This is a genomic window from Microvirga subterranea (assembly GCF_003350535.1).
GTDB lineage: Bacteria > Pseudomonadota > Alphaproteobacteria > Rhizobiales > Beijerinckiaceae > Microvirga > Microvirga subterranea.
Map to the genome: position 1 here is coordinate 283506 of NZ_QQBB01000002.1, position 55807 is coordinate 339312.

General features: G+C 66.9%; 55 protein-coding genes (2 of these 55 only partly in view). 27 read left to right on the forward strand and 28 right to left on the reverse strand.

The genetic code is table 11. The annotated features are described in order from the left end of the window. The 4 genes from DES45_RS06020 to dksA all read left to right on the forward strand — a co-directional run. Positions 1-373 carry the 3' portion of a YcjF family protein gene (locus tag DES45_RS06020; RefSeq protein WP_114769087.1) on the forward strand. Its footprint begins 614 nt before the window's first position, so 373 of the gene's 987 nt are visible here — the last part of the coding sequence; its start codon lies beyond the left edge, outside the window; the stop codon is at positions 371-373. A 132-nt stretch (positions 374-505) separates the two neighbouring features. Continuing rightward, positions 506-1879, forward strand: coding sequence for an MBOAT family O-acyltransferase (locus DES45_RS06025; RefSeq protein ID WP_114769088.1), 1374 nt, complete (start codon positions 506-508; stop codon positions 1877-1879). Beyond that, the gene (locus DES45_RS06030; RefSeq protein WP_245429766.1) at positions 1854-2900 is read left to right on the forward strand and encodes a hypothetical protein; all 1047 of its coding nucleotides are present in this window, start codon (positions 1854-1856) and stop codon (positions 2898-2900) included. The genes DES45_RS06025 and DES45_RS06030 overlap by 26 nt, the downstream gene beginning before the upstream one ends. A 172-nt stretch (positions 2901-3072) precedes the next feature. Beyond that, entirely contained in the window at positions 3073-3492 is a 420-nt protein-coding gene (gene dksA, locus DES45_RS06035; protein ID WP_114769089.1) for an RNA polymerase-binding protein DksA, read from the forward strand. A 78-nt stretch (positions 3493-3570) separates the two neighbouring features. On the opposite strand, the gene DES45_RS06040 is transcribed toward dksA, so the two are convergent. Beyond that, on the reverse strand, positions 3571-4794 hold the full coding sequence (locus tag DES45_RS06040) for a hypothetical protein (RefSeq protein WP_114769090.1): 1224 nt from the start codon (positions 4792-4794) through the stop codon (positions 3571-3573). A gap of 395 nt (positions 4795-5189) precedes the next feature. Here DES45_RS06040 and cckA point away from each other — a divergent pair, with 395 nt between their 5' ends. Continuing rightward, a complete protein-coding gene (gene cckA / locus DES45_RS06045; protein ID WP_114769091.1) occupies positions 5190-7727 on the forward strand; it encodes a cell cycle histidine kinase CckA in 2538 nt (845 codons plus the stop codon). A gap of 21 nt (positions 7728-7748) precedes the next feature. Here cckA and DES45_RS06050 read toward each other — a convergent pair whose 3' ends face one another. Genes DES45_RS06050 through DES45_RS06060 form a run of 3 tightly spaced genes read right to left on the reverse strand, consistent with a single transcriptional unit; the run spans position 7749 to position 9929 of the window. Further along, on the reverse strand, positions 7749-8927 hold the full coding sequence (locus DES45_RS06050) for a glutathionylspermidine synthase family protein (RefSeq protein ID WP_114769452.1): 1179 nt from the start codon (positions 8925-8927) through the stop codon (positions 7749-7751). Then, positions 8927-9487: a DUF1190 domain-containing protein gene (locus DES45_RS06055; protein ID WP_114769092.1), complete on the reverse strand. Its 561-nt coding sequence runs from the start codon at positions 9485-9487 to the stop codon at positions 8927-8929. The genes DES45_RS06050 and DES45_RS06055 overlap by 1 nt, the downstream gene beginning before the upstream one ends. A gap of 37 nt (positions 9488-9524) precedes the next feature. Beyond that, positions 9525-9929, reverse strand: a complete 405-nt coding sequence (locus DES45_RS06060; RefSeq protein WP_114769093.1) for a DUF350 domain-containing protein — start codon at positions 9927-9929, stop codon at positions 9525-9527. A gap of 366 nt (positions 9930-10295) precedes the next feature. On the opposite strand from DES45_RS06060, the gene recA reads away from it, so the two are divergent. The 5 genes from recA (at position 10296) to DES45_RS06085 (ending at position 17641) form a co-directional block, all read left to right on the forward strand. Continuing rightward, positions 10296-11387 (forward strand): recombinase RecA, encoded by a 1092-nt coding sequence (gene recA / locus DES45_RS06065; RefSeq protein WP_114769094.1) that lies wholly within the window; start codon positions 10296-10298, stop codon positions 11385-11387. A 230-nt stretch (positions 11388-11617) separates the two neighbouring features. After that, the gene (alaS, locus tag DES45_RS06070) at positions 11618-14269 is read left to right on the forward strand and encodes an alanine--tRNA ligase (protein WP_114769095.1); all 2652 of its coding nucleotides are present in this window, start codon (positions 11618-11620) and stop codon (positions 14267-14269) included. Between the two features lie 12 nt (positions 14270-14281). Beyond that, positions 14282-15448 carry a cyclic nucleotide-gated ion channel gene (locus DES45_RS06075; RefSeq protein ID WP_114769096.1) on the forward strand — a complete coding sequence of 389 codons (1167 nt, stop codon included), beginning with the start codon at positions 14282-14284 and terminating at the stop codon, positions 15446-15448. A 130-nt stretch (positions 15449-15578) separates the two neighbouring features. After that, complete coding sequence (locus DES45_RS06080) at positions 15579-16769, forward strand: hypothetical protein (protein WP_114769097.1); 1191 nt, start codon at positions 15579-15581, stop codon at positions 16767-16769. Positions 16770-16840: 71 nt separating this feature from the next. Next, entirely contained in the window at positions 16841-17641 is an 801-nt protein-coding gene (locus DES45_RS06085) for a class I SAM-dependent methyltransferase (RefSeq protein ID WP_114769098.1), read from the forward strand. On the opposite strand, the gene DES45_RS06090 is transcribed toward DES45_RS06085, so the two are convergent. Continuing rightward, a complete protein-coding gene (locus DES45_RS06090; RefSeq protein WP_114769099.1) occupies positions 17638-18105 on the reverse strand; it encodes a GFA family protein in 468 nt (155 codons plus the stop codon). The genes DES45_RS06085 and DES45_RS06090 overlap by 4 nt on opposite strands. 167 nt (positions 18106-18272) lie before the next feature. On the opposite strand from DES45_RS06090, the gene DES45_RS25355 reads away from it, so the two are divergent. Continuing rightward, positions 18273-19220, forward strand: a complete 948-nt coding sequence (locus DES45_RS25355) for a cache domain-containing protein (RefSeq protein ID WP_210210187.1) — start codon at positions 18273-18275, stop codon at positions 19218-19220. 128 nt (positions 19221-19348) lie between these two features. Next, entirely contained in the window at positions 19349-21697 is a 2349-nt protein-coding gene (locus tag DES45_RS06100; RefSeq protein ID WP_210210188.1) for a hybrid sensor histidine kinase/response regulator, read from the forward strand. A gap of 18 nt (positions 21698-21715) precedes the next feature. Here DES45_RS06100 and DES45_RS06105 read toward each other — a convergent pair whose 3' ends face one another. The 3 genes from DES45_RS06105 to DES45_RS06115 form a co-directional block, all read right to left on the reverse strand. Then, entirely contained in the window at positions 21716-22414 is a 699-nt protein-coding gene (locus DES45_RS06105) for an alpha/beta hydrolase (RefSeq protein ID WP_114769453.1), read from the reverse strand. 173 nt (positions 22415-22587) lie between these two features. Continuing rightward, on the reverse strand, positions 22588-23802 hold the full coding sequence (locus DES45_RS06110) for an NADP-dependent isocitrate dehydrogenase (RefSeq protein WP_114769102.1): 1215 nt from the start codon (positions 23800-23802) through the stop codon (positions 22588-22590). A gap of 113 nt (positions 23803-23915) precedes the next feature. Further along, positions 23916-24308, reverse strand: a complete 393-nt coding sequence (locus tag DES45_RS06115) for a phospholipase A2 family protein (protein WP_170151407.1) — start codon at positions 24306-24308, stop codon at positions 23916-23918. Positions 24309-24676: 368 nt separating this feature from the next. Here DES45_RS06115 and DES45_RS06120 point away from each other — a divergent pair, with 368 nt between their 5' ends. The 6 genes from DES45_RS06120 to rpsD all read left to right on the forward strand — a co-directional run bounded on the left by DES45_RS06120 (position 24677) and on the right by rpsD (position 31432). After that, positions 24677-24973, forward strand: a complete 297-nt coding sequence (locus tag DES45_RS06120) for a hypothetical protein (RefSeq protein WP_114769104.1) — start codon at positions 24677-24679, stop codon at positions 24971-24973. Positions 24974-25123: 150 nt separating this feature from the next. Continuing rightward, positions 25124-25858 (forward strand): RNA methyltransferase, encoded by a 735-nt coding sequence (locus DES45_RS06125; protein ID WP_114769105.1) that lies wholly within the window; start codon positions 25124-25126, stop codon positions 25856-25858. A 64-nt stretch (positions 25859-25922) separates the two neighbouring features. After that, positions 25923-27122 carry a dienelactone hydrolase family protein gene (locus DES45_RS06130; RefSeq protein ID WP_245571562.1) on the forward strand — a complete coding sequence of 400 codons (1200 nt, stop codon included), beginning with the start codon at positions 25923-25925 and terminating at the stop codon, positions 27120-27122. Between the two features lie 30 nt (positions 27123-27152). Beyond that, positions 27153-28025 carry a glutamate racemase gene (gene murI / locus DES45_RS06135; protein ID WP_114769106.1) on the forward strand — a complete coding sequence of 291 codons (873 nt, stop codon included), beginning with the start codon at positions 27153-27155 and terminating at the stop codon, positions 28023-28025. Positions 28026-29316: 1291 nt separating this feature from the next. Further along, a complete protein-coding gene (locus DES45_RS25030) occupies positions 29317-30552 on the forward strand; it encodes a cadherin domain-containing protein (protein ID WP_170151408.1) in 1236 nt (411 codons plus the stop codon). Between the two features lie 262 nt (positions 30553-30814). Continuing rightward, positions 30815-31432 (forward strand): 30S ribosomal protein S4, encoded by a 618-nt coding sequence (rpsD, locus tag DES45_RS06145; RefSeq protein WP_114769108.1) that lies wholly within the window; start codon positions 30815-30817, stop codon positions 31430-31432. A gap of 76 nt (positions 31433-31508) precedes the next feature. Here rpsD and DES45_RS06150 read toward each other — a convergent pair whose 3' ends face one another. The 5 genes from DES45_RS06150 to DES45_RS06170 form a co-directional block, all read right to left on the reverse strand. Further along, positions 31509-32135 carry a Spy/CpxP family protein refolding chaperone gene (locus tag DES45_RS06150; protein ID WP_170151409.1) on the reverse strand — a complete coding sequence of 209 codons (627 nt, stop codon included), beginning with the start codon at positions 32133-32135 and terminating at the stop codon, positions 31509-31511. Between the two features lie 117 nt (positions 32136-32252). Further along, positions 32253-32804 (reverse strand): RBBP9/YdeN family alpha/beta hydrolase, encoded by a 552-nt coding sequence (locus DES45_RS06155; protein WP_114769110.1) that lies wholly within the window; start codon positions 32802-32804, stop codon positions 32253-32255. A gap of 31 nt (positions 32805-32835) precedes the next feature. Beyond that, positions 32836-34086, reverse strand: coding sequence for a cyclopropane fatty acid synthase (locus DES45_RS06160; RefSeq protein ID WP_114769111.1), 1251 nt, complete (start codon positions 34084-34086; stop codon positions 32836-32838). A 229-nt stretch (positions 34087-34315) separates the two neighbouring features. After that, a complete protein-coding gene (gene purB, locus DES45_RS06165; RefSeq protein WP_114769112.1) occupies positions 34316-35623 on the reverse strand; it encodes an adenylosuccinate lyase in 1308 nt (435 codons plus the stop codon). Positions 35624-35769: 146 nt separating this feature from the next. Continuing rightward, on the reverse strand, positions 35770-36147 hold the full coding sequence (locus DES45_RS06170; RefSeq protein ID WP_114769113.1) for a response regulator: 378 nt from the start codon (positions 36145-36147) through the stop codon (positions 35770-35772). Between the two features lie 159 nt (positions 36148-36306). Between DES45_RS06170 and DES45_RS06175 the strand changes: the two genes are divergently transcribed. Further along, complete coding sequence (locus DES45_RS06175) at positions 36307-36834, forward strand: DUF2243 domain-containing protein (protein WP_114769114.1); 528 nt, start codon at positions 36307-36309, stop codon at positions 36832-36834. Here DES45_RS06175 and rpe read toward each other — a convergent pair. Next, positions 36831-37502, reverse strand: a complete 672-nt coding sequence (gene rpe / locus DES45_RS06180; RefSeq protein ID WP_114769115.1) for a ribulose-phosphate 3-epimerase — start codon at positions 37500-37502, stop codon at positions 36831-36833. The genes DES45_RS06175 and rpe overlap by 4 nt on opposite strands. Before the next feature lie 208 nt (positions 37503-37710). Between rpe and DES45_RS06185 the strand changes: the two genes are divergently transcribed. Further along, positions 37711-38958, forward strand: a complete 1248-nt coding sequence (locus tag DES45_RS06185) for an NAD(P)/FAD-dependent oxidoreductase (protein ID WP_114769116.1) — start codon at positions 37711-37713, stop codon at positions 38956-38958. A 7-nt stretch (positions 38959-38965) separates the two neighbouring features. Here the strand turns inward: DES45_RS06185 and DES45_RS06190 are convergent, their stop codons facing one another. Both DES45_RS06190 and DES45_RS06195 read right to left on the reverse strand, forming a co-directional pair. After that, entirely contained in the window at positions 38966-39691 is a 726-nt protein-coding gene (locus DES45_RS06190) for an SDR family NAD(P)-dependent oxidoreductase (protein WP_114769117.1), read from the reverse strand. Continuing rightward, a complete protein-coding gene (locus DES45_RS06195) occupies positions 39688-40671 on the reverse strand; it encodes a P1 family peptidase (protein ID WP_170151427.1) in 984 nt (327 codons plus the stop codon). Before DES45_RS06195 ends, DES45_RS06190 begins: the two co-directional genes overlap by 4 nt. Before the next feature lie 103 nt (positions 40672-40774). On the opposite strand from DES45_RS06195, the gene DES45_RS06200 reads away from it, so the two are divergent. After that, positions 40775-41500, forward strand: coding sequence for a cytochrome c biogenesis CcdA family protein (locus tag DES45_RS06200; RefSeq protein WP_114769119.1), 726 nt, complete (start codon positions 40775-40777; stop codon positions 41498-41500). Between the two features lie 75 nt (positions 41501-41575). Further along, entirely contained in the window at positions 41576-42049 is a 474-nt protein-coding gene (locus DES45_RS06205) for a DUF1203 domain-containing protein (RefSeq protein WP_114769120.1), read from the forward strand. 7 nt (positions 42050-42056) lie between these two features. Here DES45_RS06205 and DES45_RS06210 read toward each other — a convergent pair whose 3' ends face one another. The 7 genes from DES45_RS06210 to DES45_RS06240 all read right to left on the reverse strand — a co-directional run bounded on the left by DES45_RS06210 (position 42057) and on the right by DES45_RS06240 (position 48219). Beyond that, positions 42057-42455 (reverse strand): ACT domain-containing protein, encoded by a 399-nt coding sequence (locus DES45_RS06210; RefSeq protein ID WP_245571563.1) that lies wholly within the window; start codon positions 42453-42455, stop codon positions 42057-42059. Between the two features lie 68 nt (positions 42456-42523). Continuing rightward, positions 42524-43651, reverse strand: coding sequence for a branched-chain amino acid ABC transporter substrate-binding protein (locus tag DES45_RS06215; protein ID WP_173950571.1), 1128 nt, complete (start codon positions 43649-43651; stop codon positions 42524-42526). A gap of 240 nt (positions 43652-43891) precedes the next feature. Then, a complete protein-coding gene (locus tag DES45_RS06220; protein ID WP_114769121.1) occupies positions 43892-44254 on the reverse strand; it encodes a DUF6867 family protein in 363 nt (120 codons plus the stop codon). After that, positions 44254-45030: an ABC transporter ATP-binding protein gene (locus tag DES45_RS06225; protein WP_114769122.1), complete on the reverse strand. Its 777-nt coding sequence runs from the start codon at positions 45028-45030 to the stop codon at positions 44254-44256. The genes DES45_RS06220 and DES45_RS06225 overlap by 1 nt, the downstream gene beginning before the upstream one ends. After that, complete coding sequence (locus tag DES45_RS06230; RefSeq protein ID WP_114769123.1) at positions 45027-45869, reverse strand: ABC transporter ATP-binding protein; 843 nt, start codon at positions 45867-45869, stop codon at positions 45027-45029. Before DES45_RS06230 ends, DES45_RS06225 begins: the two co-directional genes overlap by 4 nt. Next, on the reverse strand, positions 45869-47284 hold the full coding sequence (gene livM / locus DES45_RS06235) for a high-affinity branched-chain amino acid ABC transporter permease LivM (protein ID WP_114769124.1): 1416 nt from the start codon (positions 47282-47284) through the stop codon (positions 45869-45871). Before livM ends, DES45_RS06230 begins: the two co-directional genes overlap by 1 nt. Before the next feature lie 14 nt (positions 47285-47298). Then, on the reverse strand, positions 47299-48219 hold the full coding sequence (locus tag DES45_RS06240) for a branched-chain amino acid ABC transporter permease (RefSeq protein WP_114769125.1): 921 nt from the start codon (positions 48217-48219) through the stop codon (positions 47299-47301). 275 nt (positions 48220-48494) lie between these two features. Here DES45_RS06240 and DES45_RS06245 point away from each other — a divergent pair, with 275 nt between their 5' ends. Beyond that, complete coding sequence (locus tag DES45_RS06245; RefSeq protein WP_114769126.1) at positions 48495-49022, forward strand: flavin reductase family protein; 528 nt, start codon at positions 48495-48497, stop codon at positions 49020-49022. Positions 49023-49025: 3 nt separating this feature from the next. Here the strand turns inward: DES45_RS06245 and DES45_RS06250 are convergent, their stop codons facing one another. Further along, positions 49026-49874, reverse strand: coding sequence for a formyltransferase family protein (locus DES45_RS06250; protein ID WP_114769127.1), 849 nt, complete (start codon positions 49872-49874; stop codon positions 49026-49028). Positions 49875-49901: 27 nt separating this feature from the next. Next, on the reverse strand, positions 49902-51365 hold the full coding sequence (locus DES45_RS06255) for a patatin-like phospholipase family protein (protein WP_170151410.1): 1464 nt from the start codon (positions 51363-51365) through the stop codon (positions 49902-49904). 205 nt (positions 51366-51570) lie between these two features. Here DES45_RS06255 and DES45_RS06260 point away from each other — a divergent pair, with 205 nt between their 5' ends. Further along, positions 51571-51846, forward strand: a complete 276-nt coding sequence (locus tag DES45_RS06260; protein ID WP_114769129.1) for an usg protein — start codon at positions 51571-51573, stop codon at positions 51844-51846. Positions 51847-51946: 100 nt separating this feature from the next. Beyond that, the gene (locus DES45_RS06265) at positions 51947-52543 is read left to right on the forward strand and encodes an exopolysaccharide biosynthesis protein (RefSeq protein WP_114769130.1); all 597 of its coding nucleotides are present in this window, start codon (positions 51947-51949) and stop codon (positions 52541-52543) included. 18 nt (positions 52544-52561) lie between these two features. Here the strand turns inward: DES45_RS06265 and radC are convergent, their stop codons facing one another. Both radC and map read right to left on the reverse strand, forming a co-directional pair. Beyond that, positions 52562-53248, reverse strand: a complete 687-nt coding sequence (gene radC / locus DES45_RS06270; RefSeq protein WP_114769457.1) for a RadC family protein — start codon at positions 53246-53248, stop codon at positions 52562-52564. Between the two features lie 201 nt (positions 53249-53449). Next, positions 53450-54271, reverse strand: a complete 822-nt coding sequence (map, locus tag DES45_RS06275; RefSeq protein WP_114769458.1) for a type I methionyl aminopeptidase — start codon at positions 54269-54271, stop codon at positions 53450-53452. 163 nt (positions 54272-54434) lie between these two features. Between map and DES45_RS06280 the strand changes: the two genes are divergently transcribed. Together DES45_RS06280 and DES45_RS06285 are read left to right on the forward strand one after the other, a co-directional pair. Beyond that, the gene (locus DES45_RS06280) at positions 54435-55262 is read left to right on the forward strand and encodes an FkbM family methyltransferase (RefSeq protein ID WP_114769131.1); all 828 of its coding nucleotides are present in this window, start codon (positions 54435-54437) and stop codon (positions 55260-55262) included. Between the two features lie 24 nt (positions 55263-55286). Next, entirely contained in the window at positions 55287-55802 is a 516-nt protein-coding gene (locus tag DES45_RS06285) for a GNAT family N-acetyltransferase (protein ID WP_210210189.1), read from the forward strand. On the opposite strand, the gene sfsA is transcribed toward DES45_RS06285, so the two are convergent. Further along, positions 55789-55807, reverse strand: the final stretch of a protein-coding gene (gene sfsA, locus DES45_RS06290; protein ID WP_114769133.1) for a DNA/RNA nuclease SfsA. The gene runs 701 nt beyond the window's last position; the window shows 19 of its 720 coding nt (coding positions 702-720); its start codon lies beyond the right edge, outside the window — the gene reads right to left on this strand; it ends in the stop codon at positions 55789-55791. The two genes, DES45_RS06285 and sfsA, sit on opposite strands and share 14 nt — an antisense overlap.

Below are 55807 nucleotides of genomic sequence, written 5' to 3' on the forward strand. Positions count from 1 at the left end.
TCGCGCTATTGTGGACGTCGCTTTCGTGATCTTCGCCGCCGTGCGCCTGCTGCGCACGCTCGCCCGCATCTATGGCGGCCGCCCGGGCCTGTTCGGCTTCCTGCGCCTGGCGAAGGCCGCCTTCAATCATCTGGCCGTCACCGGCGGCATGGCGGTCGGCGACAGCCTCATGCAGCAGGTGCTGGGCTTGGGGCTTGCGGCCCGGGTCTCGGCCAAGCTCGGGGAGGGCGTGCTGAACGGGCTCATGACGGCCCGGTTCGGCCTTGCGGCCCTCTCGGTGTGCCGTCCGCTCCCGTTCATCCGGGAGGAGACGCCGAAGATCGGCGACGTGGCCGGGGAGCTGGTGAGTCGCGCCGAGGCCGCGGCGGTGTGACACGCATCGCGAGCATGCTTGCGTTAACCCGCATCGTTGAAAGTTGACGCCGGGCTCGCATTCCCGCACAAGAGCGCGCCCTTCAGGCGCGGAACAGGGCGTTCACGCGCCGTCCGATGATGTTCCGCGGCGATGCTCTTCAACTCGTTCATCTTCCTCTTCGGCTTTCTGCCGGCTGCGCTCCTGATCCACTGGCTGGTCGAGCGGTTCAAGCCGGAGTGGCGCCTGCCGGTGCTGCTCGGACTGTCACTGCTGTTCTACGGCTACTGGGACTGGCGCTTCGCGCCGCTGCTCGTCCTCTCGGTCCTGGTCAACTGGCTCGTCGCCGAAAGCTTCACCAAGACGGGCCGCGACGTCCTGATCCCGCTCGCCATCACGGCGAACCTGGTCGTCCTGGCGTTCTTCAAGTACTTCAACTTCTTCGCCGATTTCGCCACCATCGTGCCCGGCGTGCCGACGATCCATTTCGACATCGCCCTGCCGCTCGGCATCTCGTTCTTCACGTTCCACCACATCATGTACCTGACGGACCTGAAGGCCGGCAAAGCGCCGCGCTACGATCTGGTCCGCTACGGTCTCTACATCGGCTTCTTCCCGCAGGTTCTTGCCGGCCCGCTCGTGCGCTGGAGCGAGATCATGCACCAGTTCGACGAGCGCCCCTACGAGCGCCCGGACGCGGCCGAGCGCTTCGCCCGCGGGCTGATGCTCCTGGTGGCGGGCCTCGCCAAGAAAGTCTTCCTCGGCGACCAGCTCGCCGACTACACCAACCCGATCTACGCCATGGCCCAGCAGGGCCACGCCCTCGACATGGGCCAGGCTCTCCAGGGGGCCCTCGGCTTCACGTTCCAGGTCTATTTCGACTTCTCGGGCTATACGGACATGGCCCTGGGCATGGCACTCATGTTCGGCATCGTGCTCCCGCAGAACTTCGACGTGCCGTACCGCGCCACCTCGCTGCAGGATTTCTGGCGCCGCTGGCACATGACCCTGTCGCGCTTCCTGCGCGACTATCTCTACATCGCGCTCGGCGGCAGCCGGAAGGGGCTCGTGGTCCAGCTCGCGGCGCTCACCGCCACGATGACGCTCGGCGGCCTCTGGCACGGGGCGGGCTGGACCTTCGTGGTCTGGGGAGCCCTGCACGGCGTTGGGCTGAGCGTGGCGGTCCTCTGGCGCAAGGCCGGCTACTCGATGCCGAGCTTCCTCGGCTGGCTCCTGACCTTCACGTTCTTCGTGCTGACCCTGACCATCTTCCGGTCCGGGAGCTTCGAGGTGGCGGGGAACTTCTATGCGGGCCTCTTCGGCTTCGGGGCGGAAGGCTTCACCCTGAAGTGGCGGGCGCTCGCCATCGGGGCGGCCGTTGCGATGATCGGGCCGACCGCCTGGACCTTCATCCACAAGCTGCCGCCCAAGCCCTGGATCGCGGCTCTCTTCGCCCTGCTGTTCGTGGTCGTGCTGTTCAAGATCGGCGATGATGCAAACTATGAATTCGTCTATTTCCAGTTCTGAGGCCGCCGTCCAGCACGACGGGACGCTCTGGCGCCGCTTCGCGATCACGCTCGTCGTCGCGACCCTGGCGGTGCTGGCCGCGATCGTCGCGCTCGCCATCGTGGTCGATCCTTACGATTCCGGCCGCTCGGCCCTGTTCGAGAAGCCCGGCGTCCGCCCCCAGGGGCCGCGCACGGCCAATGCCAGCCGCGGCCGCGATCCCGCCTTCGACGCGATGGTGGTGGGCAATTCCCGCATCCAGCTCCTGTCGCCGGAGCGCCTGAACCAGGGGAGCGGGCTCAACTTCGTCCAGCTTGCCGTGCCGGGCTCGGGCCCGAAGGAGCACCTGGCGCTGATCGACTGGTTCCTGCGCCACCGCAAGGCGCCGCCCCGGGCGGTCGTCGTGAGCGTCGACGACCTATGGTGCACGTCCGATCCCGCCCTGCCGAACGACAAGCCTTTCCCGTTCTGGCTCTACAGCCGGGACCCGCTGGAATACGCCGAAGGCCTCGTGCGCTTCGATCTCCTCGAAGAGCTGCCGATGCGCTTCGCGTATCTCCTCGGCAAAGACCAGGAGCGCGCCCGCCCCGATGGCTACTGGGACTACGAGCCCGAATACACGGCGCTCGGCTACACGACCAATCCGGCCATCCGGAAAAGGCTCGAGCAGAAGCCCTATGCGTCGGCCGAACGCTTCGAGCGCGACCCGCAGGAGGGCAAGCGGCGCTTTCCCGCCGCCGAGAGGCTGAAGGAGGTTGCCGCCTCCCTGCCGGCAGAGACCGCCCTCGTGCTCATTGTCCCGCCGGCCTACATCAACATCCAGCCGCCTGCCGGCACCGAGAAGGCGTTCAGCCTCCAGGCCTGCAAGGCGGCCCTGACCGCCGCCGCACAGGTTCATCCGAAGTCCGCCGTGGTCGACTGGCGGGTCGACCGGCCCGAGAACCGCAACCCCAACCTCTTCTTCGACGCGCTGCACTACCGGCTGCCGATCGCCCGCCAAATCGAGAAGGACGTGACGGCGGCGCTCCGGCGCGTTCTCTGAGTGGTCGATGGGTGCGGCAAATCGTTCTTTGCGCTCTCAACTAACCCAAATGGGTGAGGCCGGGTGCGATCCGCCCCAATGTTAGACAAATCGGTGACACCGAAGTGCGTTGTCGCGGGCTTTGCTTCTCTGTATAGGGGCGCCAGTTCCATTGGGGATAAAACGGCCCACCATGACGAACACTGTAATCGACGAGGGTTATCGGCCAACTGACGACGAACCGTTCATGAACGAACGGCAAAGGGAGTATTTCAGGCGCAAGCTGATCCGCTGGAAGGGTGACATCTTGAGGGAGGCACAGGAAACCCTGGCAACCCTCCAGAGCGAAAACGAGAATCACCCGGATCTCGCCGACCGCGCCTCATCCGAAACAGACCGTGCCATCGAGCTCCGCGCCCGCGACCGCCAGCGCAAGCTCATCGCCAAGATCGACGCCGCCTTGGCGCGCATCGACGACGGGACTTACGGCTATTGCGAGGAAACCGGCGATCCGATTTCCCTCAAGCGCCTGGAGGCTCGGCCCATCGCGACCCTTTCGCTTGAGGCGCAGGAGCGTCACGAGAGGAACGAGCGGGTCTACCGGGACGACTAGCGTTCTTACCAAAGACAACAAAAAGGGCTCCGCTTGCGGAGCCCTTTTTGTTGGGAGGCCCAAGAGAGGATCGGGCGCCTATTCCCGCTTGCCGGAATCGAGCGGGCGACCCAGGAGGCGTGCGAACTCCGCCTCGATCTCCTCGACGGAGAACGGGTCCGGGGCCTTCTGGGCCGGCTTCGGGGCGGCCTGGGCCGGAGGAGCCTCGGCGGCAGGAGCCGGAGCGGGCTGGGGCGGCGCAGGCGGCACAGGCCGGACAGGCTCCACGGCGGGGCGCAGCTGAACCGGTTCCGGAGCCGGACGGGGCGGAGGAGCGCGCTCCTCCTCTTCCTCTTCGAAGGCGGGCTGGGCCGGACCGGTCGTCTCGCGCTCGGGCATGGCCGGCTCGAGAAGCTCGTCCTCGTCGACCACGTCCTCCTGCACGGGCTGCGGTGTCGCATGGACCGGAGGAGCCGGCGGGACCGGAGCGGCAGGACGCTTCAGCGCCTCCTCGAGCTGTTTGGCCATGTCCGACAGGACCACTGCATCGGCATTCGGGCGAGCGGTCGGGGCAGCCTGGGGAGGCCGCACCACCTCGGGCGCCGGCGCAGGGGGAGGAGGCGGCGCAGCCTGGCGCTGCGGGAAGACGGGCGTGAAGGTCTGGGCCGGCTGCGACCGGCGCGGCTCGGGAGCCGACGGGGGAATCCGCGCCTCTGCCCGAAGGCCATGCACGCCGGGGGCCGGCACCGGAGCCGGTGCCACCGAAACCTTGACTTCGTCGGGCTTGAGGGCAGGCTCCGGCCGGGCCGGGACGGGCGCGCTGACCGTGGCGACGGGGGCAAGCTCCTCCTCGATGTCGGATTCCTCCGACGGGCGCCTGACGAAGGCGCCGAGCTGGGCGGCGAGCTGGGTCTCGATGGACGGACGGCCTGAGCCCTCGAGTGCCGGGCGCGGAGCCTGGTCCAGGCTGGGCTCCAGGCGCTCGGGGCCGGCGTCGTTCTGGGCGACGGGGATGCGGGCGCCGGCCACGCGGACGATGTTCGTCTCGATCACCACGTCGTTGAGGCCGCCGATCAGGAGGAGATGCTCGACATTGTCGCGGCGCAGGAGGACGAGCTGGCGCTGCCGGTCGAGGTCGTAGATGTCGACCACCCCGAGCCGCGGCTGGCGGCTGCGCCCCCGGTCCTGGCCGGAGATCATGAGGCGCGAGCCGGTGAGCTTGCGCAGAACCACTCCGAACAGCGCGACCAGTGCGAGGATGATCGCGAAGGCGATGACGTACTGGGCCGCCCTTGACGCTTCGATACCAAATTGAGCTAGCACGTTAAACTCTCAAGCGTTGTGGAGGCCTTTCCAGGCCGTGTTCCGGACTTTTCTTGTATCACATCGACCAGGAAAGCGATGAGCAAGGTTAACAGATGGTTAACGGCTCTTTCCCAGCGATGGAAGAGATACAGGGTTGCGATCAACGGCGCCGGGCCCGAAGAATTCAGGCCCCGTCTTGCTTTTTCGACCGTCACAATGTGGACTGTCTTGCGCGAAGCTCAAGGTCGGGACGGCCGAAAGCGGCGTTTCCTCTTGTGCTTGCGGGCTGCGCCGCCTTAGAGGTCGATCAATAAATTCCATGTAGTATGGTCGAAAGATCAAGCGGTTGGCCCGCATTTCCGCAGCCTCGGTCCGCGGGGCGAACCGGCATTCCGTAGGGATAGTGTACTTCCATGGCTCACCAGGGCGTCCAGCCGAAGAGCACGACGATCGATCGTTCCGACCGTCCCGGCCATATCGGGCTGGTCTTGCTGCTCGCCAGCATCCTGGTCGGCGCAATCCTGAGCCTGCGCTTCCTCAGCAGCGAGCAGGCGCAGCCTCTCATCCTGGCGCTTCTCGCCTTCTTCGCCATGGCGGGCGTGTTCTTCCTCTTCGCGGTGGCGATCGGGGTGATCCAGTTCGCCGGACGCACGACCCGCAACGACATCACCAAGACCATGGTCGACACCTCCGGCGAGGGCATGGTCGTCATCGAGGACGACGGGCGGATCGTCTACGCCAACGAGACATACCTGTCGCTCGCGGGCTCCCACAGCGGCGACGTGCGCGCCGTCGAGCGCCTCTTCACCGGCGCCCCGGAGGTGTCCGAGGCGATCTACAGGCTCGCCCAGGCGGCGCGGGAGCACCGCACGGGCTCCGAGGAGATCAGGCTCTCGCCCTCCCTCGACGGCTCGCAGGAATTCGGCTGGTACCGGGTGCGCGTGCGGCCGATGCCGCGCCCCGGCGGCCGGCCGGCCACCCTCTGGACCATCGCGGACGTCACCCACGAGCGCGAGCGCCAGGAGAACGTGTTCCAGGAGCTTCAGCACGCGATCGACTATCTCGACCACGCGCCCGCCGGCTTCCTGTCCATCGACCCCAACGGCTCGATCATCTATCTCAACGCGACGCTCGCCTCCTGGCTCGACTACGACCTCGCCCAGGTCGGGTCGGGCGGTCTCGGCCTGTCCGACATCGTGCCCCGCAACGTGGTGGCCATGATGACGTCGTTCTCCGGCGAGCCCGGAAGCGTGCGCACCGAAACCTTCGACCTGGACCTGCGCCGCCGCAACGGCCAGTTCCTGCCCGTGCGCCTCTATCATCGCATCGCCTTCGGACAGGACGGCCGCATGGGCGCCTCGCGCACCCTCGTCCTCAACCGCTCGCCGGGCGTCGAGGTGGACGAGGGGCAGCGCGCCGCCGAGGTGCGCTTCGCCCGCTTCTTCAACAACACTCCCATCGCCATCGCGACGGTCAACCGGACCGGCCGCATCGTCCAGGCGAACGCCCCCTTCACCAAGCTCTTCGGCACCCTGCCGCGCTCCGGCGAGGGCGGCGGGGAGGGGCCGCTTCTCCTGGAGGCCTTCCCGGCCGGCGAGCGCGCGCCGGTGGAGGTTGCCCTGAAGGCGGCGGCGGAGAACCGGAGCGACATCCAGCCCCTCGAGCTGCACACGGCGGGCGAGAACGGCGGCTCCGTTCGGGTCTGGATCACCCCCGTGGGCGAGACCGGGTCCGAGGGCGACACCGCGATCGTCTACGCCCTCGACACCACCGATTTCCGCAAGGTCGAGGAGCAGCTCGCCCAGTCGCAGAAGATGAATGCGGTCGGCCAGCTCGCCGGCGGCGTGGCGCACGACTTCAACAACGTGCTCCAGGCGATCATCGGCTACAGCGACCTCCTGCTCGCCAACCACCGGCCGACCGACCCGTCCTTCCAGGACATCATGCAGATCAAGCAGAACGCCAACCGGGCCGCGAGCCTGGTGCGCCAGCTGCTGGCCTTCTCGCGCCGGCAGACCCTGCGCCCGGAGGTGCTCAACCTCAACGACCGGCTCTACGACCTGTCCATGCTTCTGAAGCGCCTCCTCGGCGAGCGTGTGGAGCTCGATCTCACCCACGGCCGCGACCTGTGGTTCGTGAAGGCGGACGTGAACCAGTTCGAGCAGGTGGTGGTGAACCTCGCGGTCAATGCCCGCGACGCCATGCCGAACGGCGGCAAGCTGGCGATCCGCACCGCGAACGTCCCGGCCGCCGAGGCGGGCTCCCTCAACGTGAGCGGCATGCCGGCCGCGGACTATGTGCGGATCGCGGTGTCCGACACCGGCACCGGCATAACCCCCGAGGTGATGGACAAGATCTTCGAGCCCTTCTTCACCACCAAGGAGGTGGGCAAGGGCACGGGCCTCGGGCTGTCGACAGTCTTCGGCATCGTCAAGCAGTCCGGCGGCTTCATCGATGTGGATTCGAAGGTCGGCCAGGGCACGACCTTCTCCATCTACCTGCCGCGGCATGTCCCGGCCGTGGAGGAAAAGCCCGAGGAGGCGAAGGCCGAGACCGCCAAGGTGCCAGCCGCCGACATGACCGGCCAGGGCATTATCCTCTTGGTGGAGGACGAGGACCCGGTCCGCGCCGTCAATGCCAGGGCGCTTACGGCCCGCGGCTACACGGTGCTGGAGGCGGCGTCCGGCATCGAGGCCCTGCAGGTCATGGAGGAGCGCGGCGAGGCGGTCGACCTCGTGGTCTCCGACGTGGTCATGCCCGAGATGGACGGTCCGACCCTGCTCGGCGAGCTGCGCAAGCTCTATCCGGACCTGAAGGTGATCTTCGTGTCGGGCTATGCGGAAGACGCCTTCCGCAAGAACCTGCCCGAGGGCGAGCAGTTCAACTTCCTGCCCAAACCTTTTAGCCTGCGCCAGCTGGTCGAGATCGTGAAGCAGGTGATGGCGCGGTAGGAGGCCGGGGCGCGGGATTGCTCAGGGTTGTCCCTGTCCGAGCCTGTCCTCGATGATGTGGGGGACGAAGCGTGACAGGTTCATGGTGACGGGGGAGCTGTCCTCGCGGATTCCGATGCCGCAAGCCTCGTCGCCGACGATCCAGCTTCCGATCACCGCATAGCCGCCGGCGCTCTGGAAGAGGTCCGTCGCCGCCTGTCGGACCCAGCGGCCTTGCCCATATGGGCCCTCCATCGAAGCGACGTCCTTTCCGTCCCGATGCAGGGTGACGTTCGCCCCCTCCCGCGAGAACAGGGGTTTTCGCACATAGGCCCGGAGGCTCCCGGCCCGCGGGTCCTCGTCGAAATAGGCCTCGAGAAGATTTGGATGTCCCGGGTGCCGCTCCCAGAGCAGGGGAAGGATCGCTTTGGTCGACAGCATCGCCTTCCAGGCGGGCTCGATCATCTGCGTCCCCGAGCGCGGGATCTTGGGTCCGAACTCGTCGTCGAAGAACCATTCCCATGGATAGAGGTTCGACAGGACGTCGATGGTCCTGTCCTGCATATCCGTGAGCCGGTCCTGGAGATCGAAGCCTATCTCGGTGATGTCGACGAAGGAGACTGCGTGGCCGGCCTGGCTCGCGCAATCCATCATGTAGGACAGGGTCCCCGACTCCTCGATGTCCGAGCCGTAGCCGGCGAAATGCATGATGGAGCGCTTGGGCAGCCGGTCGTAGGCCGCGATCAGCTTCTCCTGGATCGCATTGAACTGGTCCGAGCCCCGGGGGACGATCCCGAGGCTGCGGGCCTGCGTCATCCACAGCCACTGGAAGAAGGCGGCCTCGTAAAGGCCGGTGGGCGTATCGGCGTTGTATTCCAGCAGCTTCGCCGGCCCGGTGCCGGTATAGGCCAGGTCGAACCGGCCGAAGATCGTCGGATCCTTTTGGCGCCAGGACTGCGCGACGTAATCGCGATAGGCCTCCGGAACTCCGAGGAGATCAAGGAGATGTTCGTCGCGGGAGGCCTCGTCCGCGAGGGCGAGGCACATGGCGTGGAGTTCGCGGCTCGGATCCTCCAGATTGCGCTCGATTTCGTCGAGCGTAAAGGCGAAGCAGGCCGTCTCGTCCCAGTAGACCTGCCCGTACATGTGCGTGAAGTGAAAGCCGTAGGCCTTGGCCGTCTGCTCCCAGTCGGGGCGGGGCGGCACTGCGATCCTGCGCATCATCCGCCGCCGAAGAGGGAGCGGCCGCCGAATCCCTGACGCGCGAGCGTCTGCGTCCTGATGTTCGGCTGCCGGAAGGCCGATTGGGAGCCGGAGGTCTTCATCTCGGACGCGGTCCAGTAGCCATCCGGATGCCGGCGGGACCGATAGATCGGCTCCCCATGATACCGGCTGCGATTGTAGAAGTAGCCGCCTCCGCCGGAGCCTCCGCCGCCGCTGCCCTCGTCCTGCTTTTCGGTCACGTTCGGGCCGGTGCGGAAGGCGGCCATCATGGGGGCGAACACGGTCCGTGGGGTTCCACCGCCCTGGGACACCTTGACCCCCACGCATCGATCGACGTCGACGCGTGCCTGACATTCCTCGTTTGAGTCGAAGATCGGGGCGGACCGCACATGGGTGGCGAGCGCCTCGTCATAGGTCGCTTGGCAGAGCCCCTGCGGCTTCCCGTACCGGACGCAGTCGGCCACCGAGGCGAAGGTCTGGGGCGATTCCGAACAGGCCGACAGGGTGGCCGCGGCGCCCACCATGAGCGTCAGCTGGAGCGACGACGAGCTCTTCATCGGATGGCCTCCGGCGAACGGCGATTTGACGGGAGCATCAGGGCGTCATGCTGGCCGCATTGATGAGCCCGAAAGCCAGAGCGATCCCGCCGAGGAGGGCGCCGGCAGATACGTCGTTGTTCGTGATCCGGGTCGAGACGTCCGGGACGATCAGGCGGGTCGCCACGTAGGCGAGAGCCTGCACGACGGCCGCGATCACCGCCCAGATGACAAAGTCCATCAGGTTCGCGCTCCACCTCATGGCTGCCGTCAGCGGCACCACATAGCCGATCAGCGCTCCCAGAAAGGCCGGCACGGCCGCGGCGCAGCCCTGCCTCAGCAGGCGGAACTCCCGGTGGGGTGTCATGAAGGCATAAGCGGTGCCGAACACCCCGACCATCACGATCGCCGTCGCAAGGTAGGCCGCGAACGCGGCAAATCCCGTCAATGAAGATGCCAGCATGGAAAAAACTCCTGTCCCGGATGGATTGTCTATTCCGGCGGGAGCGTCGCCGCAACGATGAGATTGTATAACGCAGAATTGGACCAGCCGGTCTCTCGGCCGACCTGCACAGACCACCACACCGCAGGGGAGTGGCACCCTGGATTAAGCCTTTGTAGAAACTTTGCTTATTCCAAAGTCATCCAGCTCCGCCATGGCTCTCCGGCTCTTCCCCTGGGACATGGTCGACAGACCTGTGGATAGCCTGATGACAGATTGTAGCGGGAACGAAAAATGAACTTGCGAAAGAGAACAAAAGGCGTACATATATCTCCTCAACACCGCGTTGAGATTCACTCCTCCTCCGTGCCATAAGGACATCTGGTCATGTCGCAGTCCTCTCTGAGACTGGTGGAAAGCTCATCAATGGATAAAGACAAGTCGAAAGCTCTCGACGCGGCGCTCTCTCAGATCGAGCGTGCCTTCGGCAAGGGCTCGATCATGCGGCTGGGCAAGGGCCAGCAGCCGGTTGAAATCGAAACCGTCTCGACGGGTTCGCTCGGCCTCGACATCGCGCTGGGCGTCGGCGGTCTGCCGCGCGGGCGCATCGTCGAGATCTACGGGCCGGAATCGTCGGGCAAGACGACGCTGGCGCTCCACACGATCGCCGAGGCCCAGAAGAAGGGCGGGGTCTGCGCCTTCGTGGACGCGGAGCATGCGCTCGATCCGGTCTATGCCCGCAAGCTCGGCGTCAACCTGGACGACCTCCTGATCTCGCAGCCCGACACGGGCGAGCAGGCCCTCGAGATCGCCGACACCCTGGTCCGCTCCGGCGCGGTCGACGTGCTGGTCATCGACTCGGTGGCCGCGCTGACTCCGAAGGCCGAGCTCGACGGCGAGATGGGCGAGGTCCAGCCGGGCCTCCAGGCCCGCCTCATGAGCCAGGCCCTGCGCAAGCTCACCGGTTCGATCTCCCGGTCGAACACGATGGTGATCTTCATCAACCAGATCCGCATGAAGATCGGCGTCATGTACGGCTCGCCGGAGACCACGACGGGCGGCAACGCGCTCAAGTTCTACGCCTCCGTCCGCCTCGACATCCGCCGCGTCTCGACCCTCAAGGATCGTGACGATCCGATCGGCAACTCGGTCCGCGTCAAGGTGGTCAAGAACAAGGTCGCGCCGCCCTTCAAGCAGGTCGAGTTCGACATCATGTTCGGCGAGGGCGTCTCGAAGGTGGGCGAGCTCATCGATCTCGGCGTCAAGGCCGGCATCGTCGAGAAGTCCGGCGCCTGGTTCTCCTACGACAGCCAGCGCCTCGGCCAGGGCCGCGAAAACTCGAAGCAGTTCCTGCGCGACAACCCCGAGATCGCCAACAAGATCGAAGCCCTGATCCGCCAGAATGCCGGCCTGCTGGCCGACCGCATCCTGGAGCAGGCGACCCCCACCGCCGAGGACCTCGACGAAGGCGCTGCGTAAGCCGCATCAGCGAGTTTTGCTCTCCTTCAAGGGCAAAGAACAGGCCGTCGCGAGAAATCGCGGCGGTCTTTTCGTATTAGCCCACGGAATGACGGAGGTACGCTGCCGGGATGCCCGTCCTCCCTCAGCGCGAAACGCCGCCTCGACAGCAAAGGCGCGGGCGTCTAAAACCGCCGACGAATGAACACCTTTTCGGGCCCGGCGGGCCCAAACTTCGAGCACCAGAACCCATGAGCGGCGTCAACGAAATCCGGTCGGCCTTCCTCGATTACTTCGCCAAGAACGGCCATGAGGTCGTGGCCTCGAGCCCCCTCGTGCCGAGGAACGACCCCACCCTGATGTTCACCAATGCCGGCATGGTGCAGTTCAAGAACGTGTTCACGGGCGCCGAGAAGCGGCCCTACACCCGTGCGACCACGGCGCAGAAATGCGTGCGCGCCGGCGGCAAGCACAACGATCTCGACAATGTCGGCTACACGGCCCGGCACCACACCTTCTTCGAGATGCTGGGCAACTTCTCCTTCGGCGACTACTTCAAGGCGCAGGCCATCGAGCTCGCCTGGAACCTGATCACCAAGGAGTTCGACTTGCCCAAGGACAAGCTCCTCGTCACCGTCTATCACACGGACGACGAGGCGGCGGACCTGTGGAAGAAGATCGCCGGCTTCTCCGATTCCAAGATCATCCGCATCCCGACCTCGGACAATTTCTGGCAGATGGGCGACACCGGTCCCTGCGGCCCGTGCTCGGAGATCTTCATCGATCAGGGCGAGGCCCTGTGGGGCGGCCCTCCCGGCAGCCCGGAGGAGGACGGCGACCGGTTCCTGGAGTTCTGGAACCTCGTCTTCATGCAATATGAGCAGATCGAGCCCGGCAACCGGATCGGCCTGCCCAAGCCCTCGATCGACACCGGCATGGGCCTCGAGCGGATCTCGGCGATCCTCCAGGGCGTGCACTCGAACTACGACACGGACCTGTTCCGCACCCTCATCGAGGCGGTGGCGCATGCGACCGGCGTGGCCCCCGAGGGCGACCGCAAGGCGTCGCACCGGGTGATCGCGGATCACCTGCGCACCTCCTGCTTCCTCGTGGCCGACGGCGTGCTGCCGTCGAACGAGGGCCGCGGCTACGTGCTCCGCCGCATCATGCGCCGCGCCATGCGCCATGCGCAGCTGCTGGGCGCCAAGGAGCCGCTGATGTACCGCCTCGTGCCGGTTCTCGTGCGCGAGATGGGCACGGCCTATCCTGAGCTGATCCGCGCCGAGCCGCTCATCACCGAGACGCTGCGCCTCGAGGAGAGCCGCTTCCGCAAGACCCTGGAACGCGGCCTGTCGATCCTCGACGAGGAGACCCGCACCCTCACCAAGGGCCAGAACCTCTCGGGCGAGACGGCCTTCACCCTCTACGACACCTACGGCTTCCCGCTCGACCTGACGCAGGATGCCCTCAAGCCCCGCGGCATCGGCGTCGACACGGACGCCTTCAAGGCCGCCATGGAGCGCCAGCGCGAGATGGCCCGCGCGGCTTGGTCCGGATCGGGCGAGGCCGCCACGGAGACCGTCTGGTTCGGCATCAAGGAGCGCACCGGCGCGACCGAGTTCCTGGGCTACGACACCGAGACCGCCGAGGGCGTGGCGCTCGCGCTGCTCAAGGACGGCCAGGAGGTCGAGGCGCTCAAGGCCGGCGAGACCGGCCTCGTGGTCCTCAACCAGACTCCGTTCTACGGCGAGTCCGGCGGCCAGGTCGGCGATACCGGCGTCATGCAGGGCGAGGGCGCGCGCCTGCGCGTCACCGGCACCGAGAAGAAGCTCGGCGACCTCTTCGTGCATCACGTGCTCGTCGAGCACGGCACGCTCAAGCCGAACCAGTCGCTGGAGCTGATCGTCGATCACGAGCGCCGCTCGGCGGTGCGCGCGAACCACTCGGCCACCCACCTTCTGCACGAGGCCCTGCGCCTGGTGCTCGGCGATCACGTGGCCCAGAAGGGCTCCCTCGTGGCTCCCGACCGCCTGCGCTTCGACTTCAGCCATCCCAAGCCCATCGAGGAGGCGGAGCTCGCGGAGGTCGAGGACATCGCCAACCGGGTCCTGCTCCAGAACGAGCCCGTCGTCACCAAGCTCATGGGCGTCGAGGAGGCGATCGAGTCCGGCGCCCGCGCGCTCTTCGGCGAGAAGTACGGCGACGAGGTCCGGGTCGTGTCCATGGGCAAGGCCGACGGCAACAAGACCTTCTCGGTCGAGCTCTGCGGCGGCACCCACGTGAACCGCACCGGCGATATCGGCGTGATTACCGTCGTGTCGGAAGGCGCGGTCGCGGCCGGCGTGCGCCGCCTCGAGGCGATGACGGGCGATGCCGCTCGCCGCTACCTCACGGAGGAAAGCCGCCGCCTGCGTCAGATGGCGGGTCTCCTGAAGACGCCCGTCGACGAGGCGGCCGACCGCCTCGCCGCCCTCATCGAGGACCGGCGCAAGCTGGAGCGCGATCTCGCCGAGGCGCGCCGCAAGCTCGCCATGGGCGGCGGCACGGGCGGGGACGATCCGATCAAGGACGTCTCCGGCATCAAGCTGATGGCGCGCGCCGTCTCCGGGGTCGAGATGAAGGACCTCAAGAGCCTCGCGGACGAGGGCAAGCGTCGGCTCGGATCCGGCGTCGTCGCCATCGTGGGCGTCGCCGAGGACGGCAAGGCCGGCATCGTGGTCGGCGTCACCGAAGACCTGACGGGCAAGCTCGACGCGGTGGCGCTCGTGCGCGTCGGCTCCGAGAAGCTCGGCGGCAAGGGCGGCGGCGGACGCCGCGACATGGCCCAGGCCGGCGGCCCGGACGGAGCCCAGGCGGAGGCGGCGCTCGCCGCCATCGAAGCGGCGCTCGCCGACGCCGCGTAAGGATCAGGCGCCGTGCCGCGGACCCAGCTCCACACGGCACGGCGCAGGCTTCATGAGGTTCTCGAACGCAGCAGCGTGAACGACGCCCTCGTTCACGCCGTTCACGTCTTCCTCATCCTGCTGATCGTCGTGAACGTCACGGCGGTGGTGCTGGAGAGCGTGCCGTCCCTGCGGCACGAATACCGCCTCGTCTTCATCCTCATCGAGACCGTCAGCGGCGTGATCTTCACGCTGGAATACGCGGCCCGCCTGTGGTGCGCGCCGGAACACACGCCCTGGCATCACATGAGGCCCTGGCGGGCGCGGCTGAAATGGCTCGTGCAGCCGCAATCCGTCATCGACCTCCTCGCGATCCTGCCGTTCTACCTGTACTTCTGGGACGTCGGCGGCCTGCGGGCCTTCCTGCTGCTGCGGCTCTTCCGGTTCTTCAAGCTCGCGCGCTACTCGCCGGGGCTGACCAGCCTCATGGATGCGATCTATTCCGAGCGCCGCGCCCTGGTCGCCTCCGGGGTGATCCTCATCGGCACGGTGCTGCTGGCGGCGACCGTCATGAACCTGGTCGAGCGCGACGTGCAGCCGGACAAGTTCGGCACGATCCCGGACGCGATGTACTGGGCGATCGTCACCCTCACGACGGTGGGCTACGGCGATGTCGTTCCCGCAACGCCCCTCGGGCGCGTCATCGCCGGCATCACGGCGGTGGCCGGTCTCGTCATGCTGGCGCTGCCGGTCGGCATCATCGCGAGCGCCTTCTCGCGGGAGATCCACCGGCGTGACTTCGTCATCACCTGGAGCATGGTGGCGCGGGTGCCGATCTTCGCCGATCTCGAGCCGGAGGAGGTCGCCTCCGTCATGCACTCGCTGCGCTCCCAGTCCTGCGAGGCGGGAGAGATCATCGTCCGCAAGGGCGACGTGGCGCATTCCATGTACCTCATCGCCTCGGGCGAGGTGGAGGTGCTCGTGCCCGGCGAGAGCGTGAGGCTCTCGGCCGGCGACTTCTTCGGCGAGGCCTCGGTCCTGAAGCGCAAGCGCCGCGGGGTCACGGTGCGGGCCGTGTCCGCCTGCCGCCTGCTCGTGCTCGACGCGGAGGATCTCCACCGGCTCATCGCCGCGAACCCGAAGATGGGGGAGCACATCGACGAGGTGGGACGCTCCCGCGGGGAGCAGAGGGCGGTCTGAAGGGGGGCATGAGGGTTTTCGGCCGTCTTTCACGCAAGACCTGTGCAAGTCCTTCGGAAGTGCGGCCAAGCTTACTTGACGGCAGTTGCAGCATCCCCGATGCCTCGGGCAGCAACCGGGACACGTGACCATGCGTCTGATCTTCGCCTTTTCCCTGGCTCTTCTGTCCGGCATCGCTGCCCTTCCGCAGGCGCACGCCCAGTCCAGGGGTACAGCTCCCGCAGCCCGCAATGCGGCGCCGGCCGCGAGCTTGGAGCCGGAAAAGGCCTCCGCCCCCGCGGCGGGAGAGCTTGCGGTCCGCTGGACCGGTCCGTCCGCCAAGGACGACTACGTGGTCTTTGCCCGTCCGGGCGGCGAGGAGACGCGGCATTTCGGCTATACCCGCGACGGCAGCCCCCTGAAGATCCGCGTTCCCGGCGAGCCCGGCGACTACGAACTGCGCTACGTCTCTGCGGAGAGCGGCGCGGTCCTCGCCCGCACGAAGGTCACCGCGACGCCGGTTTCCGCCACGCTCGAGGCGCCCGCCAAGGGTCTCGCCGGCTCCGAGATCACCGTCCCCTTCAAGGGGCCGAACGCGCCCGAGGACTGGGTCGGGCTGGCGAAGGCCGGCGCGGCGGCGGCGGATTACGAGGCAGGCGCCTGGATCTATGCCAATGACGGCTCGCCCGCGCGGCTGCGCCTGCCCGTCGAGCCCGGTGCCTACGAGGTCCGCTACGTCTCCGGCCTCGATCCGCGGATCCTCGTCGCCCGCAAGATCGAGGTGACGCCCGCAACCGCCACCGTGACGGCGCCGGAAAGCGGCACGGCCGGCAGCACGATCCAAGTCGCCTTCACCGGCCAGGGCGGGGGCGACAGCTTCGTCGGCGTGGTGAAGCAGGGCGCCCCGGCGGAGACGTGGATCAACGGCGCCTACGAACGGCCGGCCGGAAGCCAGGTCGCCGTGCGCCTGCCCGGCGAGCCGGGCGGTTACGAGGTCCGCTTCGTCCTGGAGGCCAACGGTGCCTACAAGGTTCTCGCCTCCGCCCCGATCGCCGTCGAGCCCGCCACGGCCAGCGTCTCGGCGCCGGACCGCGTGAAGCGCGGCGAGGAATTGGCGGTTGCCTTCACGGGTCCCAAGGGGGAGGGCGACTTCATCGCCTTCGCGAAGGCGGATGCTGCGGCGGATGCCTACATGGATTTCCGCACCGCCTCGCCGGACCGGAACAAGGTCACCCTGCAGGCGCCGGACGAGGCGGGCGCCTACGAGGTTCGCTATGTGATGGCGGCGCCCGGCGAAGCCGGCAACCTCGTGATCGCCCGCAGGGCCGTCACGGTGGAGTGATCCCGAAAGGGCGTTTGCCCGTCCTGTCCATTCCGCCTTACCCTCGCGCGGACCAAAGCGGAGGTCCTGCGATGCCGACCGGGCAGCCGAATCTCTGGGGCGCGAGCGACGCCTACGAGCAGTGGATGGGACGCTGGAGCCGGAAGGTCGCTCCGCTCTTCCTCGACTGGATCGACGTGCCGCGTGCCGCCGACTGGATCGACGTGGGCTGCGGCACCGGCGCCCTGACGGCGGCGGTGCTCGACCGGTGCGAGCCCTCCCGCGTCGTCGGCATCGACAGCTCCGCCGGCTTCCTGGATGCGGCCCGCCACCAGGTGTCCGATCCCCGCGCCTCGTTCAGGCCGGGAGACGCGCAGGCCATCCCGGAGGCCGACCATCAGTTCGATGCCGCCGTTTCGGGCCTCGTGCTGAACTTCGTTCCCGACAAGGAGGCCATGATCTGCGACATGGTGCGTGTCGTCCGGCCGAGCGGCACCGTGGCGCTCTACGTGTGGGACTATGCGGGGCACATGCAGGTGATGCGCTATTTCTTCGACGCGGCGAACGCCCTCGATCCGCGGGCGAGGGAGTTCGACGACGGCATCCAGGCCCCCGTCTGCCGGCCCGGCCCGTTGGCGGAGCTGTTCGCGAAGGCGGGACTCGCCGACGTGATCGTGCAGGCGATCGACATTCCCGCGGCCTTCGCGAGCTTCGAGGACTACTGGGCGCCGTTCCTGGGCGGAACCGGCTCCGCGCCGAAATACTGCATGTCCCTGGGCGACGATGCACGCGAGCGGCTTCGCGAGGCGGTTCGCGAGCGGGTCCCGACGGGCCCGGACGGCGAGATCCTGCTTGCTGTCCGGGCCTGGGCGGTGAGGGGGCGTCCCGCCTAATCGTGGTCCGGGTGCTGGCGGGACTTCATCTTCTCGAGATCCGCCGGCGTCGCGTAATCCTCCGTCCGCTCGCCTTCGAGGACATGGAGCGTCGCAAAGGCGGGGAGGCGGCTCTCGACCCCGTACTGGATCTCGGGCCTGATGCGCCCCGGCTCGTCGAGGCTGCCGATCGACACGCAGATCCGGTCCTGCTCCACGTAGCGGAAGGTCAGCGGCGTCCCGCACTCCCGGCAGAAGCCGCGCTCGACCGCCTCCGAGCTGCGGAAGGTGCCGGGCGCGCCCTTCGTCCAGACGAGATCCCGGTTCGGCACGCCGGTGAGCGCCGCGAAGTAGTTGCCGAAGGCCTTCTGACACATGCGGCAATGGCAGATGCTGGCGTGCGTCGGCTCGGAGTAGAGCGCATAGCGCACCGCACCGCACTGGCAGCCGCCCGTCATGGCGGGACGCGTCGTCTGATCTGACATCTGGGCAATCCTCCCTTTTTCGACGAGCTTAGCTCGTAGGAGCTTGCTTTCCACCCCTGTTGTTCCTGCACCATCCCGCGTCGCGAATGTGACAAGGGGAGAGTGGACGGAGGGGGGTGACTTCCCTACATAGCCGCCCCAGCCACAGGACCAGGAAAGAGCTCCCCGTGCATCCGTCGTCTGCGTTCCGGCACCGTGCCCTTTCCACCCGTGCCCGTCTCGTCCTCCTCGTCACCGCGGTCCTGATCCCGGTGGTGCTCTTCGCTGGCTTTCTGCTTTGGCGCTTCGCCGCCGCGGAGCGAGTCCGCTACGAGCACGATGCCTTGGAACTTTCGCACCAGGTTTCCGCAGCCATCGACCGGGAGCTCATCGGCCTCACGGCCGCGCTGGAGGCGCTGGCGACCTCGCCCTCTCTGCAACCCGGCGGCGACCTTGCGGCGTTCGACACGCAGGCCCGTGCGGTGCTCCGGAACCGCGGCAGCTTCATCGCGATGCGGGACCGCACCGGCCAGCAGATCGTCAACACCAGCCGGCCCTTCGGAAGCCCACTTCCGGTCTCGACCGATCCGATCCTGCTCGCCGCGGATCGGCAGGCCTTCGAGACCGGCAAGCCCGTGGTGTCGGACCTCTACACCGGCACGACCACCGGCCTCAAACTCGTCCTGATCGACGCTCCGGTGATGGTGCGCGGCCAGGCGGCCTTTGCGCTCAACATCGCGCTCGACCCGGCGCGGCTGTCCGAAATCCTGGCCTCGGTGGCGCCTCCGGAATGGACGGTCGCCATCATCGACAGCCGCGACCGCATCGTCGCCCGTTCGCGCCAGCACGAGCGCTACCTCGGCAGCGAAGCGACCCCGGACCTGCGCACCCACACCACCGGGGCGGGCGGAATCTGGAACGGCCAGACTTTGGAGGGCATGGCAGTCCTGGGCGCCTATACGCGCTCGTCCCTGTCCGGCTGGCGCGTGGCCGTCGGCGTGCCGGCCTCGGCGGTGCACGCGCCGCTGCGGCAGATGACCTGGATCCTTCTGGGTTCCGCCGCAGCCGTTCTGGCAGCCTCGATCGCCCTCGCGGTCTGGTTCGCGGAAGGCATCGTCGGCCCCTGGGACGACTGACCGATGCGGCGCACCGGCTCGGACGGGGCGAGACGGTTCCTGTCCTCACAACGGGGCTGCGCGAGGCCAACGATGTCGGCCATGCCCTCGAGGCGTCCGCCATCGGCATACGGGAGCGTCAGTCGGCCTTGCAGGCCAGCGAGGAGCGTTTCAGGGCGGCCGTCCGCGCGGTCGAGGGCGTCCTGTGGACCAACAGCGCGGAAGGTCGCATGACCGGGGTGCAACCCGGCTGGGCCGCGCTGACGGGCCAGACTTTCGAGCAGTACCAGGGCTTCGGCTGGAGCGCAGCCGTTCATCCGGAGGATGTCGACGCGACGGTCGGGGCTTGGAACGAGGCGGTGCGCGAGCGCAGGACCTTCATTTTCGAACATCGGGTGCGGCGGCACGACGGGGTCTACCGCCTCTTCTCGGTGCGGGCCGTGCCCGTCTCCGACGGCGATGGAGCGGTCCGCGAATGGGTGGGCGTCCACACCGACATCACCGAGGAGCGCGCCGCCAAGGCGCAACTGGCCGAGAGCCAGGCGCGCCTGAAGGCGGTGTTCGACGCGGTTCCGGTCGGGATCGTGATCGGCGAGTGCCCCGATGGCCATATCGTCGACGGCAATGCCCAGGTGGAGCACATCTTCCGTCACCCGATCGTACATTCCAAGAGCGTCGAAAGCTACGATGCCTGGGTGGGCTTCCATCCCGACGGGCGGCGGGTCCGGGGCGAGGAATACCCGATGGCGCGGGTCATCCGGGACGGCGACGAGCGGCCGGAGATTGAGGTCCTGTACCTGCGCGGCGACGGCACCGAGGCATGGGTCCGCATCATCGGCTCGCCGATCCGCGACCAGGACGGAAAGCTCACCGGCGCCGTCGTGGCGGTGCTCGACATCGACCGCGAGAAGCGGGCGGAGGCGGAGCTGCGCGAGCTCAACGCGACCCTAGAGCGCCGCGTCGAAGCCGCCATCGCCGAGCGCGACCGCATCTGGCGGCTGTCGACGGAGCTGATGCTCGTCGCCAGGTTCGACGCCGAGATCGTCGCCGTGAACCCAGCCTGGACCACGATCCTCGGCTGGACGGAAGGAGAGCTGATCGGCAAGGCCTTCATCGATCTGGTCCATCCCGACGACGTGGGCAGCACCCTGTCGGAGGCCGGGCGGCTGTCGGAGGGCGTCACCACGCTGCGTTTCGAAAACCGCTACCGCCATAAGGACGGATCCTACCGCTGGCTGTCCTGGACCGCCGTGCCCGATGCCAACTTCATTCACGCCATCGCTCGCGACGTCTCCGCGGAGCGCGACGCGGAGCAGGCCCTGCGTAGAACCGAGGAGCAGCTCCGCCAATCGCAGAAGATGGAGGTGGTCGGGCAGCTCACGGGCGGCGTGGCGCACGACTTCAATAATCTCCTCACGGTGGTGACCGGTCACCTCGAGATGGCCCAGAGGCGCCTGGAGAGCGGGTCGGGCGACCAGCGCCTGCTGCGCAACGTGCGCAGCGCCATGGAGGGCGCCCAGCGCGCCGCGACCCTCACCCATCGTCTGCTCGCCTTCTCGCGCCAGTCGCCGCTCCGTCCCGAATTGGTCGATCTGAACAAGGTCGTCGGCGCCATGTCGGAACTCGTGCGCCGCACGCTGGGTGAGAACATCGCCATCGAGACAGTGCTGGCGGGCGGCCTCTGGCGCACGGAGGCGGATCCGAACCAGGTCGAGAGCGCGATCCTGAACCTGTGCGTGAATGCACGCGATGCCATGCCGGAGGGCGGCAAGCTCACCATCGAGACTGCGAACACCCATCTGGACGAGGCCTATCCGGCCGTGGCGCGGGGCGACGCCAGGGCCGGTCAGTACGTCATGATCGCGGTCTGCGATACGGGAATGGGCATGCCGCCCGACGTGCGCGACCGGGTGTTCGAGCCGTTCTTCACGACGAAGCCCGTGGGCAAGGGGACCGGGCTCGGGCTGAGCCAGGTCTACGGCTTCCTGCGCCAATCGGGCGGCCATGTGGCGATCTATTCGGAGGTCGGGGAGGGGACGACGGTCAAGCTCTATTTCCCGCGGCTGAGGGGGGCGGGCGAGGAGCGTGCGGTCGGGGACCTTTCCGCCAGCGCCGACATGCAGGAGGGCTACGGCGAGACCATCCTGGTCGTCGAGGACGAGGACATGGTCCGCGAGTTCACCGTGTCGGCCCTCGAGGAGGCCGGCTACGCAGTGATCTCGGCGGCCGACGGGCCGAGCGGCCTGGCGCTGCTCGACGCCCATCCGGAGGTCGACCTTCTCTTCACGGACGTGGTGCTCGCAGGCCCGCTCAACGGCCGCAAGGTAGCGGACGAGGCCCTGAAGCGACGCCCCGGCCTGAAGGTGCTGTTCACGACCGGCTATACCCGCAACGCCATCGTGCACCACGGACGCTTGGACGAGGGCGTCGATCTGATCACCAAGCCGTTCACGGCGACGAGCCTCGCAGAGAAGGTCCGACGCATCCTCGAAGCCTGACTCGTCCTGGACCCGGCCTCAGCCTAGGAAGCGGCCGACCGCCCCCTCGACGACCTCGGCGGGCACCACGTGCCCGCCGCCGAATTCCTGATACTCGACCTGATAGCCGGCGCGGTTCAGCCTCGGCACGAGGCGGCGGCTGCAGACATCGATGGGGAGAACGCTGTCCTGCACGCCGTGGGAGACGAAGATGCGGGGCAGGTCGTCCTGCCGGGACGGCGACATGAAGCCGGGCGAAAAGGCCAGGACGTCGCTGAACAGCGCGCCGTTCGTGAGCCCCAGGGACAGGGCATAGGAGGCGCCGTCCGAAAACCCCGCGATCGCGATGCGCTCCGGGTCGATCGCGTAGGTCCGGAACGTCTGCTGCAGAGCTTGGTCGATGAAGGACACGTCGGGACCGTAGCCGCCGCGGATCACGTCCCAGGTGGGGCCGCGGGATTCCGGGGCCAGGACGATGACGCCATGCCGCTCCGCCGGATCCGCCATGAGATCGAGCATCTGCGCGGCGACGCCGCCTGCCCCGTGGAGGCCGAGGATAAGGGGCGCCGGCTTCGTAGGTTCGAATCGGGACGGAACGGCGAGAATCCCGTCCCGCTTGCCGCCGAGGCCCAGGGCATGACGCCCGGCGGACCCATCGCCCGGCTGCGCAATGGCCTCCGGCCGCGCCTGCAAGCGTCCGCTGCGAGCGTGGTCGTCGAAATCGCTTCTGGCATCCATCGGCATCGGGTCGGCTCCCGCTTCGTGAGCCAATCTCCTGTCGGCCGTGTTGTTCCTCGCCGCCGACCGATCGCGGGATGAGCGGACGGACAGAGGCGGCTCCGCGGGGCACTGTGCGCACGAAAAAAGCCCGGCGCGAGGCCGGGCTTTCCGTGGAACGAGGAGGGCGGGTCTTACGCCGCCATCGCCTTCTTGAGGTTCTCGTCGATCTTGTCGAGGAAGCCGGTGGTGGAGAGCCACTTCTGCTCGGCGCCGACCAGGAGCGCGAGGTCCTTGGTCATGTAGCCGGCTTCGACCGTGTCGACGCAGACCCGCTCGAGGGTCGAGGCGAAGCGGGCGAGCTCCGCGTTGTCGTCGAGCTTGGCGCGGTGAGCGAGGCCACGGGTCCAGGCGAAGATCGACGCGATGGAGTTCGTCGAGGTCTCCTTGCCCTTCTGGTGCTCGCGGTAGTGGCGGGTCACGGTGCCGTGCGCGGCCTCGGCCTCGACCGTCTGGCCGTCCGGCGTCATCAGGACCGAGGTCATGAGGCCGAGCGAGCCGAAGCCCTGCGCGACCGTGTCGGACTGCACGTCGCCGTCGTAGTTCTTACAGGCCCACACATAGCCGCCCGACCACTTGAGGGCGGAGGCCACCATGTCGTCGATGAGGCGGTGCTCGTAGGTGATGCCGGCGGCCTCGAACTTCGCCTTGAACTCGTTGTCGTAGACTTCCTGGAAGATGTTCTTGAAGCGGCCGTCATAGACCTTGAGGATCGTGTTCTTGGTCGAGAGGTAGACCGGGTACTTGCGCATCAGGCCGTAGTTCATCGAGGCCCGGGCGAACTCGCGGATCGATTCGTCGAGGTTGTACATCGCCATGGCGACGCCGGCCTCGGGGAACTTGAACACTTCCTTCTCGATGACCGTGCCGTCCTCGCCCTCGAACTTGATCGTCAGGCGGCCCTTGCCGGGAACCTGGAAGTCGGTGGCGCGGTACTGGTCGCCGAAGGCGTGGCGGCCGACGATGATCGGCTGAGTCCAGCCCGGCACCAGGCGCGGCACGTTCTTGCAGATGATCGGCTCGCGGAAGATCACGCCGCCGAGGATGTTGCGGATCGTGCCGTTCGGGGACTTCCACATCTCCTTGAGGCCGAACTCCTTCACGCGGCCCTCGTCCGCCGTGATGGTGGCGCACTTCACGCCGACGCCGTACTGCTTGATCGCGTGAGCGGCGTCGACCGTGACCTGGTCGTTGGTGGCGTCGCGGTTCTCGATCGACAGGTCGTAGTACTTCAGGTCGATGTCGAGGTAGGGGTGGATCAGCTTCTCTTTGATGAAGTGCCAAATGATACGGGTCATCTCGTCGCCGTCGAGTTCGACGACCGGATTGGCAACCTTGATCTTCGCCATTGATCTCACCTTAGCGCTTGAAGCGGGGGGCCGGGCCTGCCGGACGGCAGGTTTTCTGGTGCGGCCTATAGCGCGGCTGAGCCTCCGGGGGAAGCCGGGTCTTTAGGCTGAGGTCAGGGCGCCCCGGTCTTTTTCGGAAGCTCCGGGTTCTCCCGGCAGGGGGCGGCGCTGAACAGGGAATTGGCCGTCGCGGCCTTGCTGCGGACGCTCTCCGGGATGCGCATGTTCCGGGCGAGCCTCGCGGTCGCGTCGAGAAAGGCCCGGTCGCAGTTGCAGGCATTGCGGCCGACGCGCTCGTAGCAGAGATCGTGCGCCCGGCAGGCGGCATCGAGCGCATCGACGGGCGCGGCCCGGTTCTGGTCGCCGGCTCCGCACCAATGGCCGTGAAAGAGCGGGGGCGCGGCCGTGCGTGAGCCCGCTGCGCCCTGAGCGACTGCCGGGGCGGAGCAGAAGAGCGCTGTGAGACAGAGAGCAAGAGCGGCCAGCGGTCGAACGGACCTGATCACGGATATCACTGGTTTCCTAAGTTAGGCGAAGATGCCGATACTGCCGGGGAAATGAGGTCCTCCTGCTTCGGGTTCCATGAACCGCCCCTGCGCGAGGGTCACGGGTCTGCGGCTCAGGTGGTCACGGACTCCGCCGACGTCGCCCGGACATGGAGCGGTCGGAAGCACGATTTCCGCTAGGCAAACGGTCTTGCTAAATGTAATAACGTAATCAAGTTCCGGGGGTCTCTTCGAGGAATTCTCACGGTCTTGTGTGCTCCCGCACCGTCGCAGGCTGAAAATTGTCCTGAAGCTTGGCCGGCACCGGGAGCCCGCAAGTCGCGCGGGATCGCCGGTGCGAGGCAACACTAGACTGACAGGGACCAACAATGCGTCTTGCAATCGCCATCGGAGCCGCCGCGCTCGCTCTCACCGTCGCAGGCTGCCAGACAGCCGAACAATCCATGTCCAGCGCGGAATCTGTCTGCCTGGAAACGGGCCTCAAGCCCGGCACCGCCACCTACCAGCGCTGCGTGAACGCCGGCTACCGGAACAACGTCGCCCAGTCCAACGCGGCCGCAAACCAGGCCGCAGCCGGTGCGGCGGTCGGCGTGATCGGCGGCGCCGTTCTCGGCGCGGCCGCGGCGCGCCCAGGCTATTACTGCGGCTGGGGCGGCTGCTGGTAAGACCGGCGCGACAACCCGCACAAGCAGGCCTCCTGCCGGACGTGTCCGCAGGAGGCCTTTTCGTTTCCTGCGGCGCCTCTGGCCCGGGAGGCCTCTTGGCGCTAAGGGAATGGGGCCGGGATCGCCGGACATGCTTTCCGATACCGCTTCATGACCCATCCCATCATCATCCTCGTCGAGCCCCAACTGGCCGAGAACATCGGCATGGTGGCCCGCGCCATGGCGAATTTCGGCCTCTCGGAGCTTCGCCTCGTCTCGCCCCGCAACGGCTGGCCCAAGAAGGGCGCCCATTCGGCCGCCTCCGGCGCCGTGCATGTGCTGGAGGGCGCCAAGCTCTACGATACGGCCCGAGAGGCGATCGCCGATCTGAATTACGTCTTCGCCACCACGGCCCGCGAGCGCGGGCAGATGAAGCGCGTCTTCGGCCCCGAAGCCGCCATGGGGGAGGCGAAGGGCCGGATCTCGGCGGGCCAGGGAGTCGGCATCCTGTTCGGGCGCGAACGGACGGGTCTCGAGAACGACGAGATCTCGCTCGCGGACGCCATCGTGACCTTCCCGGTCGATCCGAAATTCTCCTCGCTCAACCTGGCGCAGGCCGTGCTGCTCATGTCCTACGAGTGGAACCGGGCCGCGACCGGAGGCGTGCTGCCCTTCACCGGCGAGATGCTGTCGCCGCCGGCGCCGCGCGAGATGGTCGTGTCGTTCTTCGACTATCTCGAGGCCGAGCTCGATGCGGTTAACTTCTACCCCGCCGACAAGAAGCCGATCATGGCGCGCAACATGCGCGACATCTTCCACCGGCTCGCCATGAGCGAGCAGGAGGTGCGCACCCTGCGCGGAGCGATTCGTGCCCTTGCGGAAGGGCGCAGATTGAGAAAGCCTTAAAGATCTTCTGTTTTCATGATGGTGGGCGCAATTTGCGCCAGCCGTACCGGACCAGAGATCGCCCATGCGCCGTTCGCTGATGACGCTCCTCCTTCTGGGCTCCTGCCTGGCAGCCCCCCTGGCCCAGGCCGCGACGCCGCCGAAGCAGCCGGAGCAGGGGCCGGGCGGGTCCGACCACAAGATCTCCCAGGTGGCCAAGCGCGCCGTCGGCACCGCCAGCGCCGGAACTTATGTCTTCCACGGGTCCGAGAACGCCGCGTCCCCGCGGCCGGTCGTCGTGTTCTTCCATTCCTGGGGCGCTGTGAACCCGTCGCTCTACGGCGGATGGATCGATCATCTGGCGCGTAAGGGCTATCTCGTCCTCTTCCCGCGCTTCCAGGAGGTGAACCGCTCCCGCCCGGCCGACGCGTCGGAACTGGCCGCCACGCTGATCAAGAGCGCTCTGGAGACCCTGGAGTCCGACGAGGCCGCCAGGCCCGACCTCAAGCGGGTCGCCTTCATCGGTCACTCAGCCGGCGTGCCGATCGCCCTCAACGTCGCGGCGGGGGCGCAGGCCTCCGGGGTTCCGGCCCCGAAGCTGATCCTCGGCCTGATGCCGGGCGGCATCGCCTCGAACGAGAAGGAGCGGGGCATCATGCTCCAGGATCTCTCGACCATCGACGCCTCGACCCTGCTCATCGCCATGAGCGGAGACCGCGACTACCTCCCGGCCGACCGGGCCGCCAAGCGGATCCTGCAGGAGGCTTCGGCCGTTCCCGCAAGCCGCAAACTCTTCATGCGGGCGAGTTCAGACGATCACGGCTTTCCGGCCGTGACCGCAACGCTCGCCTCGCCGGGCTCGCCCAAGGCGGATTACGACGCCTCCGCCATCAAGCTGCCGCCCGATCCGCCGAAGGACCCGAAGCAGCGCAACACCTGGCGCTGGAGCGCCGACATGTCGCTCTCGGGACCGCAAACCATCCTGGTCCAGCAGCTCGGCAGTAACGGCACCGACACGCTGGACTACCTCGCCTTCTGGAAGACCTTCGACATGGCCGCCGAGGCCGCCTTCTCGGGCAAGGATGCCGCCTCCCTGCGCCGCGACCCCAAATTCATCGACATGGGGACCTGGAGCGACGGCTGGCCGGTCAAGCGCCTCTCGGCGCAGCCGCCACAGGGCGCCGAGGAGGAGAAGCAGGAGCGGGGGCCCCGCCGCCGCCTCAATCTCGCGCCGAACGACGAAACAAAGCACAGCTTGCAGGGTTTCCTGAACCAGCGCTCATGAGGTCAAGAAGCGGCACGGGGGCTTCAGTTCATGCTTGTCGATCTTCTCGCGGGAACGACCTATAACCCGGCGGTCATGCCGTCGCCCGTTCCCACCATCCTGGTCTTCGATTCCGGCCTCGGAGGCCTCACGGTCTTCTCCGAGGTGCTGAAGGCGAGGCCCGATGCGCGCTTCGTCTACGCGGCCGACGACGCCGGCTTTCCCTACGGGCGCCTGACCGAGGAGGCCCTGGTGGCCCGGGTGCTCGCCGTCATGGAGCGGCTGATCGGGCTCCACGCTCCGGAGCTGGTGGTGATCGCCTGCAACACGGCTTCCACCCTCGTGCTCCCGCACCTGCGGGCCCGGTTCTCCGTCCCCTTTGTCGGCACCGTGCCGGCGATCAAGCCCGCGGCGCTCGCGACCCGGTCGGGCCACGTGACGGTGCTCGCCACGCCCGGCACCGTGGCGCGGGACTACACCCGCGACCTCGTCGAGACCTATGCGGCCGGGCGCACGGTCAAGCTCGTAGGTTCCCGCAGGCTCGCGGCCTTCGCCGAGGCGGAGCTCGCCGGCGCCCCGGTCTCCGACGAGGAGATCCGGGCCGAGCTCGAGCCCTGCTTCGTCGAGGACGCGGCCGGGCGGACCGACGTGGTGGCGCTCGCCTGCACCCATTACCCGCTTCTTCTCTCCCGCTTTGAGACGCTGGCCCCCTGGCCCGTCACCTGGATCGACCCGGCCCCGGCCATCGCCCGCCGCGTGGTCCAGCTCATCGGCGCGCCCGTGCCGGGCCACGAGGCCGACGAGGGCGAGGCTCTGGCGGTCTTCACCGGAGGCGGGGGCGTGACACCGGCCCTGCGGAAAGCCCTGCACGACAAGGGATTGCCGCTGATCGACGTCGAGGACATGCCGCTAAGGCAGGGTTAGCGGTACGGGATCGCCCCTGGCTGACATACTGCGGCAGTGCTCTGGCGCAATGCAGTTTTACTGCATGTGGGTCGTCTCATCGCCGATCACCACATCACGTCAATCATCTAGCCCGGCGGAGCCACCCTCCTTCTTGGGCTTCGAGGGAAAAGAGGCAGTGGTTTCCAGCATCCGCGCAAGGTGGCTGACGCGGCCTCGGACGTGCGAGGTTCCACCCCTGTGAAATCGTGGCCGTTCAAGCAGAATCGGGCCGTGGAGAGGATGGGTCGCAACGACGCAAGACGGGTGAGAAGCCTCCCCGAACGGGGAGTTGTTGACGCAGGCGGCGGGTCTATAAGTCTAATGACGTAACGTTGTTTCTGCGCTTCGCGCGGACTGGTTCCGAGCGGCCTCGGGCCGCAGCCGCACAGGAGCCAGGACAGACCCACTTCCGCGGCCTCCCTGAGCCGCCGCACCGACCCGACGGAGGAATGCCGCGATGCCGACCGATTATGTTTTCAATCAGCAGAACAGCCTTACCGTTGTGGACGGTGATGCACTTTCGTTGGCATCAGGCGACACCGTTCTCGTCGAGGATGGCGGCTCGGTCAGGGCGATTGGAACCGCAGCAGGCAACGGCATCGTTTCATCTGCATCGAACAATGCAATTATGATCAATGGTATTGTCAGCTCTCCTGCGACAGTAGCTGGAACCAGCGGGATTAAATTGACCAATGGTGGAGCAATCACGATTGGAGCAACTGGCGAGGTTTTGGGTTACAACGGTATATCATTCAATGGAAGTACCATCATCCGTAATATCGGTGAAATCCACGGACAAGGACCCTTCAGAAATGCTGTTGCAAGCCTAGATGTCACTGCTGATGTTTCCCTATATAACAGCGGCAATATCTATGGAAATATCGATCTTAATGTCAGATCGAGCGTCATTGCGAACAATGGGCTTATTGATGGCGATGTAATATTCAGGACCTCTGGTTCCATCTATGACGGGCGGGGCGGCATAATCATAGGTTCCGTTCGTTTGGTGCAGTCAAGCGTAGCGTATGGCGGATCACGCGATGAGACTTTCATTGCCGGTAGAGGCGGAGATAACGCCATTCATGGCGGTGGAGGCAACGACACGGTTGTTCTTAGTCCTGAGGGATCTATCATCACAGTGGACCTTAGGGTCAATGGCCGCCAAATTATCAACAATGACAATAGTGCCGTCACTTTGACAGGCATCGAAAATATCACTGTAAACGGTACTGGGAGCGTAACACTCACTGGTGACAACGCCGCGAATGTTATGCAGACCAATTTGGGAGCCGATAGTCTTTACGGTGGCGAAGGCAACGACACGCTAGACGGTGGTTTGGGCAACGATACCCTGAACGGCGGAGCCGATTTCGACACGGTCGTGTTCAACACTGCCGAAAGGCAACAGCGAGCCGTCTTCGTCAACATGGCGAACAAGGACGACGCGCAGAATACCGAAGGCTCCGACACCTACATCAGCATCGAGGCGCTGATCGGCACCACCCGCGGCGACACCTTCATCGGCAACGCCGACGCCAACACCTTCACCGGCGGCAAGGGCAACGACACCCTCGACGGCGGCGGTGGCGTCAACACCGCCGTGTTCTCCGGCCGCGCGGGAGACTACACCGTCACCACGAGCGGCGCCACAATCACGGTCCAGCACAACAACAACGGCCAGGACGGCACCGACACGCTCACCAACATCCGCTTCGCCAAGTTCAGCGACAAGACCGTGGCGCTGATCAACAGCGCGCCGGCTTCCGTGGGCCTGTCCAACATGAGCGTGGCCGAGAACGCCGCCAACGCAGTGGTGGGGCAGCTCTCGTCCACCGACGCGGACGGGGATGCGGTCAGCTACAGCCTCGCGGCCGATCCGGACGGGGTGTTCGCCATCCGCGACGGCGATCTGGTGGTCACGCGTGCGCTCGACTTCGAGGCCAAGACGCAGCACGCCGTCACCGTCACGGCCAAGGACGCCTGGGGCGGCGAGACCACGCAGACTTTCACCGTCCGCGTGACCGACATCGCCGACACCGGCACAGGTGGCGGCACGCCAGGGGCGGTGAACCTGGTGCTGCGCGGCACGTCCGGAGCCAACGTGCTCACCGGGCAGGCCGGCCACGACACGCTCTATGGCGGAGCCGGCAAGGACGTGCTCACGGGCGGGGCAGGCCAGGACGTGTTCGTGTTCGACACGCGGCCCAACAGCCGCACCAATGTGGACACGATCACCGACTTCTCGGCCGCCGACGACAGCATTTACCTCGACAACAAGTACCTGAAGAAGCTGGGGAGCGGCTCGGCGTCGAAGCCGGCCAAGCTCAAGGCGGCGTTCTTCAAGGTGGCCGACAAGGCCAAGGACGCGAACGACTACCTGGTCTACAACAAGAAGACCGGGGTCTTGTACTACGACGAGGACGGCTCGGGCGCGAAGGCGGCCGTCGCCATCGCCAAGCTCGCCAACAAGGCAAGCCTCACCAAGAACGACTTCTTCGTCATCTGAGCCCTCGCGGGGTGGGTTCGCCGATCCCACTCCGCCCAGGAACGACAGAGGCAGGTGTCTTCCCGATTGACTTCCCGCCTCATTTCCCCTAGAAGCCAGCCGTTCGCGCGGTCCTTTCGGGCCGCGTAACTTTTTACGCTCCCGTGGCCCGGCTCCGGCCGGCCTGTCGTCCCGTCCCTCGAGACGGCCCCTTGGGCCTCCTCGGGATGAGGGGAAGAGGAGGGCGCGTTCCTCGCAGATTCGACAACACAGAGGAACAGCGATGTCGAAGCGCATTCAGGCCAAGCACAAGCTTGACCGCCGCATGGGTCAGAACATCTGGGGCCGCCCGAAGAGCCCCGTGAACCGCCGCGAATACGGCCCCGGCCAGCACGGCCAGCGCCGCAAGGGCAAGCTCTCCGACTTCGGCACGCAGCTGCGCGCCAAGCAGAAGCTCAAGGGCTACTACGCCAACATCACCGAGAAGCAGTTCCGCCGCTACTACGCCGAGGCGATCCGCCTCAAGGGCGACTCGGGCGAGAACCTTGTCGGCCTCCTCGAGCGCCGTCTCGACGCCGTCGTGTACCGGGCCAAGTTCGTGTCGACTCCGTTCGCCGCGCGCCAGTTCGTCAATCACGGCCACGTCAAGGTCAACGGCCGCCGCGTCAACATCCCGAGCTACCTCGTGAAGCCGGGCGACGTGATCGAGGTCAAGGAGAAGTCGAAGCAGCTCGAGGTCGTCGTCGTGGCGTCCCAGCTCGCCGAGCGCGACGTTCCGGACTACTTCGAGGTCGATCATTCCAAGATGACCGCCCGCATGACCCGCGTGCCGACCCTCTCCGAGGTGCCGTACCCGGTTCAGATGGAGCCGAACCTCGTGATCGAGTTCTATTCGCGCTAATCCGCGACATCGGATCCGACCAAAAGAAAGGCCGCCCCGAAGGGCGGCCTTTTTCGTTGCCTGCTGAGATCGCGCCTTATTGCGGGTTCTGCGGCTGGGCCGGCTGGCCGCCCTGCTGCATCATGCCCGGGCCGCGGCCCATCATCCGGTCGCCGTGGTGCATCATGCCCATGCGGTCGTGGTCCCGGCCGTGGAACCGGTCGCCGCGGCGCTCACCGCGCCAGCCCATGCCGCCGACCGCCTGCTGCAGGAGGCGAGGGGCAATCCGCTTCTGATCCTCATTGAAGGAGTCCCAGAGCGGGCGCATGGCGGTGGCGAGGGCGCTCGTCCGCTGCGCGTTCTCCGTGGCGAAGGTGCTGCGGCGTTCGAGCCGCTGCATGAAGTCGAGCTGCCGGTTCTGATCCCGGTTGGCGCGGAACTGCTCCATGCGGGTGAAGCGTTCGCTGGCATTGTTGCGGATGGCGGCCTCGACCGGCTGCCAGAGCCGCTCCTGGTCGGCCGTGAGCCTCAGGCCGGCCTTGATGCCGGCGATCCGGGCATCGACGAACCGGTTGAAATCGTCCTGGGACATGCGGGGGCGCTCGGGACGTGCCTGGCGCTCCTGACCGGCGCCCGGGCCTCCCGGACCGGCCCCCTGCGCGACGGCGTAGGTGCCGGAGGCAGCGATCAGGGCCGCGGCGGCGAGGGTGACGATCTTCTTCATCTGGTGTTCCTCCATGAGGTCGATACCCAGGAGATTGGTCCCATCGCGCTGTCATCCAAGTGACCGCCGCATGAACTTTTCGTCATGTTGCGGCGGTCCGGACGCAAATCCCCGGCCTCACAGCCGCTTCAGGAACCCGGCGAAGCGCATCAGGCCCTCCGGCCAGGGACCGTGGCCGCTATCGGTGTTGATGTGGCCGGCATCGCCCGCATCCACGATCGCGGCGCCCCAGGAATAGGCCACGTCCTCAGCCTTGGCGTAGTCGCAGTGGGGATCCGTGCGGCTCGCCACCAGCACCGACGGGAAGGGCAGGGGATCGCGCGGGATCGGCGCGAAGGCGCGGTCGATGGCCGGCATGAAGTCCGGACGCTCCACATCGGGCAGGCCGACCAGGAAGGCGCCCTGGACCTTGCCCGGGGCGAGCAGCGGCGCCGCATGGGCGATCGCCACGACGCCGAGGCTGTGGCCGACGAGCACGACCGGCAGGCGGGCCCGGGCCACGTCCTGGACGATGCGCCCGATCCAGGCGTCCTTGGTGGGCTCGTCCCAGCTCTCCTGCTCGATCCGGCGCGCGGTGGAGAGCTGCCGCTCCCAGCGGCTCTGCCAATGGTCGGCGCCGGAATTCTCGTGGCCGGGAACGATGAGGATGTCGCAATCGGAGGTTTTCATGATCCGGAGGTAGATGTCCGGCCCGTCCGGTTCAAGCGCTCTTCCTCATTTGATCCTCCTCGGCCATCCGCAGGGCCGCCTCCCGCTCGGCGATGTAGTCGCGGGTCAGGGGCACCACGTCGTTGCGGCGCGCGAGCTGGATCTGGAACACCACCGCGTCCTGGAACCGGAAGGCGGATTCCGACATGGCGAGATAGCACTCCCACATCCGGCAGAAACGCTCGTCGTAGAGCTTCAGCACCTCCTCCCGGTGGGCCATGAAGCGCTCGCGCCACGCCTTCAGGGTGAAGGCGTAGTGGAGGCGCAGCACCTCGATGTCGGTCACCACGAATCCCGCCCGTTCCACCGAGGGCATGATCTCGGACAGGATCGGCAGGTGTCCGCCGGGGAAGATGTACTTGGCGATCCACGGATTGGTCGGATAGGGCGTGCCCGTCCGGCCGATCGTGTGGAGGAGCATGACGCCGTCTTCCTTGAGGAGGTGCCGGCAGGTGCGGAAATACTCGTCGTAGGACGGCGGCCCCACATGCTCGAACATGCCGACCGACACGATGCGGTCGAAGCTGCCCGTGGTGGCGCGGTAGTCCTCGAGTTCGAAATGGACCCGGCCCAGCAGTCCGGCGGCGCCCGCACGCTTGCGGGAGACGTCGAGCTGCTCCTCGGACAGGGTCACGCCCTTCACGGCGCCCGCACCGGCCACCTGCGCGAGATAGAGGCCCATGCCGCCCCAGCCCGAGCCGATGTCGAGCACGCTCTGGCCCGGCTCGACCAGGAGCTTCGCGGCGATGTGGCGCTTCTTGGCGAGCTGCGCCTCCTCGAGCGAGGCGTCGGGATGGTCGAAATAGGCGCAGGAATACTGGCGGTCAGCGTCGAGGAAGAGGGCATAGAGGCGCCCGTCCAGGTCGTAGTGGTGGGCCACGTTGCGCTTGGATTTCGCGGCATCGTTCTCGCTGCGGCGCTTCATCCAGGCGCGGATCTTCCGCAGCCGGTGAAAGGGCAGTTCGTCCAGTTCCCCGTGGGTGTCCTGAAGCAGGACCTGGAGCAGGTCGTAGATCGTGCCCTGCTCGATGACGAGCCGGCCGTCCATGAACAGCTCGCCGAGCCTCAGTTCCGGATGAAGGCAGAGCGCCATCTGGGCGGATGCGTCCGTGAAGCGGATCGCGACCCGCGGCTCGGCGCCGGTGCCGAAGGTCATGCGGTGGCCCGCGGCGGTCGTCATTTCGAGAGTGCCGTGCTTCACCGCGCGGGTGAAGGCGGTGGCGAGAAGTTTCTCCGACAGCATGGTCAATCCCCGTGCCGTTGATCTCCTGACCGGGCATTGTCGCGCACTGGGAGAATATTTCCACCCTGCTAAGCCGAATGAGCATTGATCTCAGTGCAGGGCAGGGGTGTTTTCCCCTGCAAATCTCAGGGGAGGCAGCTTCCGGCGCAGGGCACCGGCGGCCCGAAACAGGAATGGCCGGCAATGGGCCGGCCATTCGTCCTATCCTCGGGCTCCGATCTGCCGGGGCTCAGCTCGCGCCGAACACCCGGGTGAAGATCGTGTCCACGTGCTTGAGGTGGTAGCCCAGATCGAAGCAGGCCTCGATCTCGGCGGGCGACAGGTATCCCGTCACGTCCTTGTCGGCCTTCAGCAGGGTCAGGAAGTCGCCTTCGCCGCGCCAGACCGGCATGGCGTTGCGCTGCACGAGCCGGTACGCGTCCTCGCGGGAGGCGCCCTTCTGGGTGAGCGCCAGCAGCACGCGCTGCGAGTGCACGAGGCCGCCGAGCCGGTCTAGGTTCTTCTGCATGTTCTCCGGATAGACCACGAGCTTGTCGACCACGCTGGTCAGACGCGCCAGGGCGAAGTCCAGAGTCACGGTGGCGTCCGGGCCGATCATGCGCTCGACCGAGGAGTGGGAGATGTCCCGCTCGTGCCAGAGCGCCACGTTCTCCATGGCCGGGATCGCGTAAGCGCGCACCATGCGGGCGAGGCCCGTCAGGTTCTCGGTCAGAACCGGATTGCGCTTGTGCGGCATGGCCGACGAGCCCTTCTGGCCTTCCGAGAAATACTCCTCGGCCTCCAGCACCTCGCTGCGCTGCAGGTGGCGGATCTCCACCGCCAGGCGCTCGATGGAGGAGGCGATGACGCCCAGCGTCGCGAAGTACATGGCATGGCGGTCGCGCGGGATCACCTGGGTCGAGACCGGCTCGACCTGGAGGCCCATCTGCTCGGCCACGTATTCCTCGACCCTCGGGTCGATGTTGGCGAAGGTGCCGACCGCGCCCGATATGGCGCAGGTCGCGACCTCACGCTGGGCCTCGATGAGGCGAAGCTTGCAGCGCTCGAATTCCGCATAGGCCTGCGCGAGCTTGAGGCCGAAGGTGGTGGGCTCCGCATGGATGCCGTGGGAGCGCCCAATGGTCGGCGTCATCTTGTGCTCGAAGGCGCGGCGCTTGATGGCCGCAAGCAGCGCGTCCATGTCGCGCAGGAGCAGGTCGGTCGCGCGCACGAGCTGCACGTTGAAGGTGGTGTCGAGCACGTCCGACGAGGTCATGCCCTGGTGCACGAAGCGGGCCTCGGGACCGACGATCTCGGCGAGATGGGTCAGGAATGCGATGACGTCGTGCTTGACCTCGCGCTCGATGGAATCGATGCGCTCCACGTCGAAGGTGGCCTTGGAGCCCTTTTCCCAGACGATCTCGGCCGCCTCCTTGGGCACCACGCCGAGATTGGCCAGCGCCGTGGTGGCATGGGCCTCGATCTCGAACCAGATCCGGAACTTGGTCTCGGGCGACCAGATGGCGACCATTTCGGGGCGGCTGTAACGGGGGATCACGTCTGTCTCTCCTACGGGCGGGGCGCGGCGCTGACCTGCTTGGACGGTTGTCGTGATCGCTATTGGATGAGGGGGGCGAAAACAAGCCTCGCGCGCATCGAATGCCGCGATCTCGTCCGGGAGCTTCGCTGACGCCGGCCTTATGACTAGTGCGCGACGGCCGTTCCGTTGAGAAGCCGCCGGAGCTCGCCGATCAGGCGCGCCGGCGCCACGGGCTTCGAGAGCGCCACCAGGTCGGGATGCCGCTCGCGCACGCCTTCGGGCAACGAGCCGCCCGTATAGACGAGGGTCGGGACGCCGCGGGCGCTCAAGGATTCCAGCACCGGGGTGATCTGCCCGTCTGTGAGGTTCACGTCGAGGAGCGCCGCGTCCACGGGCGTTCCCTCCTTCAGGAGCCGCCGCGCCTCGCCGAGGCTGGCGACGGGGCCGACCGGCACTCCCTCCGCCTCGATCAGGAGCTGTCGGATCTCCTCCGCGGTGAGCGCCTCATCCTCGACGACGAGCACACGTGAACCGCTCAGCATGGGACACCTTCCGATCCAAAGAGACAGGCCAACGGGCAGCCTTGCGCCTTGTTCCGCGGAGCGCCCATGCGCGGCCGGCCAGCCGATGGCTCGAACCGGAGGGCGTCGGCGTCGTTGACAGGATTCATGTCGGAACACCCGTTCGCGAAAGCCGGAGCAATGGCCCGAGACAGCCTGGACCACGGAACCTTCCCGACCTCGGCCGGCATCCTGCTGGGGCTCGGCCTCGGCGGGTTCTTCGACGGGATCGTCCTGCACCAGGTGCTCCAGTGGCACCACATGCTCACCAGCGCCGGCTATCCGCCCGACAGCGTCGAGAACCTGGAGATCAACGTGTTCTGGGACGGGCTTTTCCACATGAGCACCTATGTGTTCACGGCGCTCGGCCTGTTCGTCCTCTGGCGGCATTCGCGGCGCGCCCATCTGCGCTGGCCGGCGAAGATCCTGATTGCCACCATCCTGATGGGGTTCGGGCTGTTCAATCTGGTCGAGGGCCTGATCGACCACCAGATTCTCGGAATCCACCACGTGAACGAGACCGTGCTCCGGGAGCAGTGGATCTACTGGGACATCGGATTCCTGGTCTGGGGAGCCGTCATGCTGGCCGGGGGTTGGGCCCTGCTGCGGCGGGAGCGCCACCGGGAGGCCGCGCGGGCGCACGGCCTTTCCCAGGGGCTTCGGGCTTAGCGGGCCCTGGCGGCCGCCTCGCGGATCGCCGCCATGTTCGGGCCGTAGGCCTGGGGACCGCCCTTGAAGGTGGCGGAGCCCGCCACCAGCACGTTGGCGCCAGCCTCCGCCACGAGGGGAGCGGTCTCGGGCGTCACGCCGCCGTCGATCTCGATGTCGATGTCGCGGTCACGCACCATCGCCTTGATGCGCCGCAGCTTGTCGCAGACCGACGGGATGAAGGCCTGGCCGCCGAAGCCGGGGTTGACCGTCATGAGCAGGATCAGGTCGACCTCGTCGATCACAGGCTCGATGGTGCCCTCGTGCGTCCCGGGATTGAGCACGATGCCGGCCTTCTTCCCCAGCTTGCGGATGGTCTGGAGCGACCGGTGCACGTGCGGCCCCGCCTCCGCATGGATGCTGATTACGTCGGCGCCGGCCTTGGCGAAGGCCTCCAGGTACGGATCGACCGGGGCGATCATCAGATGGACGTCGAAGGGCTTCGACGAATGCGGGCGCAGCGCCTTCACCACGTCGGGCCCGATGGTGATGTTGGGCACGAAATGCCCGTCCATCACGTCGATGTGGATCCAGTCGGCGCCGGCCTGGTCGACGGCGCGGATCTCCTCGCCGAGCTTGGCGAAATCGGCGGACAGGATGGAGGGGGCGATGAGCAGGGGGCGTGTCATGGCGCGCCGGTAGCACGACCTCTCCGCGGCGGCAACGGGGTTTGACGGCGCGGGCCGTCGCCAACTCCCTGGGGAGAGGGCCTCTCGCGACAGGAAAGACATGGACGGCCCTGACGGATCGGGAGTAAAGATGCGCCACGCGAGAGGAGTGCAAGGCTCCTCTTCTCCCGGGCCTTCCGGGGGATCACAGGAACAGGACTAGATCTCCATGCGTAAGGATGTTGTTGTTCTCGGCGCTGGCATCGTCGGCGTATCGGCCGCCATTCACCTGCAGAAGCGCGGACGCTCCGTTCTCCTCGTCGACAAGCGCACGCCGGGCCTCGAAACCTCCTTCGGCAATGCGGGCCTGATCCAGCGCGAAGGCGTCTATCCGTACGGCTTCCCGCACGATTTCGGCGCGCTCCTGCGCTACGCGCTCAACAACACCATCGACGCCCATTACCATCTGGCGGCGCTGCCGAAGATCGCGCCCTTCCTGTTTCAGTACTGGATGCATTCGCGCCCGGCGCAGCACAAGGCGATCGCGCGCCTCTATGCGCCGCTGATCGAGAACAGCGTCACCGAGCACATGGCGCTCGCCGACGAGGCCGGCTCCGCGGACCTGATCCGCCCGACCGGCTGGATGAAGGTCTTCCGCTCCGACAAGGCCATGGAGGAGCAGCTTCGCGATGCCGAGCAGGTCAAGCGCGATTTCGGCGTCAACTTCGTCGGTCTGAACACCAAGGACGTGGCCGAGCGGGAGCCGCATCTGAAGGCGGAGCTGAAGGGCGGCATCCACTGGACAGATCCGGCGGCGATCTTCGATCCCTACAACCTCGTCCTCTCCTATGTGGAGCTGTTCGAGAAGCTCGGCGGCGAGGTCGCGGCGGGCGACGCCAAGACCCTCGAGCAGACCTCCGACGGCTGGCGCCTCCAGACCGAGAAAGGACCGTTCGAAGCCCGCGACGTGGTCGTAGCGCTCGGGCCCTGGGCCGACGTGGTGATGAAGAAGCTCGGCTACCACTTCCCGCTCGCGGTGAAGCGCGGCTACCACATGCACTACAAGCCCGAGGGAAATGCGGTGCTCAACCGTCCGACCCTCGACTTCGAACGCGGCTACTTCCTCGCCCCGATGGCGAAGGGCATCCGCCTCACCACCGGCGCGGAATTCGCCGACCGCGATGCGCCTAAGACCCCGGTGCAGCTCCAGCGCGCCGAGCCCATTGCCCGGGCGTTCTTCCCGCTGGGCGAGCGGGTCGATCCGGAGCCGTGGATGGGCATGCGTCCCTGCACACCGGACATGATGCCGATCATCGGGCAGGCGCCCCGGCACAAGAACCTGTGGCTTACGTTCGGTCATGCCCATCACGGCATGACGCTGGGTCCCGTCACCGGCCGCCTCATCTCGGAGATGATCACGGGCCAGCCCACCATCGTCGATCCGAAGCCCTACCGGCCGGAGCGGTTCTCGGTCTGACGCGGCCTCACGGGACGATGCGCTCGCCGTCCCAGGCGTAGCAGCCGCCCGTCTGCTCGGGCGTCAGCCGTGCCGCGACGTCGAGCAGGCAGCGGGCCGAGAAGGCGGGGCTGAAGAGCTTTTCAGGCGGGACGCCCGCCTGGAACGGAGCGCTCAAGCCCGTATCGACGGTGCCCGGGTGAAGGCCGACGCAGATCGCCTGAGGCCGGGTGCGCGCCACCTCGATCGACCACGTCCGGATCAGCATGTTCAGGGCCGCCTTCGAGGCGCGATAGCCGTACCAGCCGCCGAGGCGATTGTCGCCGATGCTCCCCACCCGCGCGGACAGGCATGCGAAGACCGCGCGCCGGTCGCGGGGGAGCAGGGGCAGGAAATGCTTGGCGACGAGGGCTGGCCCGATAGCGTTGACGGCGAAGTAATTCGCAAGCGCGTCGGCCGAGAGGCCGCGATAGGTCTTTTCCGGGCTGATCCGCCCATCGTGCAGCAGTCCGGTCGCGACGATGACGAGATCGACAGGGCCGCTCTCCCGCACGCGCTCCGCGGCGGCGGCGACGCTCTCCTCGTCCCGGATGTCGACGGGGCCGGCGCGCGCGCTTGCCACCGCCGTGCCGGATCGGGACAGGCCATGAACGGTGGCGGTGCCGTCGGCCAGGAGAGCCTCGACCAGGGCCTGCCCGATGCCTCCGGACGCGCCGATCACGACCGCATTGGCGAAGGCCGCCGCCCGGCTCATCCGAACCGGTCCCGCCAGGAAGGCTGGGCGGACGCGAAGGGCAGGGCGGTCGCCTCATAGACGCCGCGGGCGATGGCGCGGGTGATGCAGTCGGCGGCGGCGGCGGTGATGTGGGTGAAGTCCTCCAGGCTGTCGAGGGCCTTGCGGCCCGTGGCGGCCGCGAAGACCGTATCGCCGTCGTAAAGGGCGTGGGAGAAGCGTAGGCCCCGCGCGATGCCCGCGTGGGACGAGATGGCCAGGCGTTTCGCCTGGCCCTTGGTGAGCACGGCGTCGGTCGCTACGAGCGCGATGGTGGTGGCGGGCTGCGGGCCGCCCTTCCAGATCAGCTCGCGCTTGTCGGGATGCACCTTCTCGGGATGCCCGTGGCCGCCGAACTCGTCCCCCTCCTCGAAGGCGCCGGCCCAGAAATGCGGCCCCTGGCCGATGACGGCGGACGCGATGCTGTTCACGATGACGATCGCCCCGACCACATGGCCCGAGGCGGTGGTGGCACTGACCGAGCCGAGGCCGCCCTTCAGGTTGGCGGTCGTCGCCCCGTAGCCGCCGCCGGCCGTGCCGAGCGCGAAGTCGAGGCCGGCTTCCCGCGCGGCCTCGTAGCCGAGCTCCCGGTAGGGCGGGTAGCGGCCCCACTCTTTGTCGCCACCGTTGAGCATGTCGAAGATCACCGCCTGCGACACCAGCGGAACTCGGGCATTGCCGACCGCGAAGCCGATGCCCTGCTCGCGGAGATAAGCCTGGACGCCGCTCGCCGCGTCGAGGCCGAAGGCGGAGCCGCCGGAGAGCACGATCCCATGGATGCCCGGCACCATCTTGTCCGGCTCCAGCAGGTCCGTCTCCCGGGTGCCCGGAGCGCCGCCGAGCACCGCGCAGGAGGCGACCGCCGGCTCGTCGAAGAGGGCGACCGTCACGCCGGACGCGAGGGCGACGTCATGGGCGTTGCCGATCCGCAGGCCGGCCACGTCGGTGATGAGGTTGCGCATCTCGCTCATGGGCCAAGACAATCCCAGAACGGCCACGTTCACAACCCGGAGACTGCGACATCCCCCGGCTTTCTTGTGCCGCTCCGGCAGGATAGAAGACCCCATGCTCAGCGTCTCCCTTCCCGCCGCGATGGCCGGCGGCCTCATCAGTTTTCTAAGCCCCTGCGTCCTGCCGCTGGTGCCGCCCTACCTGTCGTTCCTGGCGGGCACGACCTTCGACCGGCTGAACGCCGGGGACGGCGCCGTGCGCCGGCGGGCGGTGCTGGCCGCCCTTCTCTTCGTCGCCGGCTTCTCCACGGTCTTCGTGCTCCTCGGGGCGACCGCCTCCGCACTGGGGCAGGCGATCCGGCAATACCTCGACGTTCTGAGCACCATCGCGGGCATCGCCATCATCGTGATGGGTCTGCACTTCCTCGGCATTTTCCGGATCGGCTTCCTCTACAGGGAGGCCCGGTTCAACGTGAACAAGCCGGTGGGGCTCTGGGGCGCCTACGTGATGGGCCTCGCCTTCGCGTTCGGCTGGACACCCTGCATCGGTCCCGTGCTCGCCGCCATCCTGACGGTGGCCGGCTCCGAGGACAGCGTGTCGCAGGGCGCCATCCTGCTGGCGGCCTATTCGGCCGGTCTCGGCATTCCATTCCTGCTCGCCGCTTTCGCCATGAAGCCCTTCGTGGCGATCCTCAAGCGGATGCGCTCCCGCTTCTCCCTGATCGAGAAGACCATGGGGGTGCTGCTGGTCCTGACCGGCATCGCCTTCCTGACCGGCTGGATCACCACCATGTCGTTCTGGCTGCTTGAGACGTTCCCGGCGCTGGCGACGCTGGGGTGAGGGGCGCAGGAATCGGGTCGTTTCCGCCTTTCTCGGCTGCCATCGTGACGGTCTCAACTCAGGAGACCTCACGCCATGTCGTTCCAAGTCCGGGGCATCGACCCGCAGCCGTTCCAGCCGCTCTTCGACCTTTCCGACGAGGCACTTGCCGCCAAGGGGATCATCCGGGTCGTGGCCGACGAGCCCGACGCCTATCCGTGCCGCGTCGCGCTGGAGCGGGTAAGGGTGGGGGAGGAACTGCTGCTCGTGCACTACATGCACCAGCCGAACCCGGCCTCGCCCTATCGGGCCGCCGGGCCGATCTTCGTCAGCCGCGCCGCGGCCGAGTCGGCCCATTACCGGGGTGAGCTGCCGCCGTCCTTCCGCGACCGCCTGCTGTCGCTGCGGGCCTACGACTCCAAGGCCCTCATCGTGGATGCGGAGGTCGCCGATGGTGACCGCGAGGTCCTGTCCGTGATCGAGCGGTTCCTGAGCCGGCCGGACGTGGCCCACGTGGACGTCCATTTCGCCCGTCGCGGCTGCTTCGCGGGGCGGGTCGAGCGGGCCTGAGCCCCGCTCAGGCCAAGACGGCGTGCCCTGCCGCCCGGAGGGCCTCCACGGCCCGGTCGAGATCCGCGGCCTTCACGAGCACGTAGTCGGTGCTGAAGGTGGAGGTGGCGAAGATCCCGACGCCCGCGGCGGCCAGCGGTGCGAGGACCGAGGCCAGGATCCCCGGCACGCCGAAATCGAAGCTCTGGTCGATGCGCAGGCAGCGCCAGCCCGCGTCGATCTCGGCGCCCTGCGGGGCATGCCCGAGCGGGCAGACGAGGGTGGTTTCCTCAAGGGCCGATACCAGGAGCGCGAAGGCGCCCTTCGGCAGGGGCTCTACGGATGCGCCCGGCGGAAGCCGGCAGACCGCATAGGCATCGCTCAGGAGCGAAAGGGAAAGAGAGGGCATCGGAAGGTGCGGGGGCATGCTGGCGTTCAAGAAAAACCCGCCCTGTCGCCAGGGCGGGTTCAGTAAGCTCGGCTTCAGGCCGTCGATTACATCGACAGCTCGTTGCCCGAGTAGGTGATGTTGCCGTCGGCGCCCTTCTTCCAGACGTACATGATGTAGTCCGGACGGGTGATGTCACCCTTCTTGTCATAGGAGATGTCGCCGATGACGGTCTTGAACGGCTTGCCGGACTTCATCGTGTCCGCAACCTTCTTGCCGTCGGTGGAACCGGCCTGCTTGGCAGCCTCGGCCAGGATCTGGGTCGCGGCGTAGCTGTAGAGCGTGTAGGCCTCGGGGTCGTAGTTCTTGGCCTTGAACTTGGCCACCACGTCCTTCGCGTTCGGGTTCTTGCGCGGGTCCGGCGAGAAGGTCATCAGGGTGCCGTCGGCGCCCGGGCCGGCGATCGAGACGAACTCGGCCGACACGATGCCGTCACCCGACATGAGCGGGGCGGCGAGGCCCTGGTCGCGCATCTGGCGGATGATGAGGCCGGCTTCCGTGTGTAGGCCGCCGAAATAGACCACGTCGACGCCGGCCTGCTTCAGCTTCGACACGAGCGCGGAGTAGTCCTTCTCGCCCGGGTTGATGCCTTCGTAGACGACTTCCTTGAGACCCTTGGCGTTCATGGCCTTCTTGGTCTCGTCGGCGAGACCCTTGCCGTACGGGGTCTTGTCGTGGACGACCGCGACCTTCTTGTCCTTGAACTTGTCGGCGAGGTATCCGCCGGCCACGAGGCCCTGCTGGTCGTCGCGGCCGCAGGTGCGGAAGGTGTTCCACATGCCGCGCTCGGTGAACTGCGGGTTCGTGGAGGCCGGGGTCACCTGGACGATGCCGGCTTCCTCGTAGACCTGAGAGGCCGGGATCGACACGCCGGAGTTGAAGTGGCCGACAACGAACTTCACGCCCTCGGCCGCGAACTTGTTCGCCACCGACACGCCCTGCTTCGGATCGGACACGTCGTCGCCGATGACGACCTGGAGCTTCTGGCCGTTAATGCCGCCCGCGGCATTGATGTCCTCGACAGCCTGCTCGACGCCGTTCTTCAGCTGCGCGCCGAAAGCGGCGTTCGGTCCCGTGATGGGACCGGCCACGCCGATCTTGATCTGCGCGTTGGCCGCACCGGAAAAGGCAAGGCCGAGGCCGAGCGCTACGCCGGTCAACAGCAACTTTTTCATGAGGTCACTCCTCTGGGTGGTTTTATAGGCCCCCTCTTCCTCGGGGGCCGGCTTCAGCAGGTTATAACCCGCCGTCCGGGTGACATCATGACTCTTTTTGAGCGGAAGTCACCCCGGAATTTTTCCAGCATCGGACCCAAAAGTGGACCTGCACTTTCGGGGTCGATCCGATGCTAACTCTTTGACAGAGCATTGTTTAGCGGAAAGCCGGATCCGGCTTTCCGCACGATGGCCCAAGGCTTAGCCGTTGGTATGAGATGCCTTCTCGCGCCAGCTGAACGGGCCCGTGCGCTCGTAGAGCCAGCGGTACTGGGAGGTCATGAGCCTGGCCCTGTAGTACTGGTAGCCCAACGAGCCGATGATCAGGATCACGATGGTGTCGACCGCGTAGTAGTGGATCGACAGCAGGGTCCCGCCGAACAGGGCGAAGTGGATGAACCGCACCGCGGCCCCCAGGATGAACAGGTACAGGATGAGGTTCCAGAAGGGACGCCAGGTGATGGCGATGGCCCGGCCGGTCATCCAGGCGGCCCAGCCGCCCATGATCACGGTCACCAGGAGGAAGAGCCAGATCGACGGTTCTTCGTAGATGATGCCCTGCATCAGTGGCCTCCTTCCAGGTACGCCGCGCGGACTTGAGGGTTCTCCAGAAGCTCCTGTCCCGTTCCGCTCATGGTGATGTTGCCCGTGACCATCACGTAGCCGCGATGGGCGAGCTTGAGGGCGTGGTAGGCGTTCTGCTCCACGAGGAAGACCGTCATGCCGTCCTTCTCGTTCAACTCCTTGATGATGTTGAAGATCTGCTTGACGATCAGAGGCGCGAGGCCGAGCGAGGGCTCGTCCAGGAGGAGGAGCTTCGGCCGGCTCATGAGGGCCCGGGCGATGGCCAGCATCTGCTGCTCGCCGCCCGAGAGCGTGCCGCCGCGCTGCTGGAGGCGCTCCTTCAGGCGAGGGAACAGGGTGCAGACCCGCTCCAGGTCCTGATTGAAATGAGCCATCCCGTTCATGGAAGCGCCCATCTGAAGGTTCTCGAAGACCGTCATGCGCGGGAAGATGCGCCTTCCCTCCGGGGATTGGGCGATCGACAGGCGGGCGATCTCGTGGGTCGGCATCTTGGTGATGTCCCGGCCCGCATAGGTGATCGTGCCCTCCCGCGCCCGCGGGTTGCCGAAGATGGTCATCATGAGGGTGGATTTGCCGGCACCGTTGGCGCCGATCAGCGTCACGATCTCGCCCTCGTGGACATCCATGTCCACGCCCTTGAGAGCGATGATGTTGCCGTAATACGTCTTGACCCCGCGCACGCTGAGGAGCGGCTGGCGGGCCGTTGCGGCCGCGACCCGTTGGGACTGCATGGTGTTGGCTCCAGCGGTGCTCATGCGCCGATCTCCGCTTCGACTTTCTCGACCTCGTCGTCGGCGACGCCCAGATAGGCGGCGATGACCTTCGGGTCGTTCCTCACCTCGGACGGGGTGCCGTCGGAGATCTTGGTGCCGTAGTCGAGCACCACCACGTGATCCGAGATCTCCATCACGACGGACATGTCGTGCTCGATCAGCAGGATCGAGGTGCCGTGGTCCTTGCGGATCGCCAGCAGGAGCTCGTTGAGCTCGAGGGATTCGCGCGGGTTGAGGCCCGCCGCCGGCTCGTCGAGGCAGAGCAGAAGCGGGTCCGTGCACATGGCGCGGGCGATCTCCAGGCGGCGCTGGTCGCCGTAGGGCAGGTCGCCGGCCGGATCGTCCGCCCGGTGGATGAGGCGGGTCTTCTCGAGCCAGAACTTGGCCCGCTCGATCGCCTCCTTCTCGGCCTTGCGGTAGCCGCCGATCCCGAGCACGCCCAGGAACGTGAAGCCCGAGGAGATCATCAGCGGGTTGTGCTGGGCCACCAGCAGGTTCTCCAGCACGGTCATGCCGGAGAACAGACGGATGTTCTGGAAGGTGCGGGCGACCTTGGCCTTCCAGTTGATGTTGTGGCCGGGCAGCCGCTCCAGAAGGAGGTGCGAGCCGTCGGGCTTGCGCATGGCGAGCATGCCTTCGGTCGGCTTGTAGAAGCCCGTGATGCAGTTGAAGACCGTGGTCTTGCCGGCACCGTTGGGGCCGATGAGGGCCGTGATGTCGCCGCGGCCGGCCTGGAAGGACAGGTCGTTGATGGCGACGAGGCCGCCGAACCGCATCGTCAGATGCTGAACGTCGAGAATGGGGTCCTGAAGCCAGCGCATCAGCCGTGTCCTTCCTTCACGAGCGAGCCGGAGATTGCCTTGCGCTCTTTCAAGATCACCGAGGGTTCACGTTCCGAGATCAGGCCGCGCGGACGCCACACCATCATGGCGACCATGCCCATGCCGAAGATCAGGAGACGGTATTCGTTCGGGTCGAAGCCCGACCCGAACACGGCCTGCAGGAAGGTCAGGTTGCGCAGGATCTCGGGGCCGCCGACCAGCACGATGGCGGCGATCGCCACGCCGATCTGCGAACCCATGCCGCCCATGACCACGATGGCCAGGATGATCGCCGATTCCAGGAAGTTGAAGCTTTCCGGGGAGACGAAGCCCTGGCGCACGGCGAAGAACGAGCCCGCGAAGCCGCCGAACATGGCCCCGATGGCGAAGGCCGTCAGCTTCGTGTTCGTGGTGTTGATGCCGAGCGACCGGCAGGCGATCTCGTCCTCGCGCAAGGCCTCCCATGCGCGGCCGACGGGCAGCTTGCGCAGGCGCATGGTCACGAAATTGGTCAGCAGCGCGAGCGCGAGGATGAGGTAGTACAGGAAAATCATCCTGTGCATACCGTTGAACTCGAGCCCGAAGGTCGCCGCGAAGCCGCCTTCGCCGGCCGTGAAGGGCAGGCCGAAGAAGGTCGCGCGCGGGATCGACGAGATGCCGGCGCCGCCGTTCGTGAGGTCCACCCAGTTGATGAGCACGAGGCGGATGATCTCGCCGAAAGCCAGTGTGACGATGGCGAGGTAGTCGCCGCGCAGGCGCAGGACCGGGAAGCCCAGGATCATGCCCCAGAACGCCGCCAGGATGCCGGCGAGCGGCAGGCAGATCCAGAACGACAGCCCGAAGGTGGTCGAGAGCAGGGCGTAGGAATAGGCCCCGACCGCGTAGAAGGCCACATAGCCCAAGTCGAGAAGGCCCGCGAGGCCCACCACGATGTTCAGGCCCCAGCCGAGCATCACGTAGGTGAGGATCAGGATGCCGAGGTCGACCCAGTAGCGGGATTCGTTGAGACCACCCTGGATCAGGTAGATCAGGATCGGGAAGGTGAGGGCGATCCCGAGGAAGAACGGGATGCCGAACTTGGAGACCTTCTGGTAGGCGCTGGGCTCCGCGTGGACGGCTTCCGTCGCCTGATGCGGATCGGGAAGCGCCTTGCGGTACGACCGCGACGCCGTGAAGGCGTGGAGCGCCAGCCGCAGGCCGAACACGATGGCGCAGAAGATCGCCACGAGGCCCCAGCGGGGCGTGAGGAACAGGTCGGCGCCGCTCTGGTCGGTCTTGTAGGCCAGGATCGGGATCGACAGGCCCAGGGTGATCAGGGCGGCCTTGGCCGAGTCCTTGACGGCCGCCGCGAGGTCGAAGCGGGTCGTCCCGGCTGGGCTCTGGGCCGAGCTGGTGGTGATGGAAGGAGCGTTCATGGTCCTTAGGCCCCTTAAACCTTCTCGACCTCAGGCCGACCGAGGATGCCGGAGGGCATGAAGATCAGGACGATGGCGAGGATCGAGAAGGCCGCCACGTCCTTGTACTCGATCGAAAAGTAAGCCGACCAGAAGGTCTCGATCAGACCGATGATCAGCCCGCCGAGCACGGCGCCGGGCAGGGAGCCGATGCCGCCCAGAACGGCCGCCGTGAAGGCCTTCACGCCCGGCACGAAGCCGTCGCTGAAGCTCACAACGCCATAGTACAGCAGATACATGGTGCCCGCGACGGCCGCGAGCGCCGCGCCGATCACGAAGGTGAGGGAGATCGTGCGGTCCACGTTGATGCCGAGCAGGGCGGCCATCTTGCGGTCCTGCTCGCAGGCGCGCTGGGCACGGCCGAGCGAGGTCTTCTGGACGAGGTACCAGAAGATCGACAGCAGCACCGCCGTGGTGACCATGATGATGATCTGCTTGTACGAGAGGGCGACGTTGTAGCCGCTTGCGCCCTGGAACAGAACGATCACGTCGCCGATCATGGGCGGGGTCGGCTTGTTGCGCGCGCCCTGGGCCACCTGCACGAAGTTCGACAGGAAGATCGACACGCCGATCGCCGAGATCAGCGGCGCCAGGCGGAACGAGCCGCGCAGGGGCCGGTAGGCGATCCGCTCGATGGCCCAGCCCCACAGGGACGTCAGCACCATCGCGATGATGAGCACGAAGAACAGCGCCAGCACCACCGACGAGATCCCGAGCCAGGTGGTCAGGATCAGAAAGAAGATGAGCGCGATGAACGCGGAAAGCATGAAGACGTCGCCGTGGGCGAAGTTCACCATGCCGATGATGCCGAACACCATCGTGTAACCGATAGCGATGAGGCCGTAGATCGACCCCAGCGTCAGCCCGTTGATGAGCTGCTGCACAAAAATTTCCATGTCCTACCCTTGCCCCTCTGGATTGGGGTCGTTCTTGGGAAAGGCCAGCAAAGCACGATGTGGGATCGACGCCAAGCGGGACCTAAGGTGAAGCGTCTCTAGCAAACGCGATACCGTTCGACAACGATCTGTTAAGTTTCCTATCACCCGGGCTGATAGGACCGAAGTCCAAACAAGCGCCATGCGCCGCTTTGAAAACGGGCGACGGCAACCATATGCGTCATCATGGTCTTGTGCTCTGTCGAAAAGGGTGGGAGAGGCCTGTTCGGATTCAGATGTTGACGAAGCAGCCTTTTCCCGATTCCGCCGCCCCCGGTGATGCCGTGCTCGATCCGCTCCAGTTCCGGGAGGGGATGAGCCGCGTCGCTGCGGCGGTCCACGTGGTCACCACGGAGGGACCTGGGGGCCGCGCGGGCTTCACGGCGACTGCGGTCACGCCGGTGACCGACAGCCCGGCCTCTCTGCTCGTCTGCGTCAACACGGCGAGCCGCTCAGCCCAGGCGCTGCTGAAGAACGGCGTGTTCTGCGTCAACGCCCTGAACGCCGCGGACGAGGCGGTTGCGGACGCCTTCGCCGGGCGCGCCGCCCTCAAAGGGCAGGATCGCTTCACGATCGGCCGCTGGGAGACGCTCCGGACCGGCTCCCCAGTCCTGGCCTCGGGCCTCGTCGCCTTCGATTGCCGGCTCGCCGAGGCGCGCATCATCGCCACGCACCACGTCATCATCGGCGAGATCGTCGGCATCCGCCTTGGGGAGAAGCGGCCGGCCCTGGTCTACCAGAACCGGCTCTATCACGCCCTCTAGCCGTTATTCGAAGCGCGGGCCCTTGGGGGCGTAGGGGCTCCACCCGGTGAGCTGGACGAAGCCGTCGCGGGCCGCGACGACGAGATGCTTGCGGTGCCTGTGCACGAGGCTGCCGGGCGCGTAGCGGTGCGGCTCCACCCAGCCGGTTGCCTGCCAGACGTAGATGTAGCGGGAGTTGACCTGCGCGAAGGTCTCGATGGACCCGAAGGCCCGCACGGTGCGCAGCACATCCTCGACGCCCTTCGTCCAGTCCAGGGTGCGCTGGGCCTGGGTCATGCGCGGCCAGTAGCTTCCGGGCCCCTGCGGCCGGGCCCGGGCCCACAGCGACGGCAGGTCATCGGCGAGGCGGGCGGCGATCCGCCGGGCCGCGATCTGGCACTTCGCCAGGAGGAGGTCGTGGTTCTCGTCATCGGCGAGCGGGAACCGCTCATCCGCCACGATGGCGCCGGTATCGAAGGCGGGCTCCAGGACGTGGGCCGCCACGCCCCATTCGGGGACGCGATCCAGAATGGCCTGAAAGAGCGGGTAGGGGCCGCGCCCGACCGGAAGCGGGGAGGGGTGGAAGTTCACCGCATACGGCACGTACGGCTCCCACCCCCTGACGAGCCAGGGATAGCCCGCGACCACGAGGGCCTCGCAGCGCTGGGCCTTGAGGCCAGCGAGGTCCGCCGGGGAAATGCGGCCGAGCTGGACCGGCACCCGCAGCGAGCGGGCGCGCGCCGTCGTGACGTCGTTGAAGTCGTAAATTCCGTCACAGGGCCGGCTGAAGAGCTTCACCGGCTCCCAGCCCCTGGCTAGGAGGGTCTCGAACACGTCCCCCAGGAAATCGATTCCGGCGAAGGCGAAGCGCATCCGCGCTGATCCTCCCTGACGGTTGCGCTACTCGGTTCGTTGCGACCCCGAGTCTAGGGAGGCGGTGACCGCCCGTCTCGGACCCTTCCGGATGAACGACCGGAAGACCGCGTTGTTGCGCAGGGCCGTCTCGCCTGCGCTGATGACGGTCTCGAGGGTCTGCGGATCGAGCTTGAAACGGGTCGGCACCTTATCGAGCTCCGCCTTCAGCTCCGCGCCGGCATCCTCGAAGGAGACGCGGCCCACCGTGAAGGTCAGGTCGGCGCAGTTCCAGCCGCTGAGGGTGCCGCGCAGCTTGACGACCTCGTCGCTCGACAGGGAGCAGCGCCAGCGCCGCAGGTCGGCCTGCCAGTCGCGCATGATGGTGGTGAAGTAGTCGTAGCCCTTGTAGACGCCGGAATCGATCGCCGCGTCCGTGACGACGCCGGCGAGCTCCATGCCGGACGGGGACGCGAGGGTGCGCGGCCAGTTTCCGGCCGGGTCGCGGCCCGCGTCGACCACGAGGAACAGGAAGCGCTTCACCCGCACCGCCTGCTCGGCGGTCATGGGCATGTAGGGACGATCGCGGTTCGTGCGGGCGACCGCGAGCGAATGGATGCCGAAATTGTCCGTGAGGCCGCCGTCGAGGAGCTTCACGTAGCGGTACTTCTCCGGATCGCCGCGGTAGCGCATCACCGCGGCGGCGCTGGCGCGCAGGGTCGCGGGGGCCGTGGTGTCTGCGACGCCGCGCTGGTACCACTGCGGAACATGGCCGCCGCAGCTCGCGCCGAAATTCTCGACGTTCATCGGGATGAACAGGCCCGGCACGGCGGCCGAGGCCGCCACCGCCTCCGACAGGCGGACCTTGCTCAGGTCGCTGCACAGGATGCTGAAGGTGATCGGCTCGAACACGAAGGGCACGCGGCTGTAGATGTCCGAGGCGGCGATCCAGACCAGCGGGCGCTTGCGGGCGAAGAGGTCGGCGTAAGTCGCGCCGTCGAACAGGTTCTCGTCGAGCCAGCGCGGGAACCTGGAGCGGTCGTTGACGCCGCCATCCTCGACGATGCGCAGCACGTTGCCGAGCGACACGTCGGTATCGAAGCCCTGCTCGGCATTGCGCTCCAGGAAGCGGCTACGGAAGGCCGGCAGGCCCTCGCGCCCTTTCAGGCCGAAATAGGCGGCCGTGACCGAGCCTCCGGAAACGCCCGTCACGAGGTCGACCATGTCGGTCATCCGGGTCTGGCCCCGGTCCGTCGCCATTTCGTAGCGGTCGAGCTCGCTCAGGACGCCATACGAGAAGGCCGAGGCCCGCATGCCGCCGCCCGAGAACGCGACGCCCACCACGGTCGACCCGAACTGGTCCGGGCCCAGCGGCCAGCCCTCCTGGTCGGAGACGCGGGCGATGGGCTCGTTGATCGGCGCGTTGTCGACGGAGCCCGCGCAGGCGGAGACCGCGAGAACCACGGCGCCCGCAAGCGACCATTGTTTGATGAGCCCCCAGCCTGTCGTCATTCTTGTCCACCCAGCCTCACGTGGAACGCAATACGATGACGTGACGCTCGGCTCAATAGGTCTCAGGAAAGTCTTCAGAGGAGTCTTTACTTGAGGTTGACGGAATTCAGTACCGTCACGTGACGCTGGGAACTGGCCCTGGGGGTCGGAATTTAGCCTTAAGCGTGGGCGTTCGGCGCCCGGCCGTTCGAAGGAAGGAGGCTGCATGGCATCGGCATCGAAGGACTTCATCCGTCAGCTCGAAGGCTACGGGCTGACGACCGCCAGCATACTCTACCGCCTGCCGGATCATCCGGCCCTGCTCCAGACCTACATCTGGCAGGACTACGATCTGGCGCCGCGATTTCCGGTGCTTCTGGATTTCCTGGAGTTCTGGCAGAAGGAGCTCGCGGGTCCGCTCCACTCGGTGACCGTGACCCATGCCCGGCTGATCCGCCCCGCGGAGTTCCGCGCCGTTGACGGGGAGATCAACCTCCATTGAGGAGGATCATGCCTCGGCGGCATGACGCCGGACTTGGCCCCGCCTCCCAACTCGGGTAGAGAGGCCTTTCTTCGAGCATCCTTGAACCTGCCGGGGCTCCTTGTTTTCCAACGCGCGTACCTCCCAGATCCTGGCCGCGCTCGCTTCTCAGCCGGGCGAGCGTCTGACGGTCCGAGACATCATGGCCGTTCTCCAGGACCGGGCCTTCGCCCTGCTGGTGGTGCTGCTCGGATTGCCGAACTGCCTGCCGATGCCGCCGCCCATCCCCCTCGTGTGCGGCCTCCTGCTGGCCCTCGTGGCGATCCAGATCGTCTTCGGCCGCCCGACGCCCTGGCTGCCGCGCGCGCTCCTGAACCGCTCCATCGCGCAGACGGATGTGGAGCGGGCGGTGGGGCGCGCGATGCCGGCCTTCCGCAGGCTCGAGCGGGTGTCGCGCCCCCGCATGACCTTCATGGAGACGCCCATCGCCATGCGCGTCATGGGGGCCGTCATCCTCGTTCTCGCGCTGGGCCTCCTCTTCGCGCCGCCCTTCGTCGGCCAGATCCCCTTGGGCCTCGCGGTCTGCCTCGTGGGCCTGGGGCTGGTGGAGCGCGACGGCCTCGTGGTCCTCGGCGGCCTCCTCATCGGCACCGTCGGCCTGACGCTCAGCCTCGGCTTCGTCTACGCGATCCTGTCCGGGATCGAGACGCTGTTCTGATCGTCGCCCGGCCTGGGCTCAGATCAGCTTCAAGCCCCTCAGGCTCGCATGGCCCTCGCGCCCGACGATGATGTGGTCGTGGACGGTGATGCCGAGCGGCTTGGCGACCTCGATGATCTCGCGGGTCATCTTGATGTCGGCGGGCGAGGGGGTGGGGTCCCCGGATGGGTGGTTGTGCACCAGGATCAGGGCGGAGGCGGAGAGCTCCAGCGCCCGCTTCACCACCTCGCGCGGATAGACCGGGGTGTGGTCGACGGTGCCCGATTGCTGCACCTCGTCGGCGATGAGTCCGTTGCGCTTGTCGAGGAAGAGCAGGCGGAACTGCTCCCTGTCCATGAACGCCATGGCGGCCCGGCAATAGTCGATCACCGAGGTCCAGGAGGACAGGACCTGGCGCTTGGCCACGTCGCCCTTCACGAGCCGGCGCGCCGCCGCCTCCACCACCTTCAGGTCGGTCACGACGGTCTCGCCGATCCCGTCCACCTCCATGAGCCGGGCGGGTGGGGCGGCCAGAACCTCCGCGAAGGTGCCGAAGCGCTTGAGGAGCTCCTTGGCGATCGGCTTCACGTCCCGGCGCGGGATGAGCCGGAACAGAACGAGTTCCAGCAGTTCGTAATCCGGCAGCGCATCGCCCCCGACCTGCAGGAAGCGGGCCCGCAGGCGGTCTCGATGGCCGTGATAATGGGGAGTGCCGTCCTCGCTCATGCCCGCCTGCATGCTTGGGTTATGGATGTCTCTGGCCGAAGGTGGAGGCGCCACAAACCCGAAAGTGAAACAACGTAGCTTTGAAGCGGCGCGGGAGACGGTGTCAAGCCTCCGGTGATCAGGCAGTCGGGAAGGCCGGGCCTGAAATGCCAAAATGCCCGGCGCAAGGCCGGGCATCGCGGACGAGATATCGAAGAAGACTCAGGCCACGCCGTAGGGCGGCTTGTCGTAGCCCTTGGGCGAGTAGGTGAAGACCTCCACGCCGGTCTCGGTCACGCCGACCGTGTGCTCGAACTGGGCCGAGAGGGACCGGTCGCGGGTGACGGCGGTCCAGCCGTCCGAGAGCACCTTCACCTGGGGGCGACCGAGGTTGATCATCGGCTCGATGGTGAAGAGCATGCCGGGCTTCAGCTCCACGTTGTAGGCCGGCTCCACGTAGTGGAGAATCGTCGGCGAATCGTGGAACACGCGGCCGAGGCCGTGGCCGCAGAAGTCGCGCACCACCGAGCAGCGCTCGGCTTCGGCATAGGTCTGGATGGCGGCGCCGATGTCGTTGGTGGTCGCGCCCGGCTTCACCGCGGCAATGCCGCGCATCAGGCACTCGTAGGTGATCTCGCACAGGCGCTGGGCCCGGCGCGACACCTCGCCGATGTAGTACATGCGGCTCGAATCCCCGTGCCAGCCGTCGAGGATCAGGGTCACGTCAATATTGACGATGTCCCCGTCCCGCAGGGGCTTGTCGTTGGGGATGCCATGGCAGACCACGTGGTTGATCGAGGTGCAGATCGTCTTGGTGTAGCCCCGGTAGTGCAGGCAGGCCGGATAGGCGCCGTGGTCCCGGATGAACTCGAAGGCGATCCTGTCGAGGAAATCGGTGGTTACGCCGGGCTGGGCGTGCTCCGCCAGCAGGTCGAGGCATTCGGCGGTCATGCGGCCGACCTTCCGCATGGCTTCGAACGCTTCCGGCCCGTGAAGCGGGATCTCGGAAACCCGCTTGCGTTCCATAACGTCGGTGTCAGTCATCATGAATCCTTGAGGTTACGGCGAATGTAGGGATTGGCGCGCCCGACGCAAGCGAAGACATGAGGCCTTACCCCGCCCGGCTTGCGAATAACCCGCAAGGGTGTCATGACCACGCCCGGCGGCCGTTCTGCGCCGCCTGCTTTGGATTTCTTCGATTTTGATAATGAACGATCTTCGTCCCTTTGGCGCCCTGGCGCCGTCAGGCTTCTCCCAGTGGGTGATCGAGCGCACCCGGGCCCTGCCGCAGAGCTGGGCCGGCCGCAGGCTGGCCATGGGCCTGCGCCACTTGGCCCTCGGGTTCATGAAGCGGGGCCCGGTCGATCTGGAGACGTTCGGCATCCGGATGCGGCTCTATCCGTACAACAACATCTGCGAGAAGCGCATCCTCTTCACGCCGCAATACTTCGACCCGGAAGAGCTCGAGCTGCTGGAGAAGCGGGTCTCCGACAACTTCACCTTCGTGGATATCGGGGCGAATGTGGGCTGGTACTCCCTGTGGGTGGCCTCCCGGGCTGGAGCGTCGGCCCGGATCCTCGCCCTGGAGCCGCAGCCGGAGATCTTCGACCGGCTCACCTACAACATCCGCCTGAACCCCTTCGGCACCATCAAGGCGGTGGCCTGCGCGGTGGCGGACAAGACCGGCGAGCTGACCCTGTTCCTCGACCCCAAGAACCGGGGCGAGTCGAGCGTCAAGATCGTGGGCTCGAGCCCATCGGACACCCTGCGCGTGCCCGCCGTGACGCTTGTCGACCTGCTGCGCCGCGAGGGCTTCACGCGGGTTGACGCGGTCAAGCTCGACGTGGAGGGCGCCGAGGACCTGATCCTCGACCCGTTCTTCCGCGACGCCCCGGCCTCCCTCCATCCGTCCCTGTTCATCATCGAGGACGGCCGGGACAAGTGGCAGGCCGACCTGCCGAAGCTGCTCGAGAGCCACGGCTACCGGCTGGCGCTCCAGACGCGCCTCAACCTCGTCTACGAGAAGGCGCGGTAAAGAGGCCCCGAGGGAAGAATCGCCGTGACGCCTTCCTTCACCGTCCGCCGTCTCGACCCTTCCGACGCCGAGGATTACCGGGCGATCCGTCTGAAGGCGCTTTTGACCGCCCCGGAGGCGTTCGGGTCCGTCCATGCGGTCGAGTCAGCCCGGCCGCTGGAGGATTTCGCCGAGCGGCTCGCGAGCTCGGCCGTATTCGGCGCCTACCGGGATGGGCGCATCCTCGGGATGGCGGGCTTCAAGCAGGAGACCGGGCTGCGGGACGGCCACAAGGGCTTCGTCTGGGGCTTCTTCGTGGCGCCGGAGGCGCGAGGGCAGGGGGTCGGGGCGGCCCTGATGGAGGCGCTCGTCGCCCATGCAAGCGACGTCGTGGAGCAGCTGACCCTGGCGGTCGTCTCGTCCAACGCCGGGGCCATCGCTCTTTACGAACGCTTCGGGTTCCGGAGCTACGGCGTCGAGCCGCGGGCCCTCAAGGGCCCGGACGGCTACGCCGACGAGGTGCTGATGGTGCGGTTCCTGCGCGATCCTAAAGCGGGGTGACGATC

Excerpts from the sequence above, each read along its gene's own strand:
- DES45_RS06110 (WP_114769102.1), bottom strand. The coding sequence starts at position 23,802 with ATGGCGAAGATCAAGGTTGCCAATCCGGTCGTCGAACTCGACGGCGAC.
- murI (WP_114769106.1), top strand. The coding sequence starts at position 27,153 with ATGCTTGTCGATCTTCTCGCGGGAACGACCTATAACCCGGCGGTCATG.
- DES45_RS06200 (WP_114769119.1), top strand. The coding sequence starts at position 40,775 with ATGCTCAGCGTCTCCCTTCCCGCCGCGATGGCCGGCGGCCTCATCAGT.
- DES45_RS06105 (WP_114769453.1), bottom strand. The coding sequence starts at position 22,414 with ATGGATGCCAGAAGCGATTTCGACGACCACGCTCGCAGCGGACGCTTG.
- rpe (WP_114769115.1), bottom strand. The coding sequence starts at position 37,502 with ATGACACGCCCCCTGCTCATCGCCCCCTCCATCCTGTCCGCCGATTTC.
- DES45_RS06210 (WP_245571563.1), bottom strand. The coding sequence starts at position 42,455 with ATGCCCCCGCACCTTCCGATGCCCTCTCTTTCCCTTTCGCTCCTGAGC.
- DES45_RS06225 (WP_114769122.1), bottom strand. The coding sequence starts at position 45,030 with ATGAGCACCGCTGGAGCCAACACCATGCAGTCCCAACGGGTCGCGGCC.
- DES45_RS25030 (WP_170151408.1), top strand. The coding sequence starts at position 29,317 with ATGCAGACCAATTTGGGAGCCGATAGTCTTTACGGTGGCGAAGGCAAC.
- DES45_RS06120 (WP_114769104.1), top strand. The coding sequence starts at position 24,677 with ATGCGTCTTGCAATCGCCATCGGAGCCGCCGCGCTCGCTCTCACCGTC.
- DES45_RS06240 (WP_114769125.1), bottom strand. The coding sequence starts at position 48,219 with ATGGAAATTTTTGTGCAGCAGCTCATCAACGGGCTGACGCTGGGGTCG.
- DES45_RS06245 (WP_114769126.1), top strand. The coding sequence starts at position 48,495 with ATGTTGACGAAGCAGCCTTTTCCCGATTCCGCCGCCCCCGGTGATGCC.
- radC (WP_114769457.1), bottom strand. The coding sequence starts at position 53,248 with ATGAGCGAGGACGGCACTCCCCATTATCACGGCCATCGAGACCGCCTG.
- DES45_RS06080 (WP_114769097.1), top strand. The coding sequence starts at position 15,579 with ATGCGTCTGATCTTCGCCTTTTCCCTGGCTCTTCTGTCCGGCATCGCT.
- map (WP_114769458.1), bottom strand. The coding sequence starts at position 54,271 with ATGACTGACACCGACGTTATGGAACGCAAGCGGGTTTCCGAGATCCCG.
- DES45_RS06205 (WP_114769120.1), top strand. The coding sequence starts at position 41,576 with ATGTCGTTCCAAGTCCGGGGCATCGACCCGCAGCCGTTCCAGCCGCTC.
- DES45_RS06220 (WP_114769121.1), bottom strand. The coding sequence starts at position 44,254 with ATGCAGGGCATCATCTACGAAGAACCGTCGATCTGGCTCTTCCTCCTG.
- DES45_RS06260 (WP_114769129.1), top strand. The coding sequence starts at position 51,571 with ATGGCATCGGCATCGAAGGACTTCATCCGTCAGCTCGAAGGCTACGGG.
- rpsD (WP_114769108.1), top strand. The coding sequence starts at position 30,815 with ATGTCGAAGCGCATTCAGGCCAAGCACAAGCTTGACCGCCGCATGGGT.
- DES45_RS06250 (WP_114769127.1), bottom strand. The coding sequence starts at position 49,874 with ATGCGCTTCGCCTTCGCCGGAATCGATTTCCTGGGGGACGTGTTCGAG.
- alaS (WP_114769095.1), top strand. The coding sequence starts at position 11,618 with ATGAGCGGCGTCAACGAAATCCGGTCGGCCTTCCTCGATTACTTCGCC.
- DES45_RS06130 (WP_245571562.1), top strand. The coding sequence starts at position 25,923 with ATGCGCCGTTCGCTGATGACGCTCCTCCTTCTGGGCTCCTGCCTGGCA.
- DES45_RS06255 (WP_170151410.1), bottom strand. The coding sequence starts at position 51,365 with ATGACGACAGGCTGGGGGCTCATCAAACAATGGTCGCTTGCGGGCGCC.
- DES45_RS06185 (WP_114769116.1), top strand. The coding sequence starts at position 37,711 with ATGCGTAAGGATGTTGTTGTTCTCGGCGCTGGCATCGTCGGCGTATCG.
- DES45_RS06155 (WP_114769110.1), bottom strand. The coding sequence starts at position 32,804 with ATGAAAACCTCCGATTGCGACATCCTCATCGTTCCCGGCCACGAGAAT.
- DES45_RS06060 (WP_114769093.1), bottom strand. The coding sequence starts at position 9,929 with ATGCTGGCATCTTCATTGACGGGATTTGCCGCGTTCGCGGCCTACCTT.
- DES45_RS06190 (WP_114769117.1), bottom strand. The coding sequence starts at position 39,691 with ATGAGCCGGGCGGCGGCCTTCGCCAATGCGGTCGTGATCGGCGCGTCC.
- DES45_RS06170 (WP_114769113.1), bottom strand. The coding sequence starts at position 36,147 with ATGCTGAGCGGTTCACGTGTGCTCGTCGTCGAGGATGAGGCGCTCACC.
- DES45_RS06160 (WP_114769111.1), bottom strand. The coding sequence starts at position 34,086 with ATGCTGTCGGAGAAACTTCTCGCCACCGCCTTCACCCGCGCGGTGAAG.
- DES45_RS06025 (WP_114769088.1), top strand. The coding sequence starts at position 506 with ATGCTCTTCAACTCGTTCATCTTCCTCTTCGGCTTTCTGCCGGCTGCG.
- DES45_RS06195 (WP_170151427.1), bottom strand. The coding sequence starts at position 40,671 with ATGCGCAACCTCATCACCGACGTGGCCGGCCTGCGGATCGGCAACGCC.
- DES45_RS06085 (WP_114769098.1), top strand. The coding sequence starts at position 16,841 with ATGCCGACCGGGCAGCCGAATCTCTGGGGCGCGAGCGACGCCTACGAG.
- DES45_RS06055 (WP_114769092.1), bottom strand. The coding sequence starts at position 9,487 with ATGAAGAGCTCGTCGTCGCTCCAGCTGACGCTCATGGTGGGCGCCGCG.
- DES45_RS06030 (WP_245429766.1), top strand. The coding sequence starts at position 1,854 with ATGAATTCGTCTATTTCCAGTTCTGAGGCCGCCGTCCAGCACGACGGG.
- DES45_RS06230 (WP_114769123.1), bottom strand. The coding sequence starts at position 45,869 with ATGCGCTGGCTTCAGGACCCCATTCTCGACGTTCAGCATCTGACGATG.
- livM (WP_114769124.1), bottom strand. The coding sequence starts at position 47,284 with ATGAACGCTCCTTCCATCACCACCAGCTCGGCCCAGAGCCCAGCCGGG.
- recA (WP_114769094.1), top strand. The coding sequence starts at position 10,296 with ATGTCGCAGTCCTCTCTGAGACTGGTGGAAAGCTCATCAATGGATAAA.
- cckA (WP_114769091.1), top strand. The coding sequence starts at position 5,190 with ATGGCTCACCAGGGCGTCCAGCCGAAGAGCACGACGATCGATCGTTCC.
- DES45_RS06050 (WP_114769452.1), bottom strand. The coding sequence starts at position 8,927 with ATGCGCAGGATCGCAGTGCCGCCCCGCCCCGACTGGGAGCAGACGGCC.
- DES45_RS06150 (WP_170151409.1), bottom strand. The coding sequence starts at position 32,135 with ATGAAGAAGATCGTCACCCTCGCCGCCGCGGCCCTGATCGCTGCCTCC.
- DES45_RS06175 (WP_114769114.1), top strand. The coding sequence starts at position 36,307 with ATGGCCCGAGACAGCCTGGACCACGGAACCTTCCCGACCTCGGCCGGC.
- DES45_RS06280 (WP_114769131.1), top strand. The coding sequence starts at position 54,435 with ATGAACGATCTTCGTCCCTTTGGCGCCCTGGCGCCGTCAGGCTTCTCC.
- DES45_RS06215 (WP_173950571.1), bottom strand. The coding sequence starts at position 43,651 with ATGAAAAAGTTGCTGTTGACCGGCGTAGCGCTCGGCCTCGGCCTTGCC.
- DES45_RS06090 (WP_114769099.1), bottom strand. The coding sequence starts at position 18,105 with ATGTCAGATCAGACGACGCGTCCCGCCATGACGGGCGGCTGCCAGTGC.
- DES45_RS06125 (WP_114769105.1), top strand. The coding sequence starts at position 25,124 with ATGACCCATCCCATCATCATCCTCGTCGAGCCCCAACTGGCCGAGAAC.
- dksA (WP_114769089.1), top strand. The coding sequence starts at position 3,073 with ATGACGAACACTGTAATCGACGAGGGTTATCGGCCAACTGACGACGAA.